Raw genomic sequence first — 57,671 nt, forward strand, 5'->3', positions numbered from 1 at the left:
CATATAAATAAGCACTTCTAAAACCAGAAGTGCTTAGTAATTCACCTCATAAAAAACCTACATATGAAATTAGCCAAGTTATACATTAACAATGAAGCTCCATATGCTGTTAATAATAGAGCTACCACTTTTATATCGACAGAAACCCCCTTAACAGTATATAAAGGTGACAAGTAGTACATTAAAATAATAGTCGACATGATGCTAAAGAGGCTAGATATGTTTCGTCCTCTAGAGTCCAGACGCACCACCAAAGCAACCTCCTGCAATTGCACCACCCAAAGCACCGCCAGCTACACCGCCAATGCCTCCTGAAGCACCAGCCACCATGCCGCCAGCTACACCATTCGAACATGCTCCTGAACCTAATCCTTGACCTGCGGCAGCAGAATTTCCTAAATTACCTGAGCTATTACCATTTGACTGGCCACCATAACCATATCCAGATGACATACCGCCACCACCTTGACCAGAATATGCACCATCACCGCCGCCATCGACTATCATTATTTCATCTGCATTAAGGTTATACATAATAACTTCCTTTTAATTGATACAGTAAAAGAGTACTGCGCTCATGTGTGATTAGCTGATTATTTATCGAGTTAGCCATATTTTCTTTTTACCTGACAACTCATCTATATAACCAATTAAATTTGGTAGCCAAGTTATAGTTTCTAACGTCATAGAAAATATCGGCACTTTCAACATCTGGATCGTACTAAGTTCTGTTTTTAGCTCATAATCTGATATATATGAACGAGCTAATATCAAATAGAAAATCATGTTTATCACACCTAACAAAATAGGAATCCAGATGTTAAACACGATCATAAAAAATAATAAAATCAAACTAGATGGAAAAATGTATTGTATTGCTGTAATAATGAACCACGGAGTAGAGCATAAACCAGCCACCCAATGTGTTTTCCAAGCGACAACGTAAGCTTCGACACGCCCTCTCGCCCATCTTCGTCTTTGCTTAAATAAGCTCTTTGCATCCATAGGACATTGAGTGGTTGCTTTAGCTCTTGGTGCATAACCTGTTTTATATCGGTTCGATATAGCTTTCCAACACCAAGCAATATCCTCAACTAGCCATTCACTCCAACCACCTAACTCTTTTACAACTGATGCGCGATGAGCTACAAAAGCTCCTGCTAAAACAGGCACGCACCCCAACCTATCCTGCGCTGCTCTTATTGCACCATAAAAGCTAATATGTTCATAATGTTGAAGTAAACCGATAAAACTATCTTGATAATTATTTGGCGTTATATATCCGCATACCGCTGCATAGCGGTCGTCAGACCATAATTTTTGAACTAATTCTTGAATTCCATTTTCTTCAATAAAAGTATCACTATCCACAACAACATAAACTTCACCAGTAGGAATATCTAAATTAATAACATAGTCTAAAGCAAAACCCTTTCTACCATTATTAATAGGCTTATTAATTAGTTTATAATTTTGGTTTCTTTCTATCGTCAACCATTGTTCTACCTCTTTGGTCGTTCCATTTGTTGAACCATCATCAATTAATAGAACCTCTAGTTTATGTGGATACTTCTGAACTTCTAAAAATGATAAAACACTTAATATTAAATTAGGATCTTCATTGTAATATGGTACAAACACAGAAACTGAAGGGGTTGATATAGAATTCGCACTTTCCGCCTTTAGTTTATAAGATGAAAACAATATAATGGTAGTCAACAAAGTGATCGCTGATGTAGCTATTAATAAAAACTCTATTAAATCAAACATACAAACCACCCTTAACAATATTGACTAATTAAATTATTTATTGAGTCTCTCGAGTATCTACATTTGATCAGGTTATCGTCGTTCAAAATGCTAAATGACGAATATTTAAAATTTCTCAGTTCAAAGTTAAAATCACCTACAATTAAATTTTCTTGCTTCGCAAGTTCAATAATTTTATATTTAAAGGCATCTGAACGAAATTCTCCCAAGTGCATTCGATTAGATGACACTAAAGAGTTTTTTATTTTTTGTGCCAAATGCAAGTTGTTACTATTCTTATCTTTCACATCCAACTCTTCTAGTATTGCGTAATTCTCGTAGTGACCAAGATCCAATAGGAACAATTCGATAAGATTTTGTACGTTATGTTCAGAAAAATCCTCATTGAACATTGAGTATTTATTCAATGTTATTAATAAATTTTTCAACCAGTCAGTAATGAGTAAATGATCATCCCAAACAGCCCCTACGCCATCAGCAAGTACATAATTACCAAAATCAGGCACAGCAGTAATTGTTCCAAAATCTAAAAATCGACCATCAATGCCAATATTAGAGCTTGTTAAAGAACCATGTGGGATCCCCTTAACCCTAGAATAAGCGACTTGTTTAGCTATTCGACAGACAAGAACCTTTAGACAATTGAATAGTTCTTGCTTAGAAGAAAGTTTTGTATCACTAAGACCTAAAGATATCGGTAAATATTTAATGGACTCTCGCACTCTATTTGCATCATCGCATCTGAGAAACATATTTTCATCAGAAGGCCAGAAAAAAGCAGCTCTTTCAAAATGTGCAGGGCGAATAGCGAACTCTCTGATTGCCAAAGCGCAAGGTTTTTTCGGTTTATCATCTAAATACAAGAATTCTTGGTGTACATTAGTTTTAATAATGGCTAACGTTCTAATTGATCCTAATGGCAGGTGCTTATGGCACAGCTCTCCCCAAATAGCTTCTGCAATAGCTTCGTCTAAAAATAATTTCCCATGAGAATGTGATTCACTCATGTTTTGAGCTAAAAGTGGAGTTAAGCCAATACCTTTAACTTGAAAATACCCATCAAACCCGCAACGAGCACTTCCACCATTGCATACTTCATGTCTTGAACCATAACGATCAGCCCAAAAGGCCTTACGCTCGTTATCCAGAACTCGACTTTTGTTCGTATAACCGTCAGAAACATACGAGTACTGTTCTAACAAAAAATTTTCTATTTCTTCGATTGTACCATTATAACCATACACTTTGAGTAGATCAGTATTTACCCATACCAGTTCAGTATTTTTTAACCTTTTAGCCTTAAATAAAGCAAAAGATATTGTTGGCAATTTTTGGTCAAAAATATCTAATTTATCAATGTTTTTTTCAAATCTTTTTTTTATGAAGTTAATGTCCATAAGCATTTTCCCTATTATGCTTAACTACCGAACCTGTCTTATCTCGAATGCTAATATTGATCGACTTATATGAAATACCAGTTTTATTTCGAACCTTACGATATAAGTCACGTATAACAGTTCGAGATGAAAATTTATCAGCAATGATGAAATCAACAACGATAAGATGTTCACCCTCATTCCAACACATAGGATGAAGAGCAAAACGCTCTTGGGTAAAGTATTCGTTTAGTGTCCTTCTGCTTACCCAGGCCCAAAGGACATACCCCGAAGGTTCAAGATCGCCATCGTTTTTTATCAACCAATATTGATCGTGAAGAATTGCTGGTTTTACCCAATGTAAAAAGGAGCTAATGTTTATGTCTCGTCTATCTTTGTCTTTAGCTATTATTTCTAAAAATTGGCCAAGTTCTTGAAGTACTTCTTCTTTATATTTCCCCTTTTGCCCCCTACCAATAAATGATGCATTTAGAGTACTAACTCGTAAAGCTTGGGTTGCTTCATCGCATGACATTAATACCTCCAGTAAGCTTACTAATATAAACAATCACTAAACTTTATCTAAAGTACATTAACTTTTTTTGTTATTAAGAACTTATCTACACCTATTCGAGTTATATCTCAAATAAATCTGCATCAAGTTATTTTTTGGTGATATGTTTCGGTAGAGATCACAGGTAATTCGCTTCGTTGTGTCTTTTTATGAAACTAAATAATGAACTTACGCTCTGAACAGCCACATCCGATAATTTTTATAAGTTTAAATAATCTTGAGTATAGTTAACCATTGGTAGGTGGTTTCAATTTAAGAGTTACATTAGGTATGTTTATTTTGATAGATGATCAAACAGTACAAACATGTTTCATCTATCAGTGACTAAGATTAAGTTTTTAAATGGCTAAAATCCATTATAGCCTATTAATATGTACCCTCCATTATACCCACTTTAACAACGTCTCACGAGAAGAGTTTGTGCTTATAGAAGTAATGATATACTAAGATTGTTTATGCACTGGCTTAGATAGAGTTTATGCTACTGAATTATAATAATTTTTAAGGATATACGAATGAAAAAATTAGCTAGTATTCTCGGGCTTTCAATTGCCCTTTTTGGTTGCTCGGATAATGAAGTTGGTGATGTGTCACTAGGCATGTTTACCATGAAGGACATAAAGATTTCGAATTTGGATGACGATAAAATTTCAGGGATAACCTGTCACATCGCATCAGTTGAAGCTAATTTAAGTTTGGCAGACCCGAGTGATAGTTCAATCTCTTGCCGTCAAACCGGTGATATAACACCAGAAATGCTTGCGGCTATCGATAAAAGTAAATCTGGCGAAGTTGTCTTTAAAAAATCAAAAAGCATTTTCTTTAAGACAATGAAAGTTAGACGTATCTACGATGCAGATAACCAGACCCTACTTTATTTGTCTTACACAACAAAAGAGACCGAAGGAAGTTTCAAGCATAGCCTGTCTACAGTACCGTTATGGGGAACTAAGGCTTATATTCAACCAACCACTGAAAGTTCTCAGTAATTGCCACAGAGCCAAACTACCTAAATTGTAAGGTTCGGTATGATATGGGCGAGTATATCGGTTTAAAGTATACCGATAATACCGCCCCTAACATGCGCGAAAGTGAACAAAATTACATCTATCCTTCAGAAGTATCCGCAGATGCCTTTCTTGGCTTTAATCTAACAAGACTGAGCAACCTCTCTTAAGCATTGTATTTGGCACAATAAACCACACGATTGGTTATTGCTGATCTTACCCAACAAATTATTGTTTATTTGATATTTTCTCTTTTTCGCTTATATGCAGAACAGATCACACTTTGCCTGCCTTTTATTGCATTTGTGTCACATTATTAATGCACTTCCACCTGTATATTCCCGACCACAACAAAACTCGTTCGAAAACAATAAAGCTCGTTCGAAAACAGTAAAGGTAACGAAATGAAAAAAGTATTTGCTCACCGTGGTATGTCAGCGTTAGCACCAGAGAATACGCTAGCCGCTTTTTCCATGTGCAAGCAATATGGTATTCAATGGATTGAATGTGATGTCGACATCTTGGCCGATGGAACGGTTGTACTCTCTCACGACGATACACTGGATCGTTGTACTGACCGCTGTGGTAGCTTATATGACCTAACCAAAAGCGATTTACCAAGTATTGATGCTGGTAGTTGGTTCCATGACGATTTCATTAACGAACGAATCCCTACTTTAGAACAACTCGTTACTCTTGCTAATGAACATAAGCTCAACCTCAACGTTGAAATCAAATCATGTACCGCAGGTTGGGATATGACAGAGAAATTGCTTGATAATGTCATTACCGAGCTACAGAAGCTTGATGAAGAGCGAGGGCTTATAATATCAAGTTTTAACCATCTAGCACTAGCTGAATTCAAACGTCGTCGCCCTGATACCGCCATTGCGTGCTTATTTGAAGATGCAAACCTATGGGATGATTGGCACTCGATTATTCAAGCTTGCCAAGCTGAATATATTCACCCAGAAGATGCCAATTTAACCAAAGAAAAAGTACAGCAATTCAAAGCCGTCGGACTAAAAATCAACGTTTACACTGTAAATGATCTTGCGCGTGCTAATCAGCTATTCAACTGGGGCGTCGACGGTGTATTTACCGATATTGCACACCAGTTCCCATCTAAATATAAAAACGTATAACGTGAATCGCTCTTACAAGAATCAATAATAAGAGAAAGTATATTATGAATAAAGTGATACAAAAAATAGGTTTTGACTCCAACAAACGGTTTTACGGTTTTTTATCTGTTGTTATGTCAGGCCAAATAATTTATTCCGCCTTTGAAGCTTTTAAAGGTACATTTTATAACCTTTTACTCGATGTACTTAGTATTGATAATACGCAGATGGGGATATTATTTACCCTTATTGGCTCTGCGATGTTTTTCTATATTCCGGCTGGCTGGGTGAATAACCGCTTTTCTGTTCGTTCCATTCTAATGAACAGCCTCATTGTCCGCTTCCTCAGCATGATGTTTATCATTGTGTTCCAGCCCGACTTTACCGTATTAGCCATTATTGCCGCTATATGGGGTATAACCGATGCCATATTCTGGCCTGCTGTTGTGAATGGCGTTACCTTGATGTCGGGGGACAACAACAAAGGCATGGCATTTGGCTTACTTGAATCTATTCGTCGTGCAATGGAAATGAGCATGAATGCCGCTATTGTGGGTATCATGGCTTTAGTTGGTGGCTCGATCCTAGTCTTCAAAGGTGCGATTGTTTTCTACACCCTGCTGATTATTCCGATGATCTTCCTTATCTGGAAATATGTGCCAGAAAATACACTGCATGTACAGGAAGGCGAAACTAAGAATAAAGCTGCGCTTAAAGGTCTGATCCATGTATTGAAGATGCCAACAGTATGGTTAGCTGCATTGACTTCAATGACAGTCTATTGGACTTACATCACTCTTATTTATACCGTGCCTTATTTACAAGCGGTATTTGGCCTAACTACTTCTCAAGCTGCGATGTTCGGTATTATCAATACAGGTGCTATGGGTGTTGTTGCTGGGCTAGTAGCAGGTTCAATCTCGGATTTCGTGTTTAAATCTTCAACTAAAATGATGATGTTTGCGCTTGGTTTAACTGCTCTGTGTTTACTCGGTACTATTCTGATGCCAAAAACTGAAGGCATGTTAATGATGAACATGATCTTATTAATGGCATTCTCGTTCTCTATTTTCTTAGCCAAAGGCATTATTTTAGCTCCGGTAGCAGAAGCAGGCGTTCCTAAAGAATGCAGTGGCGCAGCCATGAGTGTTGGTTCATTTGCTGCCTACGCGTCTGTATTCTGGGCATACGCGCTTAACGGTTGGATCATTGATACTTTCGATAAAGTTGAAGCATATCAAATGATCTTCGGTATTGGCTTAACCGTTTCTGCTGCCGGCATGGTATGTGCGGGTATTTTGCTGATGGTGAAACGTCGCCAAAACACTCAGGAAAACACTCAAGTCGCTTAATCAGATAAAACTACATCAATAAAATCACATCAATAAAAAAGGGTGTCGCATCGACACCCTTTTTGTTCCCTTAACCCGCCCTGTAACACTAGCGTACTTTCACGGCAGGCCTTGCCCGTCTCTTTACCTTTAGCATTAGCCACACGGCAATCGCACCATATATCACGACCTGTAACCAAAGTTGAACCCAGTAACCAATCACTTGGTCAAAGCTTGCTCCCATTTGATTTAATCGTAAAAAAGCATTGATGGCAGGCGTAGAGGGCACTAACTGAACCAAGGCCGTAATGGGTGCAGGGATAGCCTCTATAGGCCAAATAAAGCCTGTCGCAAAAACGATTGGCAGTGAACTAAGCAGTACCATTACCGTTACTAACTCTCGGCGAGAAACCCACTGACCGAGGATCATACCTAGAAAGATAACAGCGAATAAAAACGGTAACACCATCGCAAGTAAATCGGATATTTCAGCTAAGCGATTAATGTTGTAATAGCGAAAACTAAAACCAAAGTAATACATCACTAATGGCAGATAAATAAGGGTAAACGAGATACCTCGAACAACCAGCACCTGCCATGCTGGATAATGTAACCAGTAACCGGATTTTCCCTCACGATAATGTTCATTCTGCCCTCCCCCCAGTAGCCCAACGGCAATGAGTAAGGTTTGGTGTAAAATCAAAACGAAGACTGCCGGAACAACATAGTTTACATACCCCATTGTAGGGTTGAACACTGGCTGGGCACTCGTTTTGATCGCAGTGTAGTGCTGTGAAGCCAACACGAGATTATCGCCTGACATTACCATGCGAGACACTTTAGCTTTAGCACTTAATGTACCACCGGCGGTGGCTAACCCTTCTGCAATGGTGCCATATACCAAGAAGTATGCCGCATCTCCGGCGTAAGCAAGTGTCGGACTTTTTCCTAGCAACAAGTCACGGTTAAAATGTTGCGGGATCACCAGCAAGCCATCAACCTGACCATTATTCACAAGTGCCTTTGCCTCACCCAAGCTATGTGCTCGCGCTGCAATTTGCACCTGCGGGGTTGCATCAACCATACGTTCCAGCTCACGGCTTAATTGTGTTTGGTCTAAATTAACGACTGCAATAAGTTGGTTTCGAGGCAACTGGTTTGAATAAGGCAGTGGGTATAAAAAAGAATAAATTAATACCCCACCAAATATGGTAAATAAAATCGAAGGGTTAGTGAAAATAGCCCTAAGTTCAAATTTGAACAGTGAACGCCAACTCATCACTTACTCCCATTCTGGTTACACACACTACCACCTTGTGCAAGCTGTACTGCTCGCCATACTGCAACGACAAAGCACACAGAGAAAACCAACAAGGCCAGCAACTGAGGCATCGCAAGCGCCAATGTTTGTCCCTGATTAACCTGATGAACTTGAATATCCAGGTAATGTGATACTGGTAATATCGTCCGCCAGATCTGCGCCAAAAGTGGCATATCACTCGCCGGAAAAGTAACCCCAACAAACGCAAAAGCGGGCGCAGTAAAACCAGCCGCCATACTCATCGCTTTTGTCGCATCCAATGTCAGTAAGTAGAACAAACATGCAACCGCTTGGCAGGCCAATACCATAAGGCATTGTGCCAGAAGTAAAATGCCCCAGTGCCCGTGCATCGGCCAACATAGTACCCCATATAAGGCGGTTAAGAATATTCCCCCCTGCACCATAAACAACAAGGTATACGGCAACAATTTAAGGGCTAAATTACGCGCAGGCATACCTGACAGCCACTGGCAAATACCCTGCTGCGAATTAGCACTGTTACGAGCTTCAAACGACAGGGCCATGATCGTGGTAATCACAATCGCAATTTGCCAGATAGCAGGAATAGCCGCAGAAACAATGAACTGGCCATAATGACTGTTGCTGTTATATAGCGGTGTAATTTGCGACCGTAAAGGTACTGCCTGCCCGAGGGCTTGGACCGGCACACTGTCACCACTTGCCATATTTTCCAGCGTATCTATTGAGGCGTTTAAGGTACCTTGTGCCTGCATCACTGCAGAATTCACAAGCTTCGCAATTAGAATAAACTGGCTGTTATAAAAAGTAGTGACCGTTGGTGATAGCCCTGTTAACGTCTCTTGTTCAAGCATTGGGGGGATAACCAATAGTGCATAAATACCTCCCCCTCTCAACGCTGCACTCCCCTCGGCGACAGAGGTATATATATCTGACACCGCTAAGACAGGACTCGCATCATAATGGCGGACTAATTGCCGTGATAATTGACTATGGTCGAGATCGACAACTCCAATCGGTAAATTCCGTGCAATGCCGGTGGAGAATATTCCCCATAGCAACGTAAATAATAGTAACGGCAGCCAAAAGGACATTGCAAAAATCCATCGGTCACCTTTGATTATCCGGCACTCTCTAGCAAGTTGTGCTAACACACTCACCTCACCCGTTTCTTGAGCTATTGTCATAAACGATTACTCAACAATGATACTCATACCAACACGTAAACCTTCGATCGGTTTAAGTGGACGAGCCTCAACCTCAAACGTTCGCAAGTCAAAGCCTTGGGTTGCATCGGTCGTGCGCCACGTTGCGAAATCACCCATCACAGCCACATGCGTTACTTTGAACTGATGGCTTTCACTACCTAAAGCTGGGATAACCGCCTTAAACTCTGCACCTTTGTTGTAGTTTTTTAGGTTATCTTCACGCACATTGAATACCGCCCATGCATCGTTCATATCAACCACGCTCACAACCGGAAAACCTTGTGGGGCTAATTCACCAGCATGGAGCAGAACTTGTGCCACTTCACCGTCGTACCAACTCTCAACCTGTGTATCTGCGGCATAAGCTTCCACTTCAGCAACCGCTCCTGCTGCCATACGTGCTTTTTCAACGGCTGCACGCTTGGTTTCGTCTCGCGCCCCTTCTTTTGCCATTGCATACATCTGATAAGCTGCTCGCTCAGTAAATCGCGCAGCCTGCCATTGGGTATAAGCTTCGTCACGCTTTTGTTCAGCCATTACACCGTCTTCATAGAGGTTATCTACCCGTTGATAGGTTTTTTCCATCAAAGCAGCAGCCGCTTTAGCTTTTTGCCACTGATCACTCGCTGCTGCTATCTCTTGGCTGCGAGCGCCTTTTTCAGCTTGTGCCGCCATTGCCCCAGCAGCCTCTCGTCCGGCTTTTGCCTGTTCAAGCTTGGCGTCAATTTCTGGACTTAACAGGGTGAAGATCAATTCGCCGCGAGAAACTTGATCGCCTTTTCTTACCAAGACCTGCTCAATCCGTCCCGGTACTTTAGAAGAGATACTGTATTGCTGTGCTTCAATCTGCCCTTGCATTCGTATCGGGGCTGGCTGATAAGCTTGCCAGAAGGTAAACCCTAGCCAGCCAACAAGTGCCGCAACCGGAACAAGCATTGCAATAGACTTAAACTTACTCATGACTGAACCTCTATACCTTGATATTGCTGATATTGATTAAAACTATTAATTTCACCACTCACGGCCAGTAACCGGGTAAGAGAAATGACATACTGATAAGCTGCGGCCGAACGCTGGGTTCTAACCCCCGCTAAATACATTTCGGCATCTACAACATCAAGCGATGTTGATAAACCCTGACTGAATGCTTTTTCACGTAAGCGGACATTTTCTTTGGCAAGCTGCAAACTTGAAGCTAAGCCGTTGTACTCTTCTAATGATTGCATTGCTTCGCGGTACGTTTTTTCAACCAACACCGTTAAATCTTGCTCTGCTTGAGCACGTAAGTAGTTCACTTGGGTGACTGCGCTATAGGCAGCTTTGACTTTCCCCGAGCGACCAGAATTATCTAATAACGGAATATTTACCCCGACACCAACCGCCCAATCAGGTGCGGTTTTCGATGCCAATGTGTCGTCTTCATGCAGGTTATAATTCCCGTACAGATACACTTCTGGATAGTATTTCCCCTTTTCTGCATCAATCAGCCCGCTGGCCTGCTTTTTCTTGGCATCAAGAATATGTAACCCTGGGTAATCAATCAGGGTCTTATCAATAAAAGCCGACATAGGCGGTAACGATTGATTGATAAACAGTGCTGTTGAAGGCATTGCTGGTGTATCAAGCTTCAACAATTTGGTTAACGCAACTTGCGCGATTTCCATATCTCGCTGGGCTTTTTGTCGCTCAACACGTGCTTTATCGTAAGAGGCTTCTGCTTGTAGTTTTTCGACCTTTGCTATCTGGCCTTGCTGCTCAAGCTTTTTTGCATGTTCAAAATGTTTTTTCAGGCCTAATTCAACATCCAGACGTGCATCTAGCACTTGCTGTGTTAACGCAACACCAAAATAAAACTTTGAGAGATCTTCAAATGTTCCTTGCTGCTTCATTGCCAACAGATACTGAGCTTCTTCTGTTTGCCCTTTCGCAATATCTTGGGCCGCACTAATCCTGCCGCCGGTAAAAATCGGCCAAACAGCACGAATGGAACTGGTGAACACATCGCGCTCAGTCAGCTGGGAAGTAAAAAGTGGATCAAGCGAAGAGAGGTTAAGATTAAGCTTATCGCTAACCGCCATGCTATCAAACAAGTCTGAGGGTTTGATTTCTACGGCTTTATCAAGACGGGTATATTTTGCCGAGGCGGTTACTTTCGGAAGGTACAGATCTTTTGCTGCATCTTGCATATGGCGAGTACGATCGACATTGGCCCGCTCTGCCGCCAAGCCGTCATTATTTTCAACTACAGCGCGCCACGCATCAAAAAAACTGACATTTTGACGAGCAGTATATGGCGTTGCTGTATTGGTTTTATTCTCACCATCAATTGGCGATACCGCAGCTGTCGCTGGCATAACAAAAGATGCACAACATATTAGCAAAGCGATGGGTTTTAGTTTCATTTTGTACCTTTCAGCCCAAAGGTGGCTAGATACTCAACATTTTAGAGTGGAAACTCTAAAATACAACCAAAACACTGAATGCTCAGTTAAATTAATGTAGATAAAAAAAGAGCGGGCTCAGCCCGCTGCATAAAAATCCAAGCTCCTTCAAGGCACAAAAGTATCTTGAGGTAACTTAAATATAAGCCTAATCGACAACATCCTTGTTGCGAGAACCATTACAGAAATGAGATTATCACCACACCATTATACAGAATAGCAACCTGTATAATAAGTGTGACACAGATCACCCTTGGGTAATAATAATAAACTCAATAAGAAACCAGACACCTAGGCGTAATAGGCTGTAATGAACCAAACTTAAATCCTGTTCCAGCAATATAGGCGTCGCATTTATGCAGATTGATTTAGCGCCGCTGATCTTTGAATTATGTGCAATTATTATCAGTGCCGCGATTCTTGGCACACTCTTTTTATATGCCTGCCAGCCCATTATTCTCGCCTATATCGCAGCTGGTATGCTTATAGGGCCACACGGTCTAAACCTTGTTACCAGTGCCGAAAATATTACGCAAATAGGCAACCTTGGGGTGATATTGCTACTCTTCTTAATTGGGCTGAACCTCCAACCTAAAAAGTTACTCAGCCTATTTAAAGAAAGTGCCATCATTACTCTCGGTACTTGTGCGTTTTTCTTTTTAATCACATTGCTGTTCTGCGTATCTATCCAACTATCCGTTATTGATGCCATTATTGTGGCTGCTGCCATGATGTTTTCCAGCACGGTAATTGGCTTAAAGCTCATTCCAACCACGACGTTGCATCACAAGCGCATGGGTGAAGTCATCACCAGCATTCTGCTGGTGCAGGATATCCTCGCCATTAGTGTGATCATCTTTTTCAACATGGGTGACGGGAACATCATGCTATTGTCATTTGTTTTCATGCTTGGCAAATTTGCCATGCTTTGCTTGCTCGCATTTATGGGGGTTCGCTTTCTGATCTTACCGCTATTTCGTCGTTTTGATGTCATTCAGGAATACAGCTTCGTCACAACATTAGCTTGGTGTTTTTTCTGGGCAGAACTCAGTCACCAAGTGGGGCTATCATATGAGAGTGGGGCATTTATTGCGGGAATATCCATTGCAGTTAGCCAAGTCTCGCAGGCTATTTCAGTACACCTAAAGCCCCTACGTGAGTTTTTTCTTATTCTGTTCTTTTTCGCTATCGGCGCAAGAATGACACTGGACCAAGCCAATATCTATGTTTTATGGGGCGGGGTTTTTGGCGTTATACTCGTCGCAGTAAAAGCATGGGGGTTTTCAAAGGCTCTCTCTTTAGCGAAAGAGAAAGACTCGATGAATAGAGAACTAAGTGCAAGGCTGAGTCAAGCCAGTGAGTTTTCATTCTTAGTCGCCTATGCGGCGATGCAAGCTAATTTACTCTCACCCGATGCAGCATTGTTTATCCAAGTGGCCACTATGACCACATTTATCGTTTCAACCTATTGGGTCGTGAAACGCTTTCCAACCCCTATATCTACCGTAAGTAAACTTCGGCAAGACTGAGTTTGTTTACCATGAATGTAGATAGTCCAAGCACCAGTTAAGAATAGCCAAGACCGGGAGTTAGTCGGCAAAGGGTAAATAAGCGTCTAACGCTATTTCACTACCATCAATGTACAGACGGACTAGAGTCGTCGTTGCAAAGCTATTGTCTGATGACTCATTCAATAGCCACGCATCAATATTCTCGAGCCCAAGCTGACTTGCTTGCTGGAAACTACTGTTATCCAAGAAAAGGTATTCACGATGAACAGTGAGATCATAGCGGTTAGCAAGCTTAAACATCTGATCATCAGTTGTTTGTCTACCTAATACTTGCAGACTAGCCAATACATCAAGTTTTTCATCAGCGACATGTAGTTTGGCAAATACATAATTCTGGCGTCGCAAGCCAGCAAGTATCGAATTGTAATTTGCCAACGATAAGGGGGCTCGATATTCGACCCGCTTAACTTTACCATCAATAAAGTGTGCGCTATATAAGCCGGTGTTGAGGTTAAATAAGCTGGTATCATCGAAGCAATACGCGAGGTTTTCAGCATCATCGTCATGATATAACACCGAGCAATCAAACCCTTCAGCAATGGTACTGACATACTTAATATCATCACCGAATGCGATATCTTGCCGCAAGGCAACCTCTCTCGCCGAAACCGAAGAAAAGCCCAAAATCATTATGAGTAAAGTACCCATTTTGATTCTTTGGATTAACACTGATGAGGATAATTTCAATGACAAAGTAAACACTCCATACAAACAACCACCACAGTATAACGATGCTTTAAGCAAACAAAAAAGCAAATAAGAATTTTGTTGTCTAAAGTAAATAGAGCAAATCAGCACATACCAATAACTCTTTTAATGGACATAAAATGAGTACAATCGAAAAACAAGGATTAGAAAACGAATGGTTACTACTACAAAGTCAATTTGATGGGTATGAAAAGTATTCTCTGCTTATTAAGCTACTGAGTATTACCCTCTTGTGCTCGTTTTATTTATTCAGCGATGTCACCTTCTTTACTGTCACCATTTTACTCATTTTGTGGATGCAGGATGCAATTTGGAAAACCTTTCAATCCAGAATAGAACCAAGACTGCTTGGCCTTGAACAATCAATCAAAAATGACCTCGTTGATGAAAAGTATGAGCCTCCATATCAGTTCAACAGCCAATATTATCAGTCTCGACCAAGCCAATTTGGATTAATAAAAGAATATATTTCGCAATCACTCAGACCAACCATCGCTTTTCCACATATTGTATTATTTACCCTTGCGGTGATAGCGTTGTTTGGCTAAGTCACTAGATCTAATCCTTCAATTGATCTTGAAGATAAAAATGCTATAGCGTTCGTTGTTTCAATGTTGAGGAGATATATAAAAAAAAGCTGCAACTCCGTACTACCAGAAAATTGCAGCAAAGCCTACGGTCAGCAGAGTCGTAGTCAGTAAGTGGGTAGTTATCTCGCTACCCTGTCTTGTGCTTTATGTACAGGTCTTAAGCATTACATTGACCAAACATAGTAAATTTGTGATTTCATTCGAATAATAATCCCGCGTATAACATCCAAGAATTGGAGGAAGCTGATTGGCTTTTCAGCACTTATCCATGCCAACCCCACCGAACCCACCGGTATGTCATAACCATCGTTTTCAACAAGCTTAAGTCGGACGAAATGATGTTTGTTCATCACATTCTGTCCTGTGGTTTGGCGAATACTGTCATCACGCGCCAATAGGCTTCCCTGTGCCTCACCTGTTGCTTCAATAATACCTTCAACTTCAGCATTGAAGATTTTTCCCGGATAGACAGCAGAGGTGAATTCAGCTTGTTGCCCAACTTTTACATTGCGAATAGCCTGATGGTTTACCCGCATCAGTACATACTTTTCATTGGTATACATCTGAATTCGTGGCAACGTACCAATGTATTGCCCTTCACGCATAATATAGTTGGTTAAGTACCCGTCTGATGGCGCATGGATTTTGGTGTTATCGAGATTCCATTGTGCCTGAGCAACATTCTCTCTTTCACTCGCGACATTAACGCGTTTACTCTCAACCGTTAACCCTGCTTTTTCTAAAGCAAGCTTTGCTTTGTTTGACGATAATAACGATTTATCAAGTTGTGACTTCAAAGCAACTTGTTGTGCTTTCGCCACTTCTACCGCAGTACGCTGCTCATCCATTTTAGTTTCTGTAATGGTATGCTTCACCACACGGTTTTGCTCTTCGTAGCGTTTGAGTGTGGTTTGCTTCCATTTCAACTCTTCTTCTGCAGCAACTAATTGATGCTTAGAGATTTCAATATCTTTCAGTGCCGCTTGGTAGCTTTCGGCGCTAATCCGTACTTCTTCTTTAGCAATCGACAACGTCACTGCGGCTGCATCTAAGCTGGCTTGAGCTTTATTGAGTGCAATTTGGTATTGCTCATCTTCAATGGTGTATACCAACTGACCTTTGGTGACTTGTTCATTCGGACGAACAAAAATCTGATCAACATTACCCTTTATTTTTGTTGAGCCCGGCCGCAGCTGCACATGTGGGGATTGCACCACTGAACCGCCAGATAAATCCATCGGTGCAAAGGTGATCAAGCCAACCCATACAAACAATAGCCAACCGCCACCACCAAGGTAGGCAAAACTTTGGGTGTACTTATTCCAAGGCATACCCACTAGGCGCAACAGGTATATGAATAATGCCCAAACAGCTAGACCCTCAAGCATTCTCAACCTCCGCGGCAGCAGTTTCGACAGTAGCCTTAACCGTTTTAGTTTGTGCTACTGATGGTGAAGCCAGATCTTGTACTGGTGCGAGCGGATCACTCTCTCCTTTCCAAATATCACGGATCCGACGCAGTGCTTTTTCGCCATCGACAAATGCAATAATGACAGCAACTACCCAAACCCAATGCCAGATAAACCCTATCCATGTTAAAGCGGTGATTAATCCAATTTGATGGTGATCTTTTGTGTGCGCTTTTTGGATTGGTAACTCATGAATTCGCCAAAAACCGTAAACGACGGCGGCAATTGAACCCAGCAGTACAACAGCAGCTACTACGTGCAAAGCAGTATCTACGCCACTATCAACAAAAGGCATGCTGACAAGACTCATAAAACATTCTCCGGTTCCACACAGTTATCTGCACGGATTTAATACGTTGTTTTTATGCATGCCAGTTTGAAGTGTATATAATAAGAGATCTTTCTTTTGGTTAGATTAGGTCACATTTGGTAAGGAAATGATACAATGTGACCATCTCGTAATCACAACAGCAAAGATTTGCCAATGCCAACGCCGCAATCTCTCTTTGATATATCATTCATTCGCTCTGTGTTTATGCAGCCTGTCGCAAAATCACTGGAAAAGCATTATCAAATACAGCTCCACCACCTCAACATACCCAGCCAGCTGATCTCAGAACAAATGACACTCATCCCGTTTGTTGATGTAAATAAATGGCTTGAAGATATAGAAGAGATGGTTGGCGATGCTGCCTATATGGCAACACTCGCCCCCGATTTATCCTTTAATAATATGGATAAACTCGGCGATTGGCTTCTTTCTACCCCCGAGCTGGCATTGTCATTTCGCCGCATTAATTACGGCACTTCTTGCCTACAGTCAGGGGCATCGTTTCACGGTGAGCTTTCAGGAAAGATAATCAAATGGAGTTATGACAACCACTTTTCACAAGGAAGAGGGCGATTACATGACAGCCTGAGAATGGCGATAATGTTTACCAATACTCTCAGGCATTTTATGGGAGCTAACTATGCACCTAAAAACATTGAGATCAGTGGGCCTCGCTGCGGTAACGGAAGGTTTGAAGACTTTTTTGGTTGTAATATTCAATGGAATGCGCCAAGGACAAATGTCTGGCTAGACATTTCCATACTAGAGCACGGTAATACAGAACCTTTTCAATACAACCGACCTATGATGCTATCGAATCTCGAACTGGATGAGTTTTTAAATATGCCACAACCGCATGATACGGCCAAAGTTGTCTATGAAATGATTAACTACGCAAGGTTCTACGGTTACCCCAATATAGACTTTATTGCAGCGCGCTTTAAGCTTTCAAGGCAACAGTTTCAACGCCGATTACATGACTTTGGCTGGAGTTTTACCTCGGTATCAAGCTACGTACTCTGTAATCAGGCTATAAAATATATGCAAAAAGACATACCAATAAAAACCATAGCCTCACAGCTTGGCTACTCCAACGCTCAAAGCTTTAGCAAAGCTTTTAAACGTCAGCGTGGACAAACGCCCACGCAATATAAAGAGAATTTGTTAGAGCGAAGCCGTACTTAGCGATAACGTTACGCTTTGCGAGTACAGCTTAAAGAAAAAGGTTGCTCTGGCGTTATATGGTGGCGCATATCAAACTCAGCACGATCATTGCCATCAAACTGTGGCTGGAAGAAAATTCGATATCCTAATAAATCGCGACGAGAATCATAATTAAACGGGTCGATATTATAATAATCAACCGTTATATCTCGAGCCAGTTCTATCGGCCTTAATACGAACTCCTCGCCGTTATTGTGATAGCTATAATTCACAGACAAGGTAAATTCCAATACAACTTTATTATTTTCTTTGTTTCTCAGCCACTCTTGAGAAGAGATCGTACCGTTAGTATGAAAGGTATAGCTCGTCCACTCCTGCACACCATTTGGTGTATCCGTACGCTGACAACGCCAAGTACCGCCTTCTAAATCTGGTGTAGCTTGAACACCAAAGGCCGTAACTCCTGCAATTAACATCCCTATTGCTAATATTGGCTTCATCCTATCACCCAAAAAATATATTCCATTACAATAGTTTATAGCAGCTAATACCCACCATTGACATAACAATGTTTAATGCGCATATCAAAAAGGGAGGCATAGCCTCCCTTTACAATAAAACTTTCAGCTATTAGCCAGGATTAAAAACGATAATCTACCGACCACACAACCTGCTGAGAGTAATCAATTTTTGTATTATTCTCGCTGTAGTCTTGATCTAAATAACGGTATGTTAGATCTGTTGACCAGCTGTCATTGATTTCATACATGGCACCAACTTGCCCACCCCAAACGAAATCTGTTGAGCTTTTACCATCAATTTTACTATCAGCAAAACCTGTTGATACACCAGCAAACAAGTTAACGTTCTGATGCACTGGAAGTAAATAATCATAAGAAGCTAAGAACATATTTTGTGATGACTTATCCATGTAGCTATATGTACCCATCACTCGGTGATGGTCATTCAAAATAGCACCACCACGTAATTGGTACGTTGCATCTTCACCGTTTTGAGCACCTTCCCCTTTAATGGTATCTTCTTGATAACCAATACCACCACCAATAAACCATTGAGCATCAGCAGCCAAAACAGGAGAAGCAGCGAAAACAGCTAGTACAATTGTTGATAGCGCAGTAATTTTTTTCATTTATAGCTCCTTAGACTTTCGGTTACGCATACTCTATAAAGCAGTAACCCAAAGAAATATTTATCTAGATTGTTTGCTCGCTATTTACGTTACACCTTTAACCTGTATGGAAACTTAAAATAAAAAACAATGTTTTATAGTCTGAATGGTCGCTGAATATGGATTGTAAAGATTTTAGGGTATGGCATTAAACCCATTGAATACTGGGTAAATAATTCATCTTTATACCCAATATTGATGAATAAACACTGAGACTTTTAGACGACGAAAGCCAGCCCATTAAATCATTTGATAAAAATACGTTCAGTGTTTTAAATAAAACTTACAAAATTAGTTCAGTTGGCGATTTTTATTTATCGGCAAATACAAAAAGAGGGCTAAAAAGCCCTCTTCGTTATTCATTAGCTAAAACGTCATTAGAATTTGTAATCAAGTGACCAAACGACTTGTTGAGTGTAGTCAACTTTATTGGCTAGCTTGTCATAGTCCTGATCAAGCACACGGTATGTCAGATCTGTCGACCAATTATTATCGATGTTGTACTGAGCACCAACCTGGCCACCCCATACAAAATCAGTTGAGTCAGCCTTAAAGCCTGTTGCCTTATTTTTAACCGCATTATCAGCAAAACCTGCAGTCACACCAGCAAACAAATTAATGTTTTGGTGAACAGGGATCAGGTAATCATAAGATGCAAGGAACATATTTTGTGTTAATTCACGCTGACCTAATAAACCATTGATATCGTCGCTGAAATAGCTATAAGTACCTGTCACACGGTGGTGATCGTTAATGATTGCACCAGCACGTAACTGATAAGTCACATCTTCTGCATTGTTTGATGATTTAAAGCCACCAATGTCTTGTTTTACCGAATCGTTCTGGTAACCAATACCACCACCAACAAACCAATCAACATTGTTAGCAAGTGCAGGTGCTGCAGATAAAGTGGCTAGAATAAGAGTTGAAGCTACTGCGTACTTTTTCATAATTATTTTCCTACTTCCTTCGTAATATGCGGCAACTCAGTGCTTGCCGTTTCAATAATGCACACTGTACAGAATAAACCTGAACCCAACCTTAAGAATAGAAAACACTGTTTTATTGTAATTAATTATTAATAGAAGTAGGAAAAAACTTCACAAACTCATGAGATTCCAATATGCGAAGCCTTGCTTGGTGGCAAACCAAAATAACGCTTAAATTCACGGCTAAATTGGGTTGGGCTTTCATAGCCCACTTTCACTGCCGCAACATTTGCCGGCATCCCTTCTTGCGCCATCATGGTTTTGGCGCGATTTAATCGAATTTTTTTAATGTATTGCAACGGTGGATCTGTCACAACTTGCTTAAATGCTCGGTGAAAAGCTGACACACTCATTCCAGCCATTGCAGCTAAATCATCAATCGACAGTTTTTGCTCATAGTTAAGCTGGACGTGATTAATGACCTTAGATACGCGTGCTAACGTTGTATCGTGCTTACTGTACTGCGCGAGTAAGTAGCCCTGCTCGCTTTTCAACAACTGATAATAAAACTCACGCAGGAGCTGTTTCCCTATTACTCTTGCGTCTAATGGGCTATCTAAGCAGCTAAGTAAGCGGCAGATGCACTCTTGAATGGCTGGCGTAATTGGGGTTACAGCCACACCACGTCCATTGTCAAAATCACTTACAATACTGTGGCTTTCTTGGCTCTGAGCATACTGCTCAACCGTATCAACCAACTCTTGAATCACAGTAAGATCAAAATCAATATCCAACCCGATTAATGGCTCTTGCTCTGAAGCAAAAGTCTCACAAGCGATTGGATATGGTGTTGATACTATCAGACAATTTTCAGTGTCATATTCAAACTGATAGTCATTTAGGTGGCCAACCTTATTGCCCTGCAAAATAACCACTACACCTTGTTGGTACATCTGGGGTGTCAGCTTATGGTATTTATTAATTCTAAATAGCCGTACCCCTGATAATTCAGTATCAACAATGCCCGGCTCTGCTGAAAGGCCAAAGTAATGACATAAATCGTTCGCCTTCAGTGCACATTGGTTCATAAAGCATCTCCGTTCAAGGTGTCGCTTCACATTATCGAAGTCGCAGTAGTGATAGATCAAACCATTTCGTGCTAAAAAACAGAATTAGGCAATAAATGAATAAAATTAGGCAAGACCCGACTACGCTTCTACAGCGTAATGTGGCCAACTATGACCAAGAGCACATTATTAGAATCTTCAGCCCTTCGTGTCTCGCTAATACGATTTTAACTACAGTAATTTAGTACTATCAATTGCCTTTGCTCAATAGCAGTTGAACCTTTTATTTTTACCGGTTTCAGCAGCACATCGGTTATGGTATTGTCTTTGTAAGGAAACCGGTTACATTGCCTGCAATATTAGTTCTGCTGGCTAAAATAATTCATAACAAACCAACCGGCCAGCATTCATATAACGAGAAATATACATGGCAACAATAAACGACATTAGTAAAATGGTTGGAGTGTCGAAAGCGACCGTATCTAGAGCCATTAATGGTACAGGTCAAGTTAGTGACAAAACCAAAAAGGCCATTTTTGAAGCTATGGACGAACTTAATTTTCGCCCTAACTCCTTAGCTCAAGCCCTTGCTACCAATAAATCTAATAGCATTGGTCTGGTTTTATCCGATTTTGATGGTAACTACTTCGGCCGCTTGTTAAAACAAGCCTCTCAAACAGCTGAAAAAACAGGGAAGCAACTCATTGTGACGGATGGTCACAATAGTGCTAAACGAGAGAAAGAGGCAATTCAATTCCTCGCCGATCGTAAGTGCGACGTAATCATTTTGTACACGAGAAAAATGTCTGTCGACGACATCATTGAACTTAAACGCTCGATTTCAATCCCAATCGTCAATGTAGGCCGAGATTTGCCTACATCAGCAGGCTATGCCATTGGTTTTGACCACAAACACGCGGCACAAATTGCTATTGAGCATTTAATAGAACTTGGCCATGAAGACATCATTTATATCGGCCCTGAGCCCAAAACGCCAACGACTGAACTTCGACTCCAAGCTTTTGAAGAAACACTTGAACAGCACAAATTCACTGCGCAGGGTCGACACTTCGTTACTTCAGGCTTTACTGTCTATGGTGGTTATGAAGCATGCCAAGAACTCCTTAAGAGCAAAGTTTCATTTAGCGCTATTTTTGCTGCTAGTGATGATATTGCAATCGGTGCGATGAAGGCGCTATCAGAAGCTGGTATAAAGGTACCGGAGCAAGTCTCTATCGTCGGCATCGATAATGAAGAGAAAAGTGCCTTTGTAACGCCTTCGCTAACGACAGTCGAACTACCGATAAAAACCATGACCCTGCACGCAATGCACATCGCGCAGCAACTCGCAGAAGGTGAACCTGTTACTAATGGCTCAAAAACCTTCACAGGTGAGCTCATTTTACGTCATTCAGCTACCGCAAAAAAATAACACGTCCTAAGCTCAAGAGGTCGGCTATGGCCTCTCTGCTTCCTACCTTTACAACTACACACTTCACTGCTCTGCCGCCAATTGCATGCTTTTTGCATAGTTATGCAAATAAAATATGCAGCTAGCCGAGTTCTGTCTAGAATTAAAATGCTAACCCGCAAACATACTCAAAGAGGCTCATATGAAGTGGTTTATTTCTATCTCTATGGCTGCTTTTATTGCTTTACCTGCCATGGCGACAAAAACACAAACTCCAGTACTCAAAGATGTGCAACAAGCTTGTGAATTAAAACGAGTGACACATCAATGCAGTATCGTTAATGAAAGTAAAGTCGAGAAAGGGCTCTGTATCGATGCTAAACGATATGGTTTAATTTGCTCACAAAGGAAAAGTGTCAATCTTTAGTCTTGCTTCTTTTCGTTTCAACCAATAAAAAGAGCAGCTATGGCTGCTCTTTTTACTGTATAAACTAGCCTGTTGCCTTACCACCAAGCTTCCCACATTGCACCCACTGCAAATGTATCTCGGTCAATATCAGCCGTTTTACGAGAGCCTGTATCTGCGTCTACTTTGTTTTCAGCTTCACCAACGGTGGCATAGAAACGTAGCATAGGACGATCTGAAGCACTATTGCCAATACTAATATTCTGCGAAAGAGTTACTTTCCATGCGGAGTTTTCATCAGACTCATCATAATCAACTAATGAATAGCCCGCTTCTAACCAAGTAGAGTGCACATCTGTCCACGCATAGGTTGGACGAACAATTGCAGTATAGTTTGTGCGATTAATTGCTTTATCGTCACCATCATAACTGTGGTAACCAGCAAGATATTCAACTGCAGCTTGGTTATTAATATCAAATACCCCATCAACACTGACATACAAAATAGTTAGGTCATCGGTTTTATTAAATACCGACGTATCGGAGTTATCTGAATAACGAACCATGAAGTTGTGGCCATTATAATCTAAGACTGCGGCTACTTGATAAGCAGTAAGATCTGCATCTTCTCTTTCATCTAAATCTTCTCTGCTTTCTACTTTATCAGAAGAGAAACCGTAGTTCGCATAAAGTGTTAAACCAAGATCTTCCGTTAGGCTAATGCCATGAAGTTTAGTGGTAATCGCATAATTACCGCTATCACCTGTACCTTCACTACCGACGGCACCGACAGCACCCACATCAAGATATACGCCACCAAGGTTCAGGTTATAGAAACCACCCCCCTGACCATCGTGAGACATCCAGAAGTAATCGTTAATCCCTTGCTGTGGACGCTGATGGAAGTCTCGACCCGCCCAAATATAAAGGTCTGGTTGAGAGGCAAACACATTAGATGCACCTGCATAGAACTTTTTCAACGAAACATCGCCATAATCACCGTCGTCTTTCCACCAGTTTTCCAGCATCACCACAACATCCCAATTAGTGCCATTGCTGCCATCAAAACCTTTTGAAAACTGGAACTCGCCGCCATTTGCCTCGTTACCTAATCGGCCAGCAGCACTGTCAGACATCTGCCCATCAGCCCTAACATAATCGTTGCCATTATCAGCATAATGCAGACCATAACGAGCATAGCCCGTAAAAGTTAAATCATTATTTGAATCAGCCTCTTCTGCAAAAATTGACGTGCTTGCCAAAAGTGTAGATATAACTACGGCTAATGGTAATAGTTTCATTATTTTACCCCTAAGAAAATTAAAGATGTAATAAGCTCTCACACGACATTTGTCGTATGACTTTTAATTTGCAATTGAAATAAATTAAGTTCTATTTATATTTATTTTTTCTTAATTTATAGGTACACCTACTCAATAACTATATAGAAAGAAGATGGCTTAATATATTTTAAACAAGGCCCTAACGGGCCTTATTAATTTCATGATTATTTAGTTTGTAATGCTCGATGGATATCAATTAGCTCAGCAATTAGATCTTTTGCTAGCATCGCTGTCATTATATGATCTTGAGCATGAACCATAATAAGGTTCACTGGTACTTTCCCTTCGCCTTCATCTAAGCCAATCAACTGCGTTTGTACATCATGAGCACGCTTTGATGCAGCTGCAGAGCGCTCAAGGCAATCATCGACCTTCGCCCAGTCTCCAGCTTTTGCCGCACGTAACGCATCCATCGCAGATGACTTTGACTCACCAGCATTGATAATAAGTTCCATAACAGTGCCTTCTAGCGCTTCACCCGTTAATAGACTCATGTTCTCTCCCATGCTTTTAAATGCCTTTATTTAGACATCGTAATAAAATGATAAACAGCACCAATAAGACCAGAGTCATTATTAAACTTTGCTGATTCAATCGTCACATAATCTGAAACCAATGTATCTTTTATTGCTCGTTCATGATTAATGATATTCTGAAACTTATCTGTTATCTTTTCTAATATTTCACGGCGTTCGCTTATCGCGCCACCAATAATTATTTTCTCTGGGTTTAAAATGAAAGTCAGGTTATATAAACCGATTGCTACATGCTCATAGAATGATTCAAGAACCCCCTGCGCAATAGCATCGCCCGCTTTGGCAAAGCTGAACACATCTCGTCCAGACACTTCTTCAAGGGTGAGCCCCCCTTTACGGAGTACATATTGACGCCTTAACCCTTCTTTAACCGAAGCGGTAAAGCTCATCGTGGCGGGCAACTCTTGGTTGGTAAACAAATCACGCGTTAACATATAGCCGAATTCACCAGCCATATACCTATGACCTCTGACCAGTTGATTGTTGAAGTATATTGCGCCCCCAACCCCTGATCCTAAAGTGATACAGAGAAAATTCTCTGAATCAATTGCATTTCCTAACCATTTCTCAGCCAGAGCTACACAGTTAACGTCATTCTCTAGCTCAACAGGCATTGCGAGTTTGCTTGTCATGATGTCTTTAAAGTTAATACCATAAAAGTCATCTATCGCGCCGCCTGTTTGCATATAGCCTGTATCAACATTAACGAAACCAGGCAATGAAAAGGCCGCACCTTCAAACTTATAACGGCGGCTGTACTTTTCCTTAATCGCGACAAGGCAATCAATAATAGCCTCACCGTTTAGCTCAGTCTCAACCTTGTCTTTATGCAGAATTTTGCCGTCTTGGTTAAGCACGCCATATTTAATGTTGGTGCCACCAATATCGTAAGCGAGATACAATTGCTCTTGTTTCATCATCATAAACCCAGTACTACCTATCGCTTTAAGTTCTCACCACGTGTTGCGATGACGTCTTTAAACCAATGGAATGACGCTTTTTTCTTACGCGCTAAGCCGTTTTGATGGTCAACATAAATAAAGCCGTACTGCTTTTTATAACCGTTTAACCAACTCAACAGATCAATCGCTGACCATGCGTAATAACCTTTGATATTCACGCCACTATCGATGGCAGCTTTTACCGCGACCAAGTGGTCATTGATAAAGTTAATGCGTGGAATATCGCAGACCTCACCTTCAATGATAGGGTCTTCATCACCTAAACCATTTTCAGTGATATAGAGCTTAATCTGACCATATTGCTCTTTGAGCATTTCTAGGCCAGATACAAAGCCTTCTGGTGAGATTTCCCAATCCCATTTGGTATAGCGCTTATTATCCATTTTTACTGTTCGGTAAACGCCATCAAAACTTGGGTTACCTGGCGAGCCTGTTGAATTTTCACGGGTTATTTCTTCACCTTCAAAAGAAGCATCAATTTTTTCAACGCGCTGTGGCTGATAATAATTTAGCCCCATGAAATCATTTAGCGGTGCTGCTTGAGCAATTGTATCTAGCTCTTCTTGTGTCCAGTCAGGCACATAGCCGAGTTTTTCAAGTTCGTGAACCACGTATTCAGGATATTTACCAAGCAAGATAGGATCATAGAACCAGTTAGTACTAAATTGATTTGCATGCATTTGTGCGAACTGATTTTCTTCTGAGTCATCAACGCCAAAAGCTGGACTAAAGACATGGCTCAAGCCAATTTCACCAAATTGATTCAGTTTCTTATACTCAATCAATGCCAGAGCATGTGCATAAAATACATTGTGTGTGGCTTGGAAATATTTCTTGGGATCATTGGTGATACCCGGAGGGTGTGCACCAGCAAGGTAGCCTAACGCGGTAAACACCACGGTTTCATTAAAGGTAATGAAGTGCTTTACACGGTCGCCAAAGGCTTCAAAACACACCTTGGCATACTCTACGTAAGCATCGACTGTTTTCTTATTTAACCAACTGCCATCTTTTTCTAGCGGTAACGGTAGATCCCAGTGATACAAGGTAACAAAAGGAACGATGCCATGTTTTAGGCACTCATCAATCAGGTTATTATAAAACTCAATACCCTTTTGATTTATTTCTCCAGTACCATTAGGCAAGATGCGTGCCCATGAAATTGAGAAGCGATATGACTCTAGCCCCATCTCAGCCATTAGCGCAATGTCTTCTTTATAGCGATTGTAATGATCAACCGCGACATCACCATTTGTACCTTCAAAGGTTTTACCCGGGATCTTAGTAAATTCATCCCAGTTTGTTAGACCTTTTCCATCTTGGTCCCATGCGCCTTCAACCTGATAAGCTGCTGTTGCTGCACCAAATAAGAATTCATTTGAAAACTTCATTTTAACCTCTTTATCATTTTAGATTAATACACACACCTGAATATTATTAAGTGCGCACATCAATAATATTAATTAATTTAATAGCGCTAAAGCATCATCAAGAATTTTTTCACCTTTCAACATACCGTAATCAAGCATATCGATGACTTCTACTTTCTTACCAATTGGGTCAGCTAGTTTCTGTAACTCATCTTGCTTAAATCGAATTTGAGGGCCCAATAAGAAAATATCGTATTCCGTTAAATAATCAGAAATAGTTTCAACACCATGCGCTTCAATATGGACATCAAGTCCTTTTGTTGCTGCTGACTCTTTCATTTTTTTAACAACCATTGACGTTGACATACCAGCTGCACATAGAAGTAGAATTTTTTTCATTTTAATCACCTTAATAATTCGTTTATATATTTATTTAGTTTCAGATTGAAGTGCTAATTTATCTTGATATTTAAAGAATGGTAGATAAACACATACGGTCATCACGAAGATACAAACTTGAAGTAAAGCAGCACTCCAACCACCAATTATAAAACCACTTAATATCATTGGCGTAGTCCAAGGAACTTGTACCGCAGTAAACGGGCCAACAAAACCAAAGTTGATTGCACTATAAACCATGACGGCAGATGTCACTGGCGCAAGAACAAATGGAATGAACATAATTGGGTTAAAAATAATCGGCGTTGCAAAAATAATCGGTTCATTGATATTGAACACACCAGGAATAAAGGACAAACGACCAAGTTGTTTATATTGTGCCGAACGGGCAAACATGACCATACAACACACAAGCCCGAAGGTAAGGCCAGAGCCACCCACCGTAATAAATTGGTCTACAAATTGGTTAGTTACAATTTTTGCATTATCACCAGCAATTAGCGCTTCACCTGCTGTAACCAGAGTTTGGTTATGTAGTGCATTAGCCGTAACAATTGGCCCCATGATTCCCATAACGATAACTGGACCATGAACACCACACCACCATAGGAGTGATATAAGCAATGCGATACCGACAGCACCAAAGAATGAATCTGACATGCTTTGAAGTGGTGTTTGAACAATAATGTAAATAGCTTCAATAAAGGTTTTATCAAATACAACATCAAAGAAAATATAAGTAGAAAATGCTAACAAGATAATAATAAAACCAGGAATTAATGACTTAAATGCATTAGATACACCTTCTGGCACACTGTCTGGCAATTTTATTACCCAGTTACGATGAAGTACTTGTGCATATATCCAGCCAACAGATAAGCCTATTATAATTGCTGCAATCATACCCTTACCACCTAAAAAGGCTTTTGGTATAACGCCCCCAACTTGAGTACCATCAGGTGCAATAACAAAGGCATTAAGTACTATTAGCATCGACACTATCGCCAAAACGCCAGCATTTATACCATTATGCCCTTCATATTTAACATAGGTGAAGGCAATACCAAAGGCGCCTATCAAAGCTAATATATCAAAGGTTGAACCAACAACTTGAAATAATGGTGTAGCCCAACTTTCACCAAAAATCCCAGCCATAAATTCGTTATAACCATCAATCGGAACAAATGCAATAAGCAAAAACACTGAACCAATAATTGTTAAAGGCATCGTTAACATGAAGCCTTCTTTAATTGCAGTAATTGGTTTGGAATTAACAAATTTTAATATTGTGGGCAGGAATCGATTTACTCTATCCATAAGCGTCGTTTGCAAATTTGCAGCTTGGGTACTCATTGCTCCGTTCTCCGTTTTAAATTATAAGTTCTAACCTGATGACAAAAGAGTAACCGGTTACAGTAACCGGTTACAGAGTTAGATATTGAGTATTTGATCAGTTTCACAAAGAAATTTAATTAAAGTGAATTATTGCCTTTGTGGCACACGCATACCCTATGAGCATGGTGATATACCTCACACATTTGATTTGGTGATAATGACCAAATTTATAAAGCAGTGGTTATTGCGGCTATGTGTTGTTTTTCTTAGTAGAAATAGGCAAGTATTAAACAGAATTGTGCATTACATATTCTAAATGACTGGCATAAACTAGAGCCATCAACACAAAGTATCACTCGCATTACATTTATCGATACATAAAACACTGGAGTTGTTCATGAATAAATTTACCTACCAGAATCCTACCCGTATTCATTTTGGTGAAGGTCAAATCGCAGCTATCACTAACGACATCCCGAAAGACAAAAAAATCTTGGTGACCTACGGCGGTGGTTCAATTAAGTCAAATGGTGTTTATGAACAAGTAGTTAAAGCCCTAGAAGGTCATAACTGGGGGGAGTTTGCTGGTATAGAGCCAAACCCACAGTACGACACTCTGGTACAAGCCGTAGAAAAAATCAAAACAGAAGGTTTTGATTACCTGCTCGCTGTGGGTGGCGGCTCTGTGGTTGATGGCACCAAATTCATCGCAGCGGCGGCAGCTTATCAAGGTGAAGACCCTTGGAATATTTTAGCCCAGCAGCACCCTGTTGAAGCGGCGATTCCACTGGCATGTATTCTAACACTGCCAGCGACAGGCTCTGAAAGTAATTCAGGTGCGGTTGTATCCCGCGGTAAAGACAAACTGGCATTCATGACACCGAAAGTACAACCGCAATTTGCTGTGCTTGATCCAACAACGACGCTTAGCCTATCACCACGCCAAGTTGCAAATGGCGTCGTTGATGCTTATGTGCACGTCATGGAGCAGTACCTAACTTTCCCAGCGAACGCCAAAGTGCAAGATCGCTTCGCAGAAGGCCTGCTATTAAACCTGATTGAAGAAGGCCCGAAAGCACTGGCAACACCTGATGATATTGATGTACGTGCCAATATTATGTGGACAGCAACTCAAGCCCTGAACGGCCTGATCGGTGTCGGTGTTCCTCAAGACTGGACAACCCACATGATTGGTCACGAACTAACGGGTAATTACGGTATCGACCATGCCCGTACTCTAAGCATTGTACTGCCAGCAGTCATGTCTGAACGTCGTGAAGATAAAGAAGGTAAGCTTCTTCAATATGCAGAGCGCATTTTCGGTATCACTGAAGGTACTACCGATGAGCGTATTGATGCGGCGATTGCCCAAACCATCAGCTTCTTCCAGCAAATGGAAGTACCAACCAGCTTAACTGATGTTGAACTAGGTAATGATGACATTGACACGCTTGTCGCTAGCCTTGAAAAACACGGCATGATGGTTCTCGGCGAACATGGCAATATCACTATCAAAGATAGCCGTGCGATTTTAGAAGCCGCGTTATAATTTCTCTCCTCTAGGATCAAAAAGCCCGACTACCGGAAGGTAGTCGGGCTTTTTATTCATCAGCTTTAGCAAAGATTAACGAACAATCAAGCCAAGTAAAATACCAACAACACCGAAGTCAGCATCACTGAATGTAGTATTGGCAAAACCTAGGTCACCCAGTACAGGTAGCAGGAATACCGGAAGGAAGGTAATGAGTAAGCCTTGAGCAAATGCACCAAGCATTGCACCACGACGACCACCCGTTGCATTACCGAATACACCTGCTGCAGCACCTACGAAGAAGTGTGGTACAACACCAGGAATAATCACCGTTAAACCCATGATGTAAAGCAAGAACATACCGAACAGGCCTGCAGTAAAGCTTGATAAGAAGCCAACCAAAACCGCATTTGGCGCATAAGGGAACACTACCGGGCAATCAAGCGCTGGTTTTGCATTTGGTACCAGCTTGTCCGAAATACCTTTAAAGGCCGGTACGATTTCTGCGATAACCATACGTACACCTTGCAAGATAACGTATACGCCAGCAGCAAAAGCAATTGATTGCATTAATGCAAACATAAACCAGTGCTTACCACCGCTAACTTCGCGAACAAAATCACCACCGGCAAACAGACARGTAATAATGAAGATAATACCCATAGTAAATGAGATCGCGACCGGTGTATCACGCAAGAACAGTAGACTCTTAGGTACATCCATATCTTCCGTTGAATGCTCTTTGTTACCGAACTTACTACCAATAAAGCCCGCAAGAACATAAGACAAGGTAGAGAAGTGGCCAATTGCCACATCATCAGAACCTGTTACCTGCTTCATGTACTTATGCGCAATTGCAGGGAAGAATACCATTACAGAGCCAACAACTAACGAGCCTAACGCAATCAAAGGGACGCCAGACATACCGCTAGAAGACAGAATCGCTGCAACCATCATCGACATAAACAAGGTATGGTGGCCTGTCAGGAAGATGAATTTCCAGGGGGTTAAACGGGCAATCAGAATATTAACCAACATTGCAAAGAACATGATCATTGCCATTTCTTTACCGAAGGCTTCTTGTGCAATCGACACAATCGCTTCGTTGTTTGGTACGACGCCTGTAATACCGAATGCTTCTTGGAATATCGTGGCAAAATCACCTAACGACGTGACAACCAAACCAGCACCTGCACCAAGGATCACAAAGCCCATAATGGTCTTCACTGTGCCCTTAATACATTCTGTAACGGGTTTCTTCTGTGCAATCAAACCGATCAATGCGATCAGGCCGACAAGGACGGCTGGCTCAGCCAGCACGTCATTCATTAAAAAGCTAAAGAATTCCATAGCGACCTCTTAAAGAGCACCTAGCTCTTGCAATGCAACAGACAAACGCTCTTTCATCGCATTTTTATCAACCATGTTGGCTAACGATACAATTTTACCCTCAACACCCTGTGCAATTAGCTGCTCAGTAATATCATTTGTGCCGATAAAAATATCGCAATCAGTACCTTTTGCAGACCCTAAATCAATGTGGTCGACATTCGCATCAACATTCAAATCTTTAATGATGCTTTTAATGCTCATTTCCATCATAAGACTAGTACCAAGACCGTGACCACATACAACCATAATTTTCATAATGTTCTACCTTTCTACGTTTTGCACGGGCTTATCGCTACTGGTATAGCCGTGCTTATATTGGATTGTTCGTTATCAGCTAAGCCTAACGCTCAGCTAAATGAGTAATTAATAGGTTTCGATGATCTGACGAATCGTGTCTACATCTTTCGCTTCACAAATGGCAGCAATATGCTCTTCATTCATGAATAACTCTGCCAGCTGAGCAATAGCATCTACATGGCTGTTACTATCGGTTGCCGCTAAAGTCACCAATAGTTTTACTGGATCATTTTCATCAGCATCAAAATGCACGCCGCTACGGATCACAGTGAGACCCAGAGATAGCTTATTCACGCCATCTTCAGGACGAGCATGTGGCATTGCCATACCAGGGCCTATTACGTAGTAAGGCCCCATTTCTTCATGTGAACGGAAGATAGCCTCTACATAGCTTGGTTCAATATTGCCTTTATCGATTAAAGGCTGGCAGGCCAACTCAATCGCTTGCTGCCAATTTTCAGCAGTGTCATGAATACTGATCACATCGTGGGTAAGAAGTTCTTTAAGCATGTTTCTACTCTTTCATTGCATCAATAACCTGTCGGAATGGCGTCACTTTAACCGTCACGCCAAGACAATAAAGCGATCAAAGTCACATTTGGTAGCGCTATCTGATAGCGCTACCAAAATTTGTGATAGCGCTATCATTTTTGAATATCACACTTGGCGAGAACTGATTGGAACAACAGAATGAACAAGGTTAGAATAGTGGGTTCGTTGATAATCCACGTTACAAAATGATAATTAATTGTTTTAATTACAAAATACCATTGCCAATGAAAAATCATTCGCAATGTTATTTTAAAAGCTTCAGGAGATTCGATGGCTGAGCCTCGAAAACGTCGTAGTACAGGAAAAGTAACCCTTGCCGATGTCGCTAAACTTGCGGGTGTAGGGTCGATGACGGTATCTCGGGCACTACGTACCCCCGATCAAGTGTCTGATAAACTACGTGAAAAAATTCAACAAGCCGTCGATGAGTTGGGCTATATCCCCAACAAAGCGGCAGGTGCACTTGCATCAGGGCAAAGTGATACTATCGCGATTATCCTCCCATCATTCACAGAGAAAGTGTGTGCTAACTTTATCGCGATGTTCCAACAAGCCATCGTGCGAAGTGGTTACCAAGTACTCATCGGCTATAGCCATGACTCAATGGAACAAGAAGAAAACCTGCTCACCAGCATGCTCGCCAATAACCCTGCGGCAGTTGTCCTATTTGGCAGTGAGCATTCGGCAAAATCGCGAAAGTTACTAGAAAGTGGCGAGTGTCCAGTTTTAGAGGTAAACGAGATCACCCCGCTTGCCGTTGATCTCAATATTGGTATTGATCATTATCAAGCGGCAAAAGCCATGACTCGCCATCTCATAGAACAAGGCTATAAAAATATTGGTTTTATCGGCGCACATGGCGATCAAGCTATCCTGAACAAGCAGCTACGTGGCTGGCAAGCGGGGATGATTGAAGGGTATCTCACCCCAGATCACTTTTTAACGACCCATGAAGGGGCGAATTTAGCACTTGGTTGTGAAGGCGTCGCAAAACTACTGCTTCGCCAGCGAGAACTCGATGCATTGATTTGTAACCATGAGGAGATTGCGCTTGGTGCCCTTTTTGAGTGCCAGCGACGCCTAGTAAAAATTCCAGAATCAATTGCATTAACCTGCCTTGATGGCTCGGTAATTTGTGCCCAAAGCCACCCTAATATTACCGCGATTCAGATTGATTACGAAGCGATGGGCAGTCAAGCTGCACAATTACTTCTCGATAAGCTTAATGGTAATGGCGCGGAATCACAGTTGACTGCTGTTGATATTGGCTTCAAGCTAATCCACCGTGCAAGCAGCCACAAAACAACACCTTAAACGAACCTTTATCGCATTAGGCATCGTTTATTTAGCTTTTGCGAGTAACTCCCCTTGAACTGAATTGGTGGAAGCCACAATAATACTTCCACCTTTAATCAAATCGATAATTTCTCGATTTTTTTCAGGTGGTAATGCAGGACAGCCCCAGCTCCAACCAATAAAGTTATTCTGCTCTAAAAATGAGGGCGAGGCATAATTAGCACCGTGGATCACGATATATCGCTTGCGAGCATTGTCATTCAGCCCTTTCGATAAGCCATCTAGACGCAAAGAATAGCCATATTTACCGTAATAGGTTTCAGCTGTTTTGTAGATTCCCAGCGAGGTTTGCTTCGAATTAACCGTATTAGAGAAACGTTCAGCAACCGCCCCCTTACCGCTAGCAATCCCATGGGTTGTATAAGTATGGTACATCAACTCTTTGTCTAATAGGTTGATGACATAGAATCGGCGCTCGTTGGAAGGACGACTAAAATCGATGATGACCAGATTGGGATTCGCACCAATCGCTTGCTCCATGTAGGCTTCTACTCCTTCACGAAACAGCTCATAATCAAGGACACCCCGCAGTTTTGCTGCTTGGTATACATCCGTCGCAAGTCGATCGATATATTTCTCGCTTGCGATGGTATTGGTTGAAAACAACAATAAAAATAGGATTGTTCTGATCATACTTTCTTTACGTCAATGTGATTTTTTTATCTTCTGATAACCTTATTAATAATAACAGATATTGACGTAATGGCTTTTTATTTGAGTTCATTAGTAGCAGTCAGCGTAAATTTATCCTAACCCGTTAAATAATTTTGCTTTCCACCGCGTTGAGTTACTGGTCTGGACTCACTCCCTATACTTTATTAAGGCGCTTAATCTATATGCTCTTCTAGAATTAAACCAAACACCCACTCACACATACTGGTGAAAAGGGGAGAAAATGAAGTACTTCCTTGCCATTCTTTGCCTTATCGCGACAACCACAGCGAATGCTGTGCCCTACTCTAGCCTCTATAAAAGCCATAGAGAGTTCAACTATGATGACTTGGTTATTGAAGTTCAAGGTTACAAAGTCCCTACCCGTGCTGCTTTCAGGGGCTGGGTGTTAATGAATCATAACGAGGACATTATTGCAGAGGCTTATAACTACTTTATTGAGCAAGGTGTGAAAGAAACAATGCCCTTACACTTAGTGCTTCTTCAAGGTACAGATTGGCGCGTTAGCAATACGACGATATTCAACCTGCCCAAAAGGACAAACTGGGACAATATGATACGTACTTTGCTGTTCATCCAAAAACATGTTTCTCCTAAAACTGGCTTACTAATCCCCGTTTCTGGTGACCGCAGCAAAGAATACAACATACATGCCGGCGGGGCACCTAGGAGCTCTCACCTTGACTTCTGTGCACTTGATTTGGTTCCAATCGACAATATATCAAGACCAGAATTACATAAGATCCTCCAAGAAATCTATCGTACTGTCGGTAAGAAAAATAAAATGGGGCTAGGACTTTATAGCGGAGTGCGCTTTCACATTGATACCTGTGGTCACCGCCAGTGGTAGGAAATACAATACTGAAATAGCAGCAGCCACAAGGCTGCTGCTATAGAGGGGGAATTTTTTCGATACACTCTCAATCAATGAAAGTATATATCTGTATATAATTAGACGCGATCTTGGCGGAAGCAAGTCACATCGACTTCCACTTTTACATCAACCACTAAATCACACACCATGCAAATACGAGCGGGCGGATTTGCACCGAAGAACTCTTTAAACACCTTATTAAACGACTGGAAATACCGAGAATCAGTCAGAACAACCTTAACATGTACAACATCTTCTAAACCATAACCAGCTTCTTCCATGATATCGACACAGTTTTGAATCGCAAGACGGGACTGATCCACAATCCCCCCTTCTACGACTTCACCGTCGAGCATTGGTGTTTGTCCCGAGACATATAAAAAACCACCAGCCTGTGTCGCACGCGCAAACGGTAGGTGTTGACCACCCGTACCTGTACCACCTTCAACACCGTAACGAATAATCGCCATTGCTTTTTCCTTTAATTATCCTTGTAGGTACCCTACAAAACGTTGAGGGAGCGCTGAGTCATCAGGCCATGACGACCCAGCGCAAATAGCCTAGCCAACGGCTAAGACTATGCTTGCCTCTTATATAAATCGATAAATTCTTGCGCTAGATCTTTCATCAACACAGCATTCATGAGGTGATCCTGAGCGTGAACCATCACTAACGTGACAGGCACCTTTCCTTCACCTTCATCTAAGCCAATCAGTCGAGTTTGTACGCCGTGTGCCAAGCGCAAAAACTTGCCGCATTCTTCCATCGCAACATCAGCTGCTGCGAAGTCATTATTTTTGGCGTAGTGGATTGCCGACATTGACTCACTTTTGGCTTGTCCTGCATTGGTAATTAAATCCATTACCGTTAATTCGTAATCTTCTTTATTCACAGTAAGCCTCAATCAGCTGATTTTAAATGAAATTTTTGCCATGGTTTTAGCTGGTCGAGCAGACGGATATTTTCATCACTTATACGACCAACCACATTCGAACAACCAGTGTTTACAAAATCCTTCAGCGCAACATGCATTTCACCGGTGTATTTGTTGTATGCATCATTTTCTACAATGACATCGCCACGTTTTACTTTCTCGCAGGTGTTCTTTGGTTTAATGCTCTGACCTTTGTACAGATTGCGAGTGTGGCTAGAACGAATCGTCGCTTCATTAATGTCACCACGCACCCAATGAATTTGATCAAATAAGATAGCCCGCTCGACATCAGTAATGCCGTCAATTGTCATCACATCCAGTTCAACCGTTGAGCGGTTAATCGCAGCGAGTTCAGCCAACTCTTGCTCTGAAGCAAACGCGTTAGCAATTAACACATCATCAACCACACCAGAGTTAAACAACTCTTTCGCTTGCGTTGAAATGGTTAAATCACGGTGTGCTTCAATGGTGCACAAGCCTTCCGATACTGGCCAAGGGCCAATTTCCGCACTAGGTGCATTCACAAATGCAGCAACCCGAATCCCTTCCTTTTGGAAACTGGTTGAGCGCTCCATGAAGTAATCCCAGCCAAGTCCCGAATATTTCTTCGGATAAAAATTGTGGCACCCAATCAACTTGTCGCGATTTGGTTGATACGTCAGGATGTTTTCAAGGTAACGCTGCTCTGGGCTGATATTTATTTCAATCAACAAATCTTGTTGATTGAACGTCATCATTGCTTCTTCAAAGCCAGTAAAACCTTCATCCAAACGGATCCCAGTTAGCCCTAGATCTTTGAAGAAAGATAAATCGTCATGGGTAAGGTTCAACTCTCGGAATACACGAGGGTCAACATCAGCAACCACAATCATGTCGTATTTAACAGCATGCTGTACAACTGCTTTGAATTTGGCAAACACTGCCTCTTTGTCACCATCGGCACACAATAAGCAGGTAAACAATCGGCTATAGCCATAACTCGCCGCCAACTCAATATATGCGTTGATTTGCTCCAAGTCGCTATGCTCAGGATAAACAGAAATTCCAATTCGTTTTGTTTTCATAATGCTTCCTAATTAAGCTGCTTGTGCTTCTAATGTTTTTTCGTACATGCGTACAAATGGCAAGTACATCAGAACAGAGGTAATAATTAGCGTAATACTTAACAGTAATGCGGTTGTACCAAGGTTTGTCGCCAAGAATGCTCCCAAAGGTGCTGGCGTCGTCCATGGTAGTAACGTCACCACATTGCCGACAAAACCACTCGTTGTTGCAAACCATGCAATCGTCGCATTGATCATCGGAATGAAAATAAATGGTATGAACAAAATTGGATTCATCACCATTGGCGTCCCAAAAATAAGCGGCTCATTAATGTTGAACATTCCCGGCACGATACTCAGGCGGCCAATGGTGCGTAAATGCGCATCTTTTGACCAAAATGCCATCACGCATGCGAGTGAGAAAGTACAACCTGCTCCGCCAATAAAGATGAAGTAATCCCAGAAGCCAGCAACAAAGATACGTGATGCTTCTTCACCAGCCTGTAAGGCATCTTGATTAACTTGTAGGTTTGCAAATAGGAAAGGTGTTAATACACTCAAGACAATGGAACCGCCGTTAATACCAGCAACCCATAATAGTTGAACGAAGAAGACCGCCAACAGCAGTGCTGGCAATGAATCTGACACCACAACTAACGGTTGTAATACTGTGATGATTAGCTCAGGTAATAGTGTTACGGCCCCATCAGTCACATAATCGATAGTTAGGTTAATAGGGTGCAATAGCACCATAATAAACACAACAGGTACAATCAGTTCGAAAGATTTAGCAATCGCTGGCGGCACCGAGCTCGGCAGCTTAATTGTAATACCCTTTTCAACACACAACCTCAGCACATGCACTGAAATAATGGCGGTCAAGATCGCGGTGAAAATGCCTTTCGCATCCAGATAGCTGATAGACATTGCACCTTCAGAAACAGGTGCAGCGACTAACAGGAATGAGAACATGGCCAAAAAGCCACCGGTGATATTATGAAGCCCATAACTGGCCGACAGGCTGCTACCTATTCCAAAGGAAATAAACAGCGTCATGATCCCCATACTCACATAAAATGGCTGCATATACTTTGCTCGAGCATCAACTACCCAATCGGTATACCATTCCATGTATAAAAAGTTACTCGGATCAGTCAACGGCAGATTGAGCAACAGCAAAACAAATGAACCCGTCAGCAAAAATGGGATTGCGTAAGCAAAACCATCTTTTAGCGCATTCAAGTAGCGAGATTGGCTAACTTTAGCGGCGACAGGCATTGCATACTGCTCGATCCAATGCATCATTTTTTCCATTGTCGAGCCCCTTAACCAATTAGTTCAAGTGCGTGAGCTAGCACTTTTTGGCCATTCATCACTGCATAGTCCATTGGATTGATCACTTCAACAGTTTTACCGTAGGGCTCTGCACGCTTTTTAAATTCATTGTGCATGTACTTAAGCTGAGGGCCTAACAGCACCACATCATACTCAGTCACTAAGTCATTGAATCGCTCAGAGCCAAAGGCCTCTATAGTCGCCTCAATCTTCTGCTCTGCTGCACTTTCCTGCATTTTTTGAACCATCATGCTGGTCGACATACCCGCAGTACACATCAATAGAATTTTTTTCATTTTATGCTCCATGATTTTGCTAATTTTTATTAATAGTGAAACTTTGCTTTTATTTGCTTTAGGAATATTCTTATACTTGCCGGAGAGATAATATGTTTCATGAAACTTTTTTCAAGAAATTTTATGAATAAAGCGAACAATGATCACATGGAAATATTTTGAAACAAACCACTAAAACCAATGACTTACAAGAATTACGCATAACTACCCATAAACTTTATCACTTAAAAACAGTACGTTATTTTATTTCACGGCTAAAAATAAATTGCGCCATGAAAATAATTTTCATAGAATTGAAAAAATGAAATATACAAATATTTGCTGTAGGACGAACTAATATTCACATGGAAAATAAAATTGATGTCATATCACTGATCTTCGAAAAGCATGATGCTTTCAGTGAAACAGAGAAGAAAATAGCCCAGTTTATAACTGATGACTCCCGCTTAGTTGCGGTATCAAGCATTAGCAAACTGTCGACTATGATTGGAGTGAGTGCTGCATCGATCAGCCGATTTGCCCGTGCGCTTGGGTTTGAGAATATTCGAGAACTGAAGTTTCATCTCGCGCAATCATTAGGCTTAGGTGAGACCCCTGATATCGATAATCGACTTGCGACCAGTGGCTATAATTTAATTTATGAGTCAATCAGTACCGTTTTACTCAATAATGTCACTACCCTATCGGGTAGCCATATCACTTTACTCACTGACTTTATTGAAGAAGCTGGCACTATTTATATCTTGGGCTCAGACAGCATCACCTATAGCGCCGCAGAAGATGCCCAATATCGTTTCACTACACAGGGAAAAATCGCGCTAACCAGTCATGATCCTTCATTAATAGATGCGTATAGTCGCAATTTTCGCGCTAACGATGTCGTGCTATGCCTTAGTATCAACCAACACCATGAATTACTAAGCCAGTCAGCAGCGAAAGCGAAAGAGCAAGGCTGCAGGGTCATCGCGATCACCTCACAGCTTTCTCAATTATCGCATACGGCAGATCTCGTGTTACCTATCAACACCCACGAGATAGCCAGTGACTTTAGGCTTAGCGCTTGCCGCCACTTACTCATGGCTTATTTTGATGCCGTTGAATTAGAAATGGTTATGCGTAAGAAGAAATAGTCTCATTTACATGCTATCCATAACCAACAAATAAACCTGTATAAACAGAACGTTATAAAAAGGTTTGATATCGAACATGCAGAGCATACAATATTGTCAAACCTGTAGGCACTCACGAGAATAAATAATGACTGAAGATCCAAAGCTGTTTGATTCACTGACAGGGAAATGCTGGATGGCCATGAAGCTTCTGCAAAACAACCTTCAGAACGAACTTCAGGCTCACTATCCTTTCCTGAATACTGAACAGCTTCAGCTCATGATTGAACTTAACTACGATGATGGTGTGCGGCCTTCCGTTCTCGCTTACCGAATGCAGCGTACAAAAAGTACGATATCAAGCCTGCTTAAGCACGCAGAAAAAAACGAACTGATTGCGTTGGCGTCTGATCCAAAGAACAAAAATGCCAAAAAAGTACACCTCACTTTGAAAGGTAAAACGATATTAGATGATATTTCGCCAGTTGTTGATGCTCTACTGATATCAGTAACACGTAATATTTCTGAAAAAGACCAGAAAGTCGTTAAACAGGCCATGGATAGTATGCTTGAAGAATTAAACCCTGACTGGCTACACGACTCTTGGTAATTGCTCCCTGATAGCAAAAGCGATATTGGCCACGCTCCCCCATTGCGTATCTGAAGTCACCGAATGTAGCGCAAAAAAATACCGCCGATTAAGGCGGTATAAAACAAAGAAATAACTCTGATAAAATCAAACAAACAATCATCAGCCAATTACTAGCGAACAATTAGCTGAGCTGGCTTTTTTACTCGTAGCCAGAATATCGAGTGACAAAAGTCAAAGCCTCACCTATAGGAGTCAGTGAGCTAGCCTCTTTAACCCGTAGCTAGTAAAACGGGTGCTAATCTAACCCTGTCACGAAGTTAGGTGCGTATGCCTTTTTTATACCGTTGGCAATGAAACGGTTATACAGTCTCCTTAACTCACTGACGTTCTGTGAAGATCGATGAGAAAAGAAGACACCGTATCTTTATATTGAGAGGCTGCTAGGTAGTATATCTACTCCGTACGCATCGGCTCGCGCTCACTTTGATATCACCATTCTTATAGCTGCCTTCAATGCCCTGAATCAATGCTTCACCCTTCCGACTATTACGGTCATTAGTCTCAGCTATGCTGCTTATATATTGATCAAGCTCTTCTGGTGACTCGAACTCCACACCGTGAAACGAGATTATCAAACCTTCAACGATAGCCTGACGCATCTGGCTATAAACATTTTCAGACTTTGTCACCATCACCTCAGCGGCTTCACCAAACACTGCAATTAGAGGTACCGCTATAGGCGCTTTTTTCATCAACATATCTCTTACAACCTATATCCCGCCAATCAAAAATGGTTTGATGCCGAACCATAAACCCGACAAGGACGAAATATACAGACTTAAAAGGTACGAAGTCAAACGTTTTATTACATCGATTAACTCTACAAAGAGAGTGACCAATAAATATAACAATAACCTTTTTTAAAATAGACCTTTAGTTTCAGATCCGATCAGTTTATAACTGACGAATTGAATACAAGATCACTCGTAAGTACTTCAGATAAAGCCTTATCTGATTAGTATGAGAACAAATTACTCTCTCTACTTTGCTTTAGCTCGATATCAAACCTTACCTAATATTCATCTGTTACTGATAGGTGCCAACTTAAGTATTCGAAGTGCAAAAATCACAATACACAGCAGTCACCACTCGTAACAAACCAACATTACCCCAATAAAACAAATAGTTACATCAAATCACAAGCAAGATGAACACATACCAATTAATTAACCACATTGCTGATAAATGTTAATTACAAATATTAACCCAATCACCATAACCCTCTATGTATTGCTTACTGCTGCGATATATTCACCATCTGTAAAATAAAAAATATTTGATTCGCCTGTCCAAATCAAATTTCATCACAACAAAAAATACAATGTTTTATAAATGACTGKTTGGCCTAGTGTTTTATAAAAATGACAGGTTACATTAAGATTAAATTAACTTTACCAACGTTAAACATTAAGTCTCACCTGTAAAAAAAGTTATTGAAACCCTGTAATCAAATCACTATAGTTCGACACCGAACCAAAGGTTCGAAATCAAACCATTTTGTTTTTATTAGGTCGTACTAACAATGAAAAAGACACTACTTTTTGCTTTCACTGCAACCGTTTTCTCATCAGCAACTTTCGCGGGAACTATTGCGGAAATCTCTCAAGCATCTGACAACGAAACGTCACTAAAGCTTGGTCACGCGCTAGATAATGGTATTTCTTTCGGTATCGAGGGCGTATACAGCAACAATGGCGTTACTGACATTCTTGGTAACAAGAAAGGGGCAGGCTACAAAGAAACAACCCTTGGGGCTGCATGGAAAGTTGATATCACTGATAGTGCATGGGTACAGCCACAAATCGCTTATACCATTCCAAGTAGCCACCACTCGTATAGTGAAAGCGAAGATTGGAAAGCTTCTCCCTATACAGACGAGGTTGATAGCTACAAACTAACTGGAGATAAAGGCAACACACTAAAGATAGGTATCAAGGCAGGCTACGATTTCGACAATGGCATGTATGTTGCGGGTCGTTACCGCTACGATATGCGCGACGACAACCTAAAACTAACAGCTACGTCCGGTAAGAGCCGTAACGCTAAAATCGACCTTGATGGCTCGGCTAACGTTCACCGCACCGATCTTACTTTCGGCTACAAAATGGAAGTTGTTGACCTATCTGCAAACTGGATTCATAAAGAAGCTGAAGATGAGTTCAAAATATCTAGTGTTGCCAAAGATGGCAAATATACCCAAAAAGACAATGCTAAGCTTGGAAAAGTAAAAGGCTCTCAAGACGAGTATGAGCTCAAAGCGACTCTTCTAACGGCAAGTGCTCTGAAGCCATATGTTCAATACACCATTAAGCCTGACGCTAAAATTGATAATGTTAAAGTGGCTCAAGATAACGTGTTCAAGCTAGGCGTTGCATACGCTTTCTAAGCACCAATTCTGTCAAAGCCCAGCCTATGGTTGGGCTTTTTACTAAAGGCGAATTAGACATATTGGCGCCTAACTCCGTTAACAACCTGAATATTTATAGGTACGGGACGTGAAAAACTTAAACGGATTCACTCTTATCGAAGTCGTCATTGTCATCGTTCTACTCGGCGTGTTATCTGCTCTAACAACTTCCCTATTCATTGGTATCTCTTTTAACGGATGTTAACCCTACTCTTGCTACCTTGTCCTGACTTAACCATGGCCAAAGCATTTCGGAAGTTAAATTAAAAAAATGATCACCATATTAACCGCTTTACTCACTATCGCTATTTTCTTACCCAACCTAAGTCAGGCTGGACGCCCTACACCTGAAGAAGGTGTTAAGTACTTCAACCTGAAACGTGAAGTGCCAAACGCTCCCAATATCGCGAAAGTTTTTGCGCTTTCCTGCCCAGCCTGCGCGAAGATAAATAGGCTGACAGGTGATATAGAAACGTTAGCAGGAATCAAAATATATAAGATCCATGCTGTATTTAATGAAAGCACGAAAAATGATGCAAAATTCTACTACACGGCAGTCACTCAGACGGGTAACCAACCGTCTGAAAAGTTCATGGAAGCCGCATTCGCTCTCTACCATTCAGAAATACTCAGCGAGGCTTCTCAGGTCGATATCGAGAGCAAATACACCATTTTAAAAAACGCCAAGTTAAATAACTATAAAGACCTAACAGCAGCACAAAAAACAGATGTAAATATCCAGCTACTCCAAGCAGAAAGGTTTACACAAGAGGCAAATGTCTACTCTATTCCCTCATTTATTGTCAAAGGGAAGTACTTGATAAATCTTAAAGCACACACGAGCGTTGAAGATTTGGCCATCACGATAAAGTACCTAAACGAGATGATTTGATGGGAACCTATCGTCCAGAGGACTTGATAGCAACCTTTATGAATTCATGCTCATAGCTGGTGTGCCAAAGTTACTGCAGACAAAAAAAGTGGGGAAATCTACTACTTCTTTTTACTGACTTCTTGATAGAATAGCGCGGTGAATTTAGACGAATCTACATACTTATCCGTGCTTATTCACATGCTAGACACTAACCCGAATCCTGCTGGGCTAAAGGCTAAAAATGGACAATTCCTTTTTGCCAACAAGGCTTACAGACAATTGGTGAATGCACCACAGGATATCGAGGGGCTATATGATTGTGATCTACCATGTGACACCGCCCAATTTGCACCCATCTTTGCCCAACAAGACAGGCATGCAATACAGGCTAACAAGACAATTACGACCATTGATATTCACCAGTACTCACATGGACATGACGCATTCACCTTTCAAAAACGTCCTGTTGTAATCAATGGCAGCCCTTGGGGAATCATGTTTAATGCCGCCAATTTAAAAGAACTGGTTAGTCTTGCTTCTTTCACCGAGGTAATGACATTAACCAAAGATGCCCAATCGTTCTCAACCATTAAGCAAGGCGGGATACAGCTCACTCCCTCGCAAGAAATAGTGCTATTTTGGTTATTAAGGGGACGACAGACTAAACAGATAGCACAACTTATTCATCGCACCCCAAAAGCAGTGGATAAGCAAATTGCTAATCTTATAATCCGTTTCAGTCCGTATGGCGTGGTGAATAGAGCTTCATTAATTGATTATGCTCGTTGTAGCGGTTGGCTATCTATCATTCCCGATCAGCTGCTCAAACAACCAACCTCTGTCATTATCAACTAGCGAATTCGGACCAAAAGGCTCTACTTAGCAGAGCCTTTTGTGTTTAGACAACGACAGTGTTACAGCGGGACCTACTTTATTTAAGCAACCGCACTAACAAGGTACCCGGCTCACGCATTGGGTCTTGGTTCACACTCAATACATAGCCACTCGTGGGCGCATGATAGCGCTGAATTTCATCACCAAAACTATCATATTGAATAGCAACCAGCTGGCCAATTTCAACAACCTTTCCAATCGACACCTGTGGTAACGCAAATCCCCCAAGTGTTGCACGAATAGTAAAGACTTCCTTACCTTCAAAGCATTCAAACTCTGGTAATTGAATATCGGCATCAACCAAGCCTTCAGCACTTAAAATGTTCATCACACCATTTAAAGAGCGTTCAATCATGTCAGGCTGAAGTACCTTACCCGCGCCAACTTCCACTGTAATTGAAGGCACACCACTGCGGTTCCAAACGGTTTCAAGTACCCCGTCATCACCTGGATCATCAAAAATACAGTCAGGATTCATTAAACGCGCCATTTTCACCGCTTGAGGAATACGATAATCAGCAAATACGTACAAGGGATATTCCGCACCACGCGTTTGGGTATGAAGATCAATAGCAAGATCGGCATTATGGCCTAACAGATCATGCCAAATCGCTGCAATATAACGTTGGGCTGCATCACCGTCAGGCTTACCCGGAAAGATACGATTAAGGTTCGTGGGGGAGGCGTCGGGATCAGAAAGGATAAAATCACGTGTGTGCATCAACATACCAGAAACATTGACGGTAGGTACAATCACGACGGTTCCATGAACAGTCTTCTCAGCGAGAACTTGAATTATTTTTTGAGCCGTGATCACGCCGTTCAATTCATCACCATGCACGCCAGCCGTGATCATAACTTTACGCGAACCATCCCCTTGCTCGCCCCGGTAAACCACCACCGGCAGATGCCAACTTTGACCAATGCCATTCGCCTGTGGGCGGAACCAAAAGCGGTGGCAGCCTGTCGGCAATTCATCCACATTTAGTTGAGAAATAACTTGGTGTCCCTGCAAGATATCATCGGTATAGACTGTCGTTTTCACATTAACCTCCCTTGATACTGTTGTACTAAAGCATCACTGCTAGCATATTTAATTGGCGGATTGCTTATTCAACCACCATGTTAACTCAAATATCAATAAAAAAAGGGCAGTCAGAACTGCCCATTTATACAAATTAACTTATCAACTGGCTTAGTCTGTTTATGCAAAGCCCATCAAGTGCGCTGCAACGACAACCACGCTCGACAATACGAATAACACCACAATAAAGCGCCAACAGAACCTCGCCCAATCACCCCAGTCGATACGACATACACCAAGGGTTGCCATTAACGACGCCGAGGTTGGAACAATAATGTTGGTAAAGCCATCACCAAGCTGGAAGGCAAGAACAGCAACTTGGCGTGTTACACCCGCTAAATCTGCTAATGGTGCCATCAACGGCATGGTTAGTGCTGCCTGACCCGAACCAGACGTCACAAAGAAATTAAAGATAGCTTGGAAGGTAAACATTAACCATGCAGCAATCGCTTCTGGCAATGATCCAATAACATCCCCCGCACTGCTTAAAATTGAGTTCAGTACACTGGCTTCTGTTGCGTCACCACCGCCGCCGAGGATCAACAAAATACCTTTTGCACTACCCACCAGCAAAGCGGGAGCCAGCATAATACTTGCGCCCTCTTTAAAAGAGTTCGCCATGTCGTTAACCGTCATACCATTCAAACGGAAAATGACACCAATCAAACCAGCAACAAAGCCCATGGTGAAAAACTGAGAAGCAATTTCAGGAATATACCATGCATGAACAACAACGCCCCAAATCACCCAAACCATCGAAGCGACAACAGTCAGTAACACTAAGGTATCGCCCAAGATCCAACGTGAGTCTGTTAGATTATCTGTTTGCCCTTTGAAATGCGCATCACCCTTTTGGCTATAAGATTTAGAAGGGTCTTTTTTTACGGTATTGGCATACCACATCGTGAATGCAATGCCGAGTATAGTGAAGAAAATCCATAGCGCGATACGTACAGATGCACCCGAAAGTACTGGTACACCGGCGATTCCTTGAGCAACAGCAACCGAGAATGGGTTCATCCAAGATGACGCAAAGCCAATTTGGGTGGCTACATAGGTAACCATAACAGTCGTGATACCGTCATAACCAATCCGCACCATCAATGGCGCAATAATAATGGCAAAGGCTACTGCTTCTTCTCCCATTCCAAATACCGCCCCGCCCAGCGAGAAGAGCGAGAAAAGTACCGGAATAAACAAAGACTCACTGCCTTTGGTACGGTCTATCAGACGCAGGATACCGTTATCAATCGTACCGGTTCGCATGACAATGCCAAATGCACCACCAATCACCAGCATGAACATGATAACCCCGACCGCAGAGCCCCACTTCGAGCCAGAAACAAGGCCCTCAAACACAAAGTTCATTAAGCCAATGCCACCACCGCTGGCAAATAAACCAACAGTGTTATAAACAAGGTTCCCCTGTTCGTCTGTCGCGTGAGTAAATGACGCAGGATCGAGTACGGTGCGGGTCTTTTCAGCCCCGTCGGCCACATAAGTAATATCTTGGGTTTCAAACATGCCAGCCGGGATAACGTAAGTCATCGCGGTTGCCAGTAAGGCAATAAAGAAAATTAATACCAGTGTGTCTGGCATTTTCCAGGTTTTATTTTGGACAACGTCCGATGTTGTAGCGCTCATTATAATTGTTCATCTACTGCTAAAGATTAAGCATAAAATATCGCTAAATTCGCATACAATGTCAATTATCAAATATATTTTAACTAATAATGCAGATTTAATATCTATCAGCCTGAGTGATACATCACATCCCTCCCATACACAAAATGAACCTAATTGCATACAGATCGCTCGTACTACATACTAACGTAAGCCTTCAATGCTGATACAGCATCAGCTAAAAAATAATAATGGTTCAAGGGAAAGCAATGAGAAAAATTACGATTATCGGAGCCGGTCAGGCTGGCCTTCAGCTCGGAATAGGGCTGCTACAACATGGCTACCACGTCAAATTAGTTACTGATAAACAGCCAAAAGAGATTGAGCACGGCTATGTTATGTCGACCCAATGCATGTTTCATTCAGCCCTCAATGCCGAACGCCAGTTAAAACTCGATAACTGGCAGGACACTTGTCCGGAAATTCGTTCGATCAATCTTTGTATCACGGCACCTGACGCACCAGGCAGTAAGGCTATCGAATGGCAAGGAGAGTTAGAGCATATTGCCCAATCTGTCGATCAACGGATCAAATTCCCAGCTTGGATGACACTGTTCACACAGCAAGGCGGGTTACTTGAGTTCAAGCAGATCACCGAACATGAACTCGACGACTATGCAGCAGAGAGCGATTTAGTCATTGTTGCATCAGGTAAAGGTGAAATCGGACAACTCTTTAAGACTGATGACAGCCGTACGAATTTCACCCAACCACAGCGTTCCCTCTCATTATTGTATGTTTCCCACCCCGACCAAGACTGCCAACTCAGTAAAGTGAGCTTTAATGTCATTCCCGGTGTAGGGGAATATTTTGTTATGCCAGTACTATCCCGTTCAGGGCCATGTGAAGCCATGCTTTTTGAGGCTATCCCCGGCAGCCCGATGGACTGCTTTAAGCCAGACGATTCACCGGAGCAGCGATTGACAACCGCCAAGCAGCTTTTACAGCACTACCTACCCTGGGAGGCCGAACGTGTAAATGCTGTGACACTTACAGATGCAAAAGCAGTTATCCATGGTCAGCTGACACCAACGGTTCGCCACCCAACAGCAATACTCCCCTCTGGAAGTACTGTATTGGGATTGGCAGATGCTGTTTGCCTTAATGATCCCATCACAGGTCAAGGCTCTAATAATGCAGCTAAAGCCGCTCAAGTATACCTATCACGGATCCTTGAACGTGGAGATAAACCGTTTGATACGCAGTGGATGACTGATACTTTCGATCAGAGCTGGCAACATGCTCAATGGGCCACCCGCTGGACTAACATGATGCTAACCCCACCTCCCGAGTTTGTTCTCAACCTACTGGGCGCAGCAAGCCAGCATCAAGTACTCGCTGACCGTATCGCCAATGCGTTTGATGACCCACAAGACCTATTCCCATGGTTTGCCGATGAACAAGAAGCTAGCCGTTATTTAGCAAGTTTAGCGGCGACCTCTTAATCATAGATCTCGCTTTAATGCTAACTACTGCTAACCAAACAAAAAGCGCACCTGTTAAGGTGCGCTTCGGCTATTTTAACTGTCGCCCTCTAGGGCGTGTTAACGGCTATTTACCGGCCAAGATTAAGTAGCATCTCTGTCGGTTTAACGATAGCAACAATCGCTTCATCGTAAATCTTCGCGGCATCGCTTAACTGTTGACTAAACGCTTTATGTTCCTCTTCCGTCGGTTGGCGGTTAACTTCATGTAAAGCTATCAACTGGAGGGCAATATTCGCCACCTCTACCGTCTTCTCGGCAACAATCACGGTATCCACTGAGGCAATGTTATTCGCAAAAATCGGCGCAGATGCTTTAGCAGCAGCTAGAACGGTTTCATAATGAGTTTTCAATGTCGCCAATGCTTGCTTATCGCCATTCGCAACCAGCTTCACGTTCGCTTCCATGTCGTACACGGCATAGCTTTCAACTGGCAAAGCATCAACAAAGCGATTTAGGCGCTCATGCTGGTTATACAAGTCACCGTGATTAGGTGTTTGAATCCATTTTTCCCAGTTGCGCGCATAATACTGTGCCGGCTCGGTATAACGAGCTAGGATAATAAGCGGCTGAGCATCTGCACCATTGGCAATACGCTTATACATAATATCAGCGTTGAAGTGATGCTGAAGTCCCATCGAAATCTCAGACCAAGTATCAACCGCTTTCATTCGCTTATACATGCTGTCTTCATCGGTCAGTGATTCACTCGACCAGAAACGCTCAGCAATAGCATAGCTACGTGGCCAAATTCTATTTTCAACCGTCATTGAATCTAGGTTTTCAGCCCAAACTGTGATTTCACCACCCAAGATCAATGACTGCTCATCTTTAGTTAGCTCAGCAGGATAACCACCATCAGGTGCAGGAATTTCTGAACCTTCAAGCGCTGTACCCGCAATCAATTTACCAGTGGTCGGCCAACGCACGTTACCAATCAGCTGATAGCTTTCTTGCGCTAACTCATCACCTTCAAATGCCAAGTTGAATTCAGTGTAAGACATAAAGTTATCGAAATGACCACGGAACACTTTCCCAGGCACGTATTCGAGGATATACACCTCTTCACGCGATTTACCGTTGTAATCAGTAAAGGCACGGAACTCACCATCAGTGCCTTCAATGATGGTGATCAAGCCAGAACGTGGGCCACCCTTGGTACGTGGTTTCGACCATTCATAAGCCGCGAACTTCTCGCCTGCGTGTAGCTTGTCATCAACCGTGATCCCCGTTGGCATCGGATCATTACGGTAATGATAACTGGTTGGCTGAGGCTGATCTAAGTAGTAGCCTGTCGATAGAATACCTTGGTAGCCTTCTTTGGCTGCTCGACCAATACTGTCATGGCCACGCCAGCTCTGAATAACCACCGACTTTGGTAGATCTTTATGCCAAATCTCATCCCAGCCCATGACTTTCTTGCCGCGTTCGTCCAACATTTTTTCAACTTGGGTGTTCAAATAAGACTGTAAGCCACGGTTACCGTCTAACTTTTTATCCGCAATAAATTGTTGGATTTCTTCACTATCAGTCCACTGTGCATAATTTGGCTCATCACCACCGATATGGAAGTATTCATCAGGGAAAAGCGCAACCACTTCGTCAAACACCTTACCTAAAAAGGTATACAGCTCTGGGTTGGTTGGATCCATTAGTGGAACAAATACGCCCCACTCGCGCTGATGCGGGTAAGCTTGTCCTTCGCCACCCGACATTAATTCTGGGTAAGCGTGGGCCACTGCCGAAGCATGGCCTGGCAGAGAAATTTCAGGAATAACGCGAATACCTAGGTTGCGAGCATATTCAACAACATCACGAATTTCGTCTTTGCTGTAATAGTCACCATCGGCTGTTTTCTGCCACAACTTAGGGTAGCTATCTAGCTGGATACGGATAGCCTGATCATCCCAAATATGCCAATGGAAAATGTTCAGTTTGGCTGAAGCCATCGCATCAAGCTGGCGCTTGATCACATCCACTTCAATAAAGTGACGAGAGGTATCGTAAGATACACCACGCCAAGGGAATCGAGGTTCATCTTCAATGCTAACTTCTGGCACAAAGTTTCCTTTGCTGTCAGTCGCAACAAGTTGGAGTAAAGTTTCAATACCACGAATCGCACCATACGGACGCTCAGAAGTCAGAACTATCTTGCCATCCTTTGCTGTTAGCGTGTAAGACTCGTCAGCATCAATTGATTGCACTTCAGTCTTAGCCGGTTGCTTAATGTCGATAACCAATACCGCATCAGCTTCACTTTCTGCCGTTGGCGAGAGCATCGGCACACCCGTCTGGCGCTCTAACCGCTTTAACAAGCGCTTCGCGGTAAAATCTACTCGCTCAGAGGAAAAGCCTTTAAGATAAATATTGAAGTTATGGTCGATATTCACCCGGCCTTCACTCAATTCAACAGAATGCGGGTATGGCATTAGGTTTAAATCGGTATTTGGCGCACCAGCCAATACCGCTGGCGATAATATTGCGCCCATAACAAGTGCAGACAAGATTTTTTTCTTCATGACCATTCCTTAAGCGAGGAGGATATTTATAAAATCACGTAAATTTTAAATTTGCAGAACAAATTAAACAGTGAGGAAAGACACATAAGGATTGAAGATGTTTGATAGTTTCAAACAAAAAACAAAGAAAAAAACACCAATAGATAATATAAACAATAGGTTAAGTGATGTTATAAAATAACCATGATCTGCACAAAAATCGTTAGAAATATCAAAAAATCATACCTTTATCCCAAAATTTAAGGCATTCCATCCCATCAAATCTCTACGCAAAATAAGATCACTCCCACCTGTTATTGATTTAGGTCAGGTAGAACAATCATGTCACCTCAAGATCATTAAATTGTGTCGTGTTGATCACAAAAAGTGATTAAAATAGCGGCTCTAAAAATTTTCACGAATGGATGTTCACATGTATAAATTGGTTGCCCTAGATATGGATGGCACGCTGCTTAACTCAAAGAAAGAAATTTCACCGCGTACCAAACAAGCAATTCAAGCCGCACGCGAACAAGGTGTTCATGTCGTTTTAGCTTCTGGTCGCCCACTAGAAGGAATGGAGAAATACCTGACTGAGCTAGAGATGCTAACAGACAATGACTATGTCTTGAGCTATAACGCATCACTGGTTCAACAAGTTGAAAGCAAAACAGCTATCCGTAAGCAAATTATGAAAGGTAGCGACGCTAAAAATATTGCGAGCCTCGCTAACGATTTTGGTACTTTCGTCCACGCTTTCTCACCTGAACGCGGTCTAATAACCCCAGAAGACAACACTTACACCCAACACGAATCAGAGATTAACGGTGTTGAGACTACAGTGGTAGATTTCACGGAGTTAACTAGCGATGAAGAAATCATTAAGGTAATGATGGTTGCAGAACCAAGCATTCTTACTGCCGCTATCGAGCAATTGCCTGCTGAGCTATACGAACAATACACTATTGTTCAAAGTGCCCCGTTCTTCTTGGAATTTATGAACAAGAACAGCAACAAAGGTACTGGCGTTGCGATGCTCGCAGAATACTTAAATGTCACCGCAGATGAAGTGATTTGTATGGGCGATGCGGGTAACGATCACCACATGATTGAATACGCAGGCCTAGGTGTTGCAATGGAAAACGCCACTGAAGATACCAAAGCCCTAGCCAACCACATTACCGCTAGCAACGATGACGATGGTGTGGCCAAAGTAATTGAGCAGTTTATTTTAAATAAATAGCCGTAGCTTGCTGACGAAAGGCGAAGTTAAAGTCTTCGCCTTTTTACCTCTATTCCTTTTTCTCATACCCCTCGATTTTATTTCGTTTGTAAAACATACCTGTATACCCAAATCTAATAGCATTATTAGTCCTTACAGGAACTCATCATGACAAACGTTTTCCATCGTCACTGCCACGCAAAACTCCCTGTTGTTGCAGGTGGAGATGGAGTGTATTTAATTGACAACAAAGGGAAATATTACTTGGACGGCTGTGGAGGCGCAGCAGTTTCTAACTTAGGACATAATCACTCTCGAATTAAAACGGCAATTAAACAGCAACTTGATGCTATTCCTTACGCACACACCGGCTTTTTCACTAATACCAGCGCTGAACAGCTCGCCAAGCGCTTAGCGGATCTTGCACCATCAACGTTAAATCATGTCTACTTTGTTAGTGGTGGCTCAGAAGCGGTAGAAGCGGCATTGAAAATGGCACGCCAGTATTTTGTTGAAACTGGCAAACCAAACAAAAATCAATTCATTGCGCGCCGCCAGAGTTATCACGGCAATACATTAGGTGCGCTCTCTGTAGGAGGAAACGAATGGCGGCGTGACCCATTTAAACCCATCTTAACAACCACCCATCATATCGCGCCTTGCTATGCTTATCGTGATCAGCTTGAAACGGAATCTGAACAGCAATACAGCGAGCGCACCGCCAATGAACTCGAACAGAAAATCCTAGAAATTGGTGCAGATTATGTCATGGCCTTTATTGCAGAGCCCGTGGTTGGCGCAACAGCTGGCGCTCTTCCAGCTACAAGCGGTTACTTCAAACGGATACGAGAAATTTGCGACCGTTATAATGTATTACTGATCCTTGATGAAGTGATGTGCGGAATTGGCCGAACAGGGACATTTTACGCGTTTGAGCAAGACGAGATCGTACCTGATATTGTAACTGTCGCCAAAGGCTTAGGGGCAGGCTACCAGCCCATTGGGGCGGCTATCGTCAATGATAAAATTTATGATGCTATCGCCAATGGCAGTGGTTTCTTTCAGCATGGTCACACCTTTATGGGTCACCCTATAGCCTGTGCTGCCGCACTTGCCACTGTCGATACCATTCTTGACGACAAACTTCTGAACAGTGTTAAAAGACTTGGAGATCAACTTCAACGCAAGCTAGACCAAGCCTTGATGCCATTACCTTATATTGGTGAGATTCGAGGCCGAGGGCTATTTATTGGCATCGAGTTAGTCGCAGACAAAACAACTAAAGAGCCACTTCCCATCCACTCTAAAGCACATAGTGCCATCAAAACTGTTGCGATGGAAAACGGCTTAATGTGCTATCCAATGGCTGGGACAATTGATGGAAGGCGTGGTCACCATATATTACTAGCACCACCATTCATCATTGAAGAACACCAACTTGATGAACTGGTTAGCAAGCTTAAAACTGCCATTCTAGACGCCTCTATTCACTGGATGTAGCCATGACAAATCACACCATTGCAAACCCAATGACCGAAAATCAAACCACCTTAAATGAAGCTGCAATCATTGTTGCACCCAATGGTGCGAGGAAAAGCCATTCAGACCACCCCGCACTTCCTATTACCAACGAAGAGATTATCAACGATGTTATAGCATGCCGTGATGCAGGGGCCGCAATGGTACACCTGCATGCGCGCAATAATGAGGGAAAGCATTCACTTGATATTTCAGACAACATTAAACTATATCAATCACTTAAAGAAAAAGTGGGTGAGAGTATTATCGTTCAGCTTACGACAGAAGCGATTGGCCAGTATTTGCCCCATCAACAAATAGCATTGATAAAAGAAACCAAGCCTGAGGCTGCATCGTTTGCCCTCAGTGAATTGATCCCCAATGACAATTATTTAAGCGATGCATCAGCATTTTTTCACTGGGTAGCAGAAGAAAACATCATTGCACAATACATCTTATATAGTGCCGAGGATCTGCAGCGGTATTTATCATTCATCAAACAAGACATATTACCCGCATGCAATCACCACCTACTCTTTGTCTTAGGCCGATACAGCAAACAACAAGTCGCCACACCACAAGATCTATCGCCCTATTTACCACACCTACCAAACATTAATACAAGGTGGGCAGTTTGTGCCTTTGGTAAATATGAACACTTTTGCCTAACCACTGCTATGCTTATGGGGGCAGATATTAGAGTAGGGTTTGAAAATAATCATCTTAATCATCAAGGCACTATGGCTCATAACAATGCAGCCCAAGTCACTCATTTACGAACAACCGCAGAACATCTCAACATCAAGACTCTTGATGCCCACAGTTTCCGAAGAAGATTGATCGCGAGCAAGCGTCCATAAACAAGCTATACACAACCAGCCGTAAACTCATTTAAAAAGGATTTCCATGAGACACACAAAAAAACTATTAACAATAACAACAGCTGCGCTTCTAATGGGTACCGCCTCTTTATCTCACGCTGCAGATCGCTTTGTCACGATAGGCACAGGTGGTGTAACTGGCGTTTATTATCCGACAGGTGGTGCCATTTGCCGCCTAGTAAACAAAGGTAAAAAAGAACACAACATACGCTGCTCGGTTGAAAGTACGGGGGGCTCTATCTACAACATTAACACCATACGTGCGGGTGAGCTTGATTTGGGTATTGCTCAATCAGATTGGCAATACCACGCGTATAACGGCTCGAGTAAATTTGAGAAAAGCGGTGCATTTAAAGATTTACGTGCTGTTTTCTCTATTCACCCAGAACCTTTCACCATTGTTGCCAGAAGCGATGCTGGGATCAAAACCTTCGAAGATCTAAAAGGCAAGCGCGTTAACATCGGTAACCCCGGTTCAGGTCAACGTGGCACCATGGAAGTCTTAATGACACGCTATGGTTGGACGAATGAAGACTTCAAACTCGCCTCTGAATTAAAGGCGTCAGAGCAGTCAAAAGCACTGTGTGATAATAAAATCGATGCCATGATTTATACTGTTGGACACCCAAGTGGTGCTATCAAAGAAGCAACAACATCTTGTGAAAGTAAAATCGTAACAGTGGCCAGCCCAACTGTCGAAAAACTGGTTTCCGATAATAGCTTTTACCGTATCGCGACAGTCCCAGGTGGTATGTACAAAGGTAACGCGGAAAACGTAACAACATTTGGTGTGGGTGCAACCTTTGTATCATCAACCTCCGTACCTGATGAAGTGGTATACAACATCGTTAAATCTGTTTTTGAGAACTTTGACGATTTCAGAAAACTCCACCCCGCTTTTGCTAACTTGAAAAAAGAAGAGATGGTTAAAGACGGGCTATCTGCTCCGCTGCATGACGGCGCAAAGAAATACTATAAAGAAATCGGTTTAATGTAACCCACACACAAAAAACACCCTAATACTCAAAACCCAGCCTTCTGGTTGGGTTTTGTTTGCCTGCTTTGTTACGGCAAAGTATTTCACGGTAAGAGTGTTTCACTTAACCATCGATTAAACACACTCACTTTTCTGGAATGTAATTTATATTTAGGGGCAATCATATAATAGCCATAGTGGCTAACCAGTGTGGCACGCAGAGGGTTAACTAACTGTTGTTGTTCAATCAAATGCTCCACCATAAAATCGGGTAATAATGACAACCCTCGGTGGTTTTTTACCGCTTCTAAAGACATATAAAAATGCTCGAAACCCACGCCATAAAATGCCATATTACCGTCTAGTTGGTAAGTAGCTTTAAACTGCTCCCACAAGTGAGGCCTCGTAACTTGCGGCAAAAGAACATGCTTATTCAAGTCAGTCATACTCGTGATTGGTTTCTTACTTAAAAGCTCAGAAGAGCCCACTAATAGCAGTGTCTCCTTGTGCATTAAGGTCGCATTCTCATAATGTTTCGAAATGGGTAAGCATCGAATAATAATATCGTTTTCACCACTTACATCATTCACAGGGCCATCACCGGTCTTGAGGCTCACTTGAATATTCGGATACGCTTGAGTGAAACTATCTATGGCCTCAATGAGCCATAAGCTAGCAAAAGACGGGGTGACATTTACTGTTAATACTTCTTCAATTTGATCTAATTGACGTAAGCTGGCTGTCGCATTTTGGACGCTTTCAAGTGCTTCAACAATTTTAGGAAGGTACTGCTGCCCTATGCTTGACAGACGAATGCCATTCAAATGCCTTTCAAATAAAGGGAGCCCTAACTGCTGCTCTAACGCCGAGATTTGTTTACTAACGGCACCTTGAGTGACAAAAAGCTCTTTTGCAGCCTTTGAAAAACTTAAATGGTTAGCCACTGCAATAAATGTTCTCAACGCTTTTATTGAGGGAAGCTCACTTCCTTTGAGCACAACATATACCTTATCCCATTAGACAGTAGGTATTAATTTATGCTGTTCGCCACAATTATTCAACGCTTGTGGCTAGGACATATTTTTTTCTGGCCAATCAACCTTTCACGTTCATTCGTCGCCCTTGTTCTAATTTCGTGCATCACATAAGTAAGGTGATCCCGCGTCCATTGCTGCCCTGATTTTTTATCATAGTTA

The 57,671-nt window shown here is 41.9% G+C and carries 58 protein-coding genes (1 of these 58 running past the window's edge); 22 read left to right on the plus strand and 36 right to left on the minus strand.

Annotation, left to right across the window (positions count from 1 at the left end):
- Window positions 1–231: 231 nt before the first annotated feature.
- From L4D78_RS22050 to L4D78_RS22065, 4 genes are all read right to left on the minus strand, one after another.
- The gene (locus tag L4D78_RS22050; protein ID WP_428468916.1) at window positions 232–534 is read right to left on the minus strand and encodes a hypothetical protein; all 303 of its coding nucleotides are present in this window, start codon (window positions 532–534) and stop codon (window positions 232–234) included.
- Window positions 535–597: 63 nt separating this feature from the next.
- On the minus strand, window positions 598–1,770 hold the full coding sequence (locus L4D78_RS22055) for a glycosyltransferase family 2 protein (protein WP_428468917.1): 1,173 nt from the start codon (window positions 1,768–1,770) through the stop codon (window positions 598–600).
- Window positions 1,771–1,781: 11 nt separating this feature from the next.
- Window positions 1,782–3,167, minus strand: a complete 1,386-nt coding sequence (locus L4D78_RS22060) for a protein adenylyltransferase SelO family protein (protein WP_428468918.1) — start codon at window positions 3,165–3,167, stop codon at window positions 1,782–1,784.
- Window positions 3,157–3,681 (minus strand): toxin-activating lysine-acyltransferase, encoded by a 525-nt coding sequence (locus L4D78_RS22065; protein WP_428468919.1) that lies wholly within the window; start codon window positions 3,679–3,681, stop codon window positions 3,157–3,159. The genes L4D78_RS22060 and L4D78_RS22065 overlap by 11 nt, the downstream gene beginning before the upstream one ends.
- A 554-nt stretch (window positions 3,682–4,235) precedes the next feature.
- Here L4D78_RS22065 and L4D78_RS22070 point away from each other — a divergent pair.
- From L4D78_RS22070 to L4D78_RS22080, 3 genes are all read left to right on the plus strand, one after another.
- Window positions 4,236–4,709, plus strand: a complete 474-nt coding sequence (locus L4D78_RS22070; protein WP_428468920.1) for a CreA family protein — start codon at window positions 4,236–4,238, stop codon at window positions 4,707–4,709.
- 422 nt (window positions 4,710–5,131) lie between these two features.
- A complete protein-coding gene (locus tag L4D78_RS22075) occupies window positions 5,132–5,872 on the plus strand; it encodes a glycerophosphoryl diester phosphodiesterase (RefSeq protein ID WP_428468921.1) in 741 nt (246 codons plus the stop codon).
- A gap of 44 nt (window positions 5,873–5,916) precedes the next feature.
- On the plus strand, window positions 5,917–7,203 hold the full coding sequence (locus tag L4D78_RS22080; protein ID WP_428468922.1) for an MFS transporter: 1,287 nt from the start codon (window positions 5,917–5,919) through the stop codon (window positions 7,201–7,203).
- 88 nt (window positions 7,204–7,291) lie between these two features.
- Here L4D78_RS22080 and L4D78_RS22085 read toward each other — a convergent pair whose 3' ends face one another.
- The 4 genes from L4D78_RS22085 to L4D78_RS22100 are packed head-to-tail and all read right to left on the minus strand — an operon-like array spanning window position 7,292 to window position 12,092.
- Window positions 7,292–8,461, minus strand: a complete 1,170-nt coding sequence (locus L4D78_RS22085; protein ID WP_428468923.1) for an ABC transporter permease — start codon at window positions 8,459–8,461, stop codon at window positions 7,292–7,294.
- A complete protein-coding gene (locus tag L4D78_RS22090; protein WP_428468924.1) occupies window positions 8,461–9,669 on the minus strand; it encodes an ABC transporter permease in 1,209 nt (402 codons plus the stop codon). The genes L4D78_RS22085 and L4D78_RS22090 overlap by 1 nt, the downstream gene beginning before the upstream one ends.
- Before the next feature lie 6 nt (window positions 9,670–9,675).
- Window positions 9,676–10,650 carry an HlyD family secretion protein gene (locus tag L4D78_RS22095; RefSeq protein ID WP_428468925.1) on the minus strand — a complete coding sequence of 325 codons (975 nt, stop codon included), beginning with the start codon at window positions 10,648–10,650 and terminating at the stop codon, window positions 9,676–9,678.
- On the minus strand, window positions 10,647–12,092 hold the full coding sequence (locus tag L4D78_RS22100; protein WP_428468926.1) for a TolC family protein: 1,446 nt from the start codon (window positions 12,090–12,092) through the stop codon (window positions 10,647–10,649). The genes L4D78_RS22095 and L4D78_RS22100 overlap by 4 nt, the downstream gene beginning before the upstream one ends.
- Before the next feature lie 395 nt (window positions 12,093–12,487).
- On the opposite strand from L4D78_RS22100, the gene L4D78_RS22105 reads away from it, so the two are divergent.
- On the plus strand, window positions 12,488–13,660 hold the full coding sequence (locus L4D78_RS22105; RefSeq protein ID WP_428468927.1) for a cation:proton antiporter domain-containing protein: 1,173 nt from the start codon (window positions 12,488–12,490) through the stop codon (window positions 13,658–13,660).
- Between the two features lie 60 nt (window positions 13,661–13,720).
- Here the strand turns inward: L4D78_RS22105 and L4D78_RS22110 are convergent, their stop codons facing one another.
- A complete protein-coding gene (locus tag L4D78_RS22110) occupies window positions 13,721–14,350 on the minus strand; it encodes a hypothetical protein (RefSeq protein WP_428468928.1) in 630 nt (209 codons plus the stop codon).
- Window positions 14,351–14,529: 179 nt separating this feature from the next.
- Here L4D78_RS22110 and L4D78_RS22115 point away from each other — a divergent pair, with 179 nt between their 5' ends.
- Complete coding sequence (locus L4D78_RS22115) at window positions 14,530–14,958, plus strand: hypothetical protein (protein ID WP_428468929.1); 429 nt, start codon at window positions 14,530–14,532, stop codon at window positions 14,956–14,958.
- 206 nt (window positions 14,959–15,164) lie between these two features.
- Here L4D78_RS22115 and L4D78_RS22120 read toward each other — a convergent pair whose 3' ends face one another.
- Together L4D78_RS22120 and L4D78_RS22125 are read right to left on the minus strand one after the other, a co-directional pair.
- On the minus strand, window positions 15,165–16,388 hold the full coding sequence (locus tag L4D78_RS22120) for an HlyD family secretion protein (protein WP_428468930.1): 1,224 nt from the start codon (window positions 16,386–16,388) through the stop codon (window positions 15,165–15,167).
- Window positions 16,381–16,779 carry an MFS transporter gene (locus tag L4D78_RS22125; RefSeq protein WP_428468931.1) on the minus strand — a complete coding sequence of 133 codons (399 nt, stop codon included), beginning with the start codon at window positions 16,777–16,779 and terminating at the stop codon, window positions 16,381–16,383. Before L4D78_RS22125 ends, L4D78_RS22120 begins: the two co-directional genes overlap by 8 nt.
- Window positions 16,780–16,953: 174 nt before the next feature.
- On the opposite strand from L4D78_RS22125, the gene L4D78_RS22130 reads away from it, so the two are divergent.
- Window positions 16,954–17,985 (plus strand): AraC family transcriptional regulator, encoded by a 1,032-nt coding sequence (locus L4D78_RS22130; RefSeq protein ID WP_428468932.1) that lies wholly within the window; start codon window positions 16,954–16,956, stop codon window positions 17,983–17,985.
- 8 nt (window positions 17,986–17,993) lie between these two features.
- Here L4D78_RS22130 and L4D78_RS22135 read toward each other — a convergent pair whose 3' ends face one another.
- The 4 genes from L4D78_RS22135 to L4D78_RS22150 all read right to left on the minus strand — a co-directional run bounded on the left by L4D78_RS22135 (window position 17,994) and on the right by L4D78_RS22150 (window position 21,170).
- Entirely contained in the window at window positions 17,994–18,464 is a 471-nt protein-coding gene (locus tag L4D78_RS22135; RefSeq protein WP_428468933.1) for a hypothetical protein, read from the minus strand.
- Window positions 18,465–18,604: 140 nt separating this feature from the next.
- Window positions 18,605–19,114: an outer membrane beta-barrel protein gene (locus tag L4D78_RS22140; RefSeq protein WP_428459843.1), complete on the minus strand. Its 510-nt coding sequence runs from the start codon at window positions 19,112–19,114 to the stop codon at window positions 18,605–18,607.
- A 416-nt stretch (window positions 19,115–19,530) separates the two neighbouring features.
- Window positions 19,531–20,103, minus strand: coding sequence for a porin family protein (locus L4D78_RS22145; protein WP_428468934.1), 573 nt, complete (start codon window positions 20,101–20,103; stop codon window positions 19,531–19,533).
- A 158-nt stretch (window positions 20,104–20,261) separates the two neighbouring features.
- Window positions 20,262–21,170 carry an AraC family transcriptional regulator gene (locus tag L4D78_RS22150; protein ID WP_428459841.1) on the minus strand — a complete coding sequence of 303 codons (909 nt, stop codon included), beginning with the start codon at window positions 21,168–21,170 and terminating at the stop codon, window positions 20,262–20,264.
- 406 nt (window positions 21,171–21,576) lie between these two features.
- Here L4D78_RS22150 and L4D78_RS22155 point away from each other — a divergent pair, with 406 nt between their 5' ends.
- A complete protein-coding gene (locus L4D78_RS22155; RefSeq protein WP_428459840.1) occupies window positions 21,577–22,581 on the plus strand; it encodes a LacI family DNA-binding transcriptional regulator in 1,005 nt (334 codons plus the stop codon).
- 181 nt (window positions 22,582–22,762) lie between these two features.
- Window positions 22,763–22,987, plus strand: coding sequence for a hypothetical protein (locus tag L4D78_RS22160; protein WP_428468935.1), 225 nt, complete (start codon window positions 22,763–22,765; stop codon window positions 22,985–22,987).
- Between the two features lie 77 nt (window positions 22,988–23,064).
- Here L4D78_RS22160 and L4D78_RS22165 read toward each other — a convergent pair whose 3' ends face one another.
- The 6 genes from L4D78_RS22165 to L4D78_RS22190 form a co-directional block, all read right to left on the minus strand.
- Complete coding sequence (locus L4D78_RS22165) at window positions 23,065–24,267, minus strand: carbohydrate porin (RefSeq protein ID WP_428468936.1); 1,203 nt, start codon at window positions 24,265–24,267, stop codon at window positions 23,065–23,067.
- 206 nt (window positions 24,268–24,473) lie between these two features.
- Window positions 24,474–24,803: a PTS lactose/cellobiose transporter subunit IIA gene (locus L4D78_RS22170; RefSeq protein ID WP_428468937.1), complete on the minus strand. Its 330-nt coding sequence runs from the start codon at window positions 24,801–24,803 to the stop codon at window positions 24,474–24,476.
- 26 nt (window positions 24,804–24,829) lie between these two features.
- The gene (locus L4D78_RS22175) at window positions 24,830–25,768 is read right to left on the minus strand and encodes an ROK family protein (protein WP_428468938.1); all 939 of its coding nucleotides are present in this window, start codon (window positions 25,766–25,768) and stop codon (window positions 24,830–24,832) included.
- A 14-nt stretch (window positions 25,769–25,782) separates the two neighbouring features.
- A complete protein-coding gene (locus L4D78_RS22180; RefSeq protein WP_428468939.1) occupies window positions 25,783–27,198 on the minus strand; it encodes a glycoside hydrolase family 1 protein in 1,416 nt (471 codons plus the stop codon).
- Between the two features lie 72 nt (window positions 27,199–27,270).
- On the minus strand, window positions 27,271–27,576 hold the full coding sequence (locus L4D78_RS22185; protein WP_428468940.1) for a PTS sugar transporter subunit IIB: 306 nt from the start codon (window positions 27,574–27,576) through the stop codon (window positions 27,271–27,273).
- Window positions 27,577–27,606: 30 nt separating this feature from the next.
- Entirely contained in the window at window positions 27,607–28,929 is a 1,323-nt protein-coding gene (locus L4D78_RS22190; protein ID WP_428468941.1) for a PTS sugar transporter subunit IIC, read from the minus strand.
- A 379-nt stretch (window positions 28,930–29,308) separates the two neighbouring features.
- Between L4D78_RS22190 and L4D78_RS22195 the strand changes: the two genes are divergently transcribed.
- A complete protein-coding gene (locus L4D78_RS22195) occupies window positions 29,309–30,460 on the plus strand; it encodes an iron-containing alcohol dehydrogenase (RefSeq protein ID WP_428468942.1) in 1,152 nt (383 codons plus the stop codon).
- Between the two features lie 75 nt (window positions 30,461–30,535).
- Here the strand turns inward: L4D78_RS22195 and ulaA are convergent, their stop codons facing one another.
- The 3 genes from ulaA to L4D78_RS22210 form a co-directional block, all read right to left on the minus strand.
- A complete protein-coding gene (gene ulaA, locus L4D78_RS22200; protein ID WP_428468943.1) occupies window positions 30,536–31,792 on the minus strand; it encodes a PTS ascorbate transporter subunit IIC in 1,257 nt (418 codons plus the stop codon).
- 9 nt (window positions 31,793–31,801) lie between these two features.
- Window positions 31,802–32,089: a PTS sugar transporter subunit IIB gene (locus tag L4D78_RS22205; protein WP_428459830.1), complete on the minus strand. Its 288-nt coding sequence runs from the start codon at window positions 32,087–32,089 to the stop codon at window positions 31,802–31,804.
- 108 nt (window positions 32,090–32,197) lie between these two features.
- Complete coding sequence (locus L4D78_RS22210) at window positions 32,198–32,641, minus strand: PTS sugar transporter subunit IIA (RefSeq protein WP_428468944.1); 444 nt, start codon at window positions 32,639–32,641, stop codon at window positions 32,198–32,200.
- A 312-nt stretch (window positions 32,642–32,953) separates the two neighbouring features.
- On the opposite strand from L4D78_RS22210, the gene L4D78_RS22215 reads away from it, so the two are divergent.
- Window positions 32,954–33,997, plus strand: coding sequence for a LacI family DNA-binding transcriptional regulator (locus L4D78_RS22215; RefSeq protein WP_428468945.1), 1,044 nt, complete (start codon window positions 32,954–32,956; stop codon window positions 33,995–33,997).
- A 27-nt stretch (window positions 33,998–34,024) separates the two neighbouring features.
- Here L4D78_RS22215 and L4D78_RS22220 read toward each other — a convergent pair whose 3' ends face one another.
- A complete protein-coding gene (locus L4D78_RS22220) occupies window positions 34,025–34,672 on the minus strand; it encodes a murein L,D-transpeptidase catalytic domain family protein (RefSeq protein ID WP_428468946.1) in 648 nt (215 codons plus the stop codon).
- Window positions 34,673–34,934: 262 nt separating this feature from the next.
- Here L4D78_RS22220 and L4D78_RS22225 point away from each other — a divergent pair, with 262 nt between their 5' ends.
- Window positions 34,935–35,561 (plus strand): D-Ala-D-Ala carboxypeptidase family metallohydrolase, encoded by a 627-nt coding sequence (locus L4D78_RS22225; protein ID WP_428468947.1) that lies wholly within the window; start codon window positions 34,935–34,937, stop codon window positions 35,559–35,561.
- Between the two features lie 101 nt (window positions 35,562–35,662).
- Here the strand turns inward: L4D78_RS22225 and L4D78_RS22230 are convergent, their stop codons facing one another.
- The 5 genes from L4D78_RS22230 to L4D78_RS22250 all read right to left on the minus strand — a co-directional run bounded on the left by L4D78_RS22230 (window position 35,663) and on the right by L4D78_RS22250 (window position 39,193).
- Window positions 35,663–36,055, minus strand: a complete 393-nt coding sequence (locus tag L4D78_RS22230) for a RidA family protein (RefSeq protein WP_428468948.1) — start codon at window positions 36,053–36,055, stop codon at window positions 35,663–35,665.
- A gap of 107 nt (window positions 36,056–36,162) precedes the next feature.
- Window positions 36,163–36,477 carry a PTS lactose/cellobiose transporter subunit IIA gene (locus L4D78_RS22235; RefSeq protein WP_428459824.1) on the minus strand — a complete coding sequence of 105 codons (315 nt, stop codon included), beginning with the start codon at window positions 36,475–36,477 and terminating at the stop codon, window positions 36,163–36,165.
- 8 nt (window positions 36,478–36,485) lie between these two features.
- Window positions 36,486–37,583, minus strand: a complete 1,098-nt coding sequence (locus L4D78_RS22240; protein ID WP_428468949.1) for a DUF871 domain-containing protein — start codon at window positions 37,581–37,583, stop codon at window positions 36,486–36,488.
- Between the two features lie 12 nt (window positions 37,584–37,595).
- Entirely contained in the window at window positions 37,596–38,876 is a 1,281-nt protein-coding gene (locus L4D78_RS22245) for a PTS sugar transporter subunit IIC (protein WP_428468950.1), read from the minus strand.
- A gap of 11 nt (window positions 38,877–38,887) precedes the next feature.
- The gene (locus tag L4D78_RS22250) at window positions 38,888–39,193 is read right to left on the minus strand and encodes a PTS sugar transporter subunit IIB (RefSeq protein WP_428459821.1); all 306 of its coding nucleotides are present in this window, start codon (window positions 39,191–39,193) and stop codon (window positions 38,888–38,890) included.
- Between the two features lie 344 nt (window positions 39,194–39,537).
- On the opposite strand from L4D78_RS22250, the gene L4D78_RS22255 reads away from it, so the two are divergent.
- Window positions 39,538–40,323, plus strand: coding sequence for a MurR/RpiR family transcriptional regulator (locus tag L4D78_RS22255; RefSeq protein WP_428468951.1), 786 nt, complete (start codon window positions 39,538–39,540; stop codon window positions 40,321–40,323).
- 127 nt (window positions 40,324–40,450) lie between these two features.
- A complete protein-coding gene (locus L4D78_RS22260) occupies window positions 40,451–40,912 on the plus strand; it encodes a MarR family winged helix-turn-helix transcriptional regulator (RefSeq protein ID WP_428459819.1) in 462 nt (153 codons plus the stop codon).
- Window positions 40,913–41,334: 422 nt separating this feature from the next.
- Here the strand turns inward: L4D78_RS22260 and L4D78_RS22265 are convergent, their stop codons facing one another.
- Window positions 41,335–41,652, minus strand: coding sequence for a hypothetical protein (locus tag L4D78_RS22265; RefSeq protein WP_428468952.1), 318 nt, complete (start codon window positions 41,650–41,652; stop codon window positions 41,335–41,337).
- A gap of 824 nt (window positions 41,653–42,476) precedes the next feature.
- On the opposite strand from L4D78_RS22265, the gene L4D78_RS22270 reads away from it, so the two are divergent.
- From L4D78_RS22270 to L4D78_RS22285, 4 genes are all read left to right on the plus strand, one after another.
- Complete coding sequence (locus tag L4D78_RS22270; protein ID WP_428468953.1) at window positions 42,477–43,340, plus strand: hypothetical protein; 864 nt, start codon at window positions 42,477–42,479, stop codon at window positions 43,338–43,340.
- 109 nt (window positions 43,341–43,449) lie between these two features.
- Window positions 43,450–43,566 carry a prepilin-type N-terminal cleavage/methylation domain-containing protein gene (locus L4D78_RS22275; protein WP_428468954.1) on the plus strand — a complete coding sequence of 39 codons (117 nt, stop codon included), beginning with the start codon at window positions 43,450–43,452 and terminating at the stop codon, window positions 43,564–43,566.
- 66 nt (window positions 43,567–43,632) lie between these two features.
- Window positions 43,633–44,253: a thioredoxin domain-containing protein gene (locus tag L4D78_RS22280; protein ID WP_428468955.1), complete on the plus strand. Its 621-nt coding sequence runs from the start codon at window positions 43,633–43,635 to the stop codon at window positions 44,251–44,253.
- A 138-nt stretch (window positions 44,254–44,391) separates the two neighbouring features.
- Window positions 44,392–45,090, plus strand: coding sequence for a helix-turn-helix transcriptional regulator (locus L4D78_RS22285; RefSeq protein ID WP_428468956.1), 699 nt, complete (start codon window positions 44,392–44,394; stop codon window positions 45,088–45,090).
- Between the two features lie 76 nt (window positions 45,091–45,166).
- On the opposite strand, the gene L4D78_RS22290 is transcribed toward L4D78_RS22285, so the two are convergent.
- Window positions 45,167–46,174, minus strand: coding sequence for a succinylglutamate desuccinylase/aspartoacylase family protein (locus L4D78_RS22290; RefSeq protein ID WP_428468957.1), 1,008 nt, complete (start codon window positions 46,172–46,174; stop codon window positions 45,167–45,169).
- A gap of 159 nt (window positions 46,175–46,333) precedes the next feature.
- Window positions 46,334–47,812 (minus strand): putative basic amino acid antiporter YfcC, encoded by a 1,479-nt coding sequence (gene yfcC / locus L4D78_RS22295; protein ID WP_428456327.1) that lies wholly within the window; start codon window positions 47,810–47,812, stop codon window positions 46,334–46,336.
- A gap of 293 nt (window positions 47,813–48,105) precedes the next feature.
- Between yfcC and L4D78_RS22300 the strand changes: the two genes are divergently transcribed.
- Entirely contained in the window at window positions 48,106–49,341 is a 1,236-nt protein-coding gene (locus L4D78_RS22300) for a styrene monooxygenase/indole monooxygenase family protein (protein ID WP_428468958.1), read from the plus strand.
- Window positions 49,342–49,451: 110 nt separating this feature from the next.
- On the opposite strand, the gene L4D78_RS22305 is transcribed toward L4D78_RS22300, so the two are convergent.
- Window positions 49,452–51,899, minus strand: coding sequence for a beta-N-acetylhexosaminidase (locus L4D78_RS22305; RefSeq protein WP_428468959.1), 2,448 nt, complete (start codon window positions 51,897–51,899; stop codon window positions 49,452–49,454).
- Window positions 51,900–52,311: 412 nt separating this feature from the next.
- Here L4D78_RS22305 and yidA point away from each other — a divergent pair, with 412 nt between their 5' ends.
- The 4 genes from yidA (at window position 52,312) to L4D78_RS22325 (ending at window position 56,496) form a co-directional block, all read left to right on the plus strand.
- A complete protein-coding gene (yidA, locus tag L4D78_RS22310; protein WP_428468960.1) occupies window positions 52,312–53,121 on the plus strand; it encodes a sugar-phosphatase in 810 nt (269 codons plus the stop codon).
- A 147-nt stretch (window positions 53,122–53,268) separates the two neighbouring features.
- On the plus strand, window positions 53,269–54,600 hold the full coding sequence (locus tag L4D78_RS22315) for an aspartate aminotransferase family protein (protein ID WP_428468961.1): 1,332 nt from the start codon (window positions 53,269–53,271) through the stop codon (window positions 54,598–54,600).
- 2 nt (window positions 54,601–54,602) lie between these two features.
- Window positions 54,603–55,478: a beta-keto acid cleavage family enzyme gene (locus L4D78_RS22320; protein ID WP_428468962.1), complete on the plus strand. Its 876-nt coding sequence runs from the start codon at window positions 54,603–54,605 to the stop codon at window positions 55,476–55,478.
- Window positions 55,479–55,524: 46 nt separating this feature from the next.
- Window positions 55,525–56,496, plus strand: coding sequence for a TAXI family TRAP transporter solute-binding subunit (locus L4D78_RS22325; protein WP_428468963.1), 972 nt, complete (start codon window positions 55,525–55,527; stop codon window positions 56,494–56,496).
- Between the two features lie 83 nt (window positions 56,497–56,579).
- On the opposite strand, the gene L4D78_RS22330 is transcribed toward L4D78_RS22325, so the two are convergent.
- Window positions 56,580–57,473 carry a LysR substrate-binding domain-containing protein gene (locus L4D78_RS22330; RefSeq protein WP_428468964.1) on the minus strand — a complete coding sequence of 298 codons (894 nt, stop codon included), beginning with the start codon at window positions 57,471–57,473 and terminating at the stop codon, window positions 56,580–56,582.
- Window positions 57,474–57,532: 59 nt separating this feature from the next.
- Window positions 57,533–57,671: the 3' end of a hypothetical protein gene (locus tag L4D78_RS22335; RefSeq protein WP_428468965.1), read on the minus strand. It continues 584 nt past the right edge of the window; only the last 139 of its 723 coding nucleotides appear in the window; the start codon falls outside the window, past its right edge — the gene reads right to left on this strand; the stop codon is at window positions 57,533–57,535.

The organism is Photobacterium minamisatsumaniensis, from assembly GCF_050336695.1.
GTDB classification, from domain to species: Bacteria; Pseudomonadota; Gammaproteobacteria; order Enterobacterales; family Vibrionaceae; genus Photobacterium; species Photobacterium minamisatsumaniensis.

Excerpts from the sequence above, each read along its gene's own strand:
- L4D78_RS22175 (WP_428468938.1), bottom strand. The coding sequence starts at position 25,768 with ATGATGATGAAACAAGAGCAATTGTATCTCGCTTACGATATTGGTGGC.
- L4D78_RS22170 (WP_428468937.1), bottom strand. The coding sequence starts at position 24,803 with ATGAGTCTATTAACGGGTGAAGCGCTAGAAGGCACTGTTATGGAACTT.
- L4D78_RS22195 (WP_428468942.1), top strand. The coding sequence starts at position 29,309 with ATGAATAAATTTACCTACCAGAATCCTACCCGTATTCATTTTGGTGAA.
- L4D78_RS22120 (WP_428468930.1), bottom strand. The coding sequence starts at position 16,388 with ATGCTTGAGGGTCTAGCTGTTTGGGCATTATTCATATACCTGTTGCGC.
- L4D78_RS22245 (WP_428468950.1), bottom strand. The coding sequence starts at position 38,876 with ATGGAAAAAATGATGCATTGGATCGAGCAGTATGCAATGCCTGTCGCC.
- L4D78_RS22085 (WP_428468923.1), bottom strand. The coding sequence starts at position 8,461 with ATGAGTTGGCGTTCACTGTTCAAATTTGAACTTAGGGCTATTTTCACT.
- L4D78_RS22055 (WP_428468917.1), bottom strand. The coding sequence starts at position 1,770 with ATGTTTGATTTAATAGAGTTTTTATTAATAGCTACATCAGCGATCACT.
- L4D78_RS22300 (WP_428468958.1), top strand. The coding sequence starts at position 48,106 with ATGAGAAAAATTACGATTATCGGAGCCGGTCAGGCTGGCCTTCAGCTC.
- L4D78_RS22205 (WP_428459830.1), bottom strand. The coding sequence starts at position 32,089 with ATGAAAATTATGGTTGTATGTGGTCACGGTCTTGGTACTAGTCTTATG.
- L4D78_RS22305 (WP_428468959.1), bottom strand. The coding sequence starts at position 51,899 with ATGAAGAAAAAAATCTTGTCTGCACTTGTTATGGGCGCAATATTATCG.
- L4D78_RS22220 (WP_428468946.1), bottom strand. The coding sequence starts at position 34,672 with ATGATCAGAACAATCCTATTTTTATTGTTGTTTTCAACCAATACCATC.
- L4D78_RS22315 (WP_428468961.1), top strand. The coding sequence starts at position 53,269 with ATGACAAACGTTTTCCATCGTCACTGCCACGCAAAACTCCCTGTTGTT.
- L4D78_RS22160 (WP_428468935.1), top strand. The coding sequence starts at position 22,763 with ATGAAGTGGTTTATTTCTATCTCTATGGCTGCTTTTATTGCTTTACCT.
- L4D78_RS22050 (WP_428468916.1), bottom strand. The coding sequence starts at position 534 with ATGTATAACCTTAATGCAGATGAAATAATGATAGTCGATGGCGGCGGT.
- yidA (WP_428468960.1), top strand. The coding sequence starts at position 52,312 with ATGTATAAATTGGTTGCCCTAGATATGGATGGCACGCTGCTTAACTCA.
- L4D78_RS22130 (WP_428468932.1), top strand. The coding sequence starts at position 16,954 with ATGCCAACGCCGCAATCTCTCTTTGATATATCATTCATTCGCTCTGTG.
- yfcC (WP_428456327.1), bottom strand. The coding sequence starts at position 47,812 with ATGCCAGACACACTGGTATTAATTTTCTTTATTGCCTTACTGGCAACC.
- L4D78_RS22065 (WP_428468919.1), bottom strand. The coding sequence starts at position 3,681 with ATGTCATGCGATGAAGCAACCCAAGCTTTACGAGTTAGTACTCTAAAT.
- L4D78_RS22135 (WP_428468933.1), bottom strand. The coding sequence starts at position 18,464 with ATGAAGCCAATATTAGCAATAGGGATGTTAATTGCAGGAGTTACGGCC.
- L4D78_RS22210 (WP_428468944.1), bottom strand. The coding sequence starts at position 32,641 with ATGCTTAAAGAACTTCTTACCCACGATGTGATCAGTATTCATGACACT.
- L4D78_RS22250 (WP_428459821.1), bottom strand. The coding sequence starts at position 39,193 with ATGAAAAAAATTCTATTGATGTGTACTGCGGGTATGTCGACCAGCATG.
- L4D78_RS22140 (WP_428459843.1), bottom strand. The coding sequence starts at position 19,114 with ATGAAAAAAATTACTGCGCTATCAACAATTGTACTAGCTGTTTTCGCT.
- L4D78_RS22190 (WP_428468941.1), bottom strand. The coding sequence starts at position 28,929 with ATGAGTACCCAAGCTGCAAATTTGCAAACGACGCTTATGGATAGAGTA.
- L4D78_RS22240 (WP_428468949.1), bottom strand. The coding sequence starts at position 37,583 with ATGAAAACAAAACGAATTGGAATTTCTGTTTATCCTGAGCATAGCGAC.
- L4D78_RS22155 (WP_428459840.1), top strand. The coding sequence starts at position 21,577 with ATGGCAACAATAAACGACATTAGTAAAATGGTTGGAGTGTCGAAAGCG.
- L4D78_RS22215 (WP_428468945.1), top strand. The coding sequence starts at position 32,954 with ATGGCTGAGCCTCGAAAACGTCGTAGTACAGGAAAAGTAACCCTTGCC.
- L4D78_RS22090 (WP_428468924.1), bottom strand. The coding sequence starts at position 9,669 with ATGACAATAGCTCAAGAAACGGGTGAGGTGAGTGTGTTAGCACAACTT.
- L4D78_RS22060 (WP_428468918.1), bottom strand. The coding sequence starts at position 3,167 with ATGGACATTAACTTCATAAAAAAAAGATTTGAAAAAAACATTGATAAA.
- L4D78_RS22110 (WP_428468928.1), bottom strand. The coding sequence starts at position 14,350 with ATGGGTACTTTACTCATAATGATTTTGGGCTTTTCTTCGGTTTCGGCG.
- L4D78_RS22100 (WP_428468926.1), bottom strand. The coding sequence starts at position 12,092 with ATGAAACTAAAACCCATCGCTTTGCTAATATGTTGTGCATCTTTTGTT.
- L4D78_RS22125 (WP_428468931.1), bottom strand. The coding sequence starts at position 16,779 with ATGAGTCTTGTCAGCATGCCTTTTGTTGATAGTGGCGTAGATACTGCT.
- L4D78_RS22115 (WP_428468929.1), top strand. The coding sequence starts at position 14,530 with ATGAGTACAATCGAAAAACAAGGATTAGAAAACGAATGGTTACTACTA.
- L4D78_RS22255 (WP_428468951.1), top strand. The coding sequence starts at position 39,538 with ATGGAAAATAAAATTGATGTCATATCACTGATCTTCGAAAAGCATGAT.
- L4D78_RS22095 (WP_428468925.1), bottom strand. The coding sequence starts at position 10,650 with ATGAGTAAGTTTAAGTCTATTGCAATGCTTGTTCCGGTTGCGGCACTT.
- L4D78_RS22265 (WP_428468952.1), bottom strand. The coding sequence starts at position 41,652 with ATGTTGATGAAAAAAGCGCCTATAGCGGTACCTCTAATTGCAGTGTTT.
- L4D78_RS22165 (WP_428468936.1), bottom strand. The coding sequence starts at position 24,267 with ATGAAACTATTACCATTAGCCGTAGTTATATCTACACTTTTGGCAAGC.
- L4D78_RS22225 (WP_428468947.1), top strand. The coding sequence starts at position 34,935 with ATGAAGTACTTCCTTGCCATTCTTTGCCTTATCGCGACAACCACAGCG.
- L4D78_RS22150 (WP_428459841.1), bottom strand. The coding sequence starts at position 21,170 with ATGAACCAATGTGCACTGAAGGCGAACGATTTATGTCATTACTTTGGC.
- L4D78_RS22080 (WP_428468922.1), top strand. The coding sequence starts at position 5,917 with ATGAATAAAGTGATACAAAAAATAGGTTTTGACTCCAACAAACGGTTT.
- L4D78_RS22185 (WP_428468940.1), bottom strand. The coding sequence starts at position 27,576 with ATGAAAAAAATTCTACTTCTATGTGCAGCTGGTATGTCAACGTCAATG.
- L4D78_RS22075 (WP_428468921.1), top strand. The coding sequence starts at position 5,132 with ATGAAAAAAGTATTTGCTCACCGTGGTATGTCAGCGTTAGCACCAGAG.
- L4D78_RS22145 (WP_428468934.1), bottom strand. The coding sequence starts at position 20,103 with ATGAAAAAGTACGCAGTAGCTTCAACTCTTATTCTAGCCACTTTATCT.
- L4D78_RS22280 (WP_428468955.1), top strand. The coding sequence starts at position 43,633 with ATGATCACCATATTAACCGCTTTACTCACTATCGCTATTTTCTTACCC.
- L4D78_RS22320 (WP_428468962.1), top strand. The coding sequence starts at position 54,603 with ATGACAAATCACACCATTGCAAACCCAATGACCGAAAATCAAACCACC.
- L4D78_RS22230 (WP_428468948.1), bottom strand. The coding sequence starts at position 36,055 with ATGGCGATTATTCGTTACGGTGTTGAAGGTGGTACAGGTACGGGTGGT.
- L4D78_RS22270 (WP_428468953.1), top strand. The coding sequence starts at position 42,477 with ATGAAAAAGACACTACTTTTTGCTTTCACTGCAACCGTTTTCTCATCA.
- L4D78_RS22325 (WP_428468963.1), top strand. The coding sequence starts at position 55,525 with ATGAGACACACAAAAAAACTATTAACAATAACAACAGCTGCGCTTCTA.
- L4D78_RS22070 (WP_428468920.1), top strand. The coding sequence starts at position 4,236 with ATGAAAAAATTAGCTAGTATTCTCGGGCTTTCAATTGCCCTTTTTGGT.
- L4D78_RS22180 (WP_428468939.1), bottom strand. The coding sequence starts at position 27,198 with ATGAAGTTTTCAAATGAATTCTTATTTGGTGCAGCAACAGCAGCTTAT.
- L4D78_RS22105 (WP_428468927.1), top strand. The coding sequence starts at position 12,488 with ATGCAGATTGATTTAGCGCCGCTGATCTTTGAATTATGTGCAATTATT.
- L4D78_RS22260 (WP_428459819.1), top strand. The coding sequence starts at position 40,451 with ATGACTGAAGATCCAAAGCTGTTTGATTCACTGACAGGGAAATGCTGG.